The sequence below is a fragment of the Lysobacter sp. GQ73 genome (assembly GCF_059758755.1).
The window spans coordinates 518,372-576,042 of the sequence record NZ_JCAXEE010000004.1 but is presented as its reverse complement, the minus strand read 5'-3'; the positions used below and the strand labels follow the sequence as shown (position 1 = coordinate 576,042).

The following is a 57,671-nucleotide window of genomic DNA, read 5'->3' as shown; positions in this document are numbered from 1 at the left end:
CGTGATGGTGCCAGCGACCGGGTTATGGGTCGCAGTGTAGGCGGTTAGCCGGCTGAACCAGTCGGTGCCGTTGTTAGCCGACTCGTAGATCGGCTCGACCGACAGGGTGTTAGTGCCGACGCGGGCGCCGGTCAGGCCGATGGTTCCCGAGGGCGTCGCGCCGCCGCCGACCGAGGCCAGAATCTCGCGCATCGCCGAGGTGATGTCCGCAGGCGTCGAGGCATTGATGTACTTGCCGCGCGCGTTCATGGTCGCGTGCCAGATCTCGTCGACCGTGCTGGGCGCATCGTTCTGGAAAGCGCGCCATGCCGGATAGCCTGCAGGCGTATAAGGATCCGGCGTATTGGTGACCGGATTATAGGTAACCCCGTAGATGTCGCCGCGCGCGCCCAGCGTCACGCCGTAGAAATTCATGTGCGGATCGGCGCGGCAATCCAGCTTGGGATCGTTCGGCGTGGTCTTGCAGGCCTCCGGCACGGGTACCTTGCCCAAGCCCAAGTCGCTGCGCAACGTGGCCTTGTAATACAGCGCGGCTGTATCGGCGAGCGTATTGGGATGCTGGTCGGCCAGCGGCGGAGGCATATCCGAGTCATGCGAGCCCACGGTGGGGCCGCCGCCGTTGCTGTAGCCGTCTGTGAACAGCATGCCGGCGTTGATCTGACAGGCAAACTTCACCGGCGCGCCCGCATCCGTGCGCATGAACTGCTTGCCGATGTGCTCGACGGCGAAACGGTTGGGCGTGCCGCCGGATGCGTTCAGGGCGAGCAATTTCTCGTTGTAGAGTGCCGCCTTTTCGGCAGCCACCGACATATCGCGCATCGTCACGTCGGTGTAACTGGTCGGATTGATCGTGAACATGCCGACGCGCATCTTCTCGGTGCGCTCCAGCGACAAGGTCAGCGCGGCCTTCATCGCGCGGTTGCGATTGCCGTAGAAGCTGAACCAGTTGGCGAAATTCTGGATCGCCGGAGCGTACGCGCCTGCGGCGAAGTTGGCCGACTTGATTTCGTACTTGTACAGATTGCAACCGCTGCCGCAGGCGTTCGTCGCAGTGGTGGGCGTGGCGGTATAGCCCCATGCAGCTCCCGCGGTAGCGGACTTGAGGTAGACCGTCGCGGGGTAGTATTCGATCGCCACCTCGCAGGCCGCGGTCAGAGTCCGGGCGGAACCCAGCGTATTCCAACCGCCCCCGTTCAGCCCACCGCAACCGCCGTCGTTATAGGTCTGATAAACGGTTCCCTGCGGCAGGGTCGCACCCTGTGGGATCAGAAAATGTTCGTCGCGGGTAGCGTTGGAGCGCCAATTGGACGCCAGATTTATAGTCGGAGTGGCGTCGTCCGGATCTACCCGAGTCGCGGTGACGCTCGCCTGCGGATAATCGACGATCTCGTTGGAGGCATTGGGCCGCTTCCATGGCGAGTAGGTCACCAGCGGATTGAAGTAAGCCGGATTGAGGTCCGGCGAACGAGCGAAACCGAAGTTGTCGATCGGCGCGATCGCCCGGCGATTGCCGTCGATGCGATACCCTGAGGACGGAATGGTGTGGTGATACCCGTTCATGTCGCCGTTGGTGGGCTGACCGTTGGCGTATTCGATCTCGTTGGCCACGCGCAGGCGCGCGTTGGCGCCGGTGCCGATGAAGTAGCCGTTGGTGGCCCGGGAACCGTAGTCCCAGAAGGCTGCGCCATCCTGTCCCGGGAACAGGGTCTGGAAGGTCATCGAACCGGAATTGTCGACCGCCATGACGAAGGCAGGCGGCACGGTGACGCTGGAATTAAGCGGCACCTGCGCCAGCGAGCCGCCTGCCTGGATGGCGTTGGCGTTATAGAGCCAGTAGCCGGTGCCGGCGAGGGCCAGCACGAGCGGAACGGCGATGTAGACGCGCGGGGAAGTCATGGCGATACCCTCAGGGCACGAAAATGGTGTCGATGACGGCGTCCGAACCCGGATTAGCGCCGCGATCCACGGCGTAGGCCGTGACTTGGAAAATCAGATTGGTGTTCTCGCTGACCGGCGTGGTGCCCATGCCGATGCCACCGCCGGAAACGCATTCGTCGATACGGCGGGTATAGCTGAGCTTGGCCGGCAACGGATTGGCATACTTGAGCTTTTCGGCCCAAGCCGAGGGATCGAATCCGGTGGTGCAAACCGATTCGTCCAGGTCAATGGACTCGGTACCCGCGCTCTGAACTTGGCGCCTGAGATCGGTTTCCTTGCCGCGCGCACGTCCCTCAGCGTTCTGGAAGGCCATGTTGGTCGAACGGTAGCTGCCCGTCATGCGTTCCTGCAGGCCGGTCACCTGCATCGCGGTAATGCCGAGCAAGGCCAACAGGATCAGCATGATCAGGGCGACGTACAGCACCGCGCCACGCTGGCTGCGAACGGCGGTAAACGGTCGGGTACGGATCGTGTTCATGGCGGGCCTCAGTTTCCGTACAGCCGGTTGCGCAGGGCGATATTGGTTTCGTACACGCTGCGGTAGCGCTGGTCGTTGGGCAACGTCAGTAGGGTGCCGAGCGAACGCGGCGCATTGGTGCGCTGCTGGGCGGAGGCCGCATCGGTGCTGCGTATTAGCAGTCCGACCTGCATGCCGCCGACACGCTGCCAGCCGCCGGTGCTGTCGTTGGTCGGCAGCAGGGTCGCCGCCGTGCGGATACCGTCGATGACGCCTGTCGGCGGCTGCGCCGGGTCGGTGACCATGTCTTGCGCGAACAGCAACTGCATATTCTCAACGCTTTCGACGACTTCTTCGGCGGTACCGCCGATCAGCGTTACTGCCGCGGTGCCGGGGGCCGCGTTGAAGCGTGCCCGGTACAAGGTCGGCTCTTTCACATTGCCGGGGCGAACCTTCAGGCCGACGTAATAGACGAGCGTTTCGGCGCGATACAGACGCGCCTGACCCGAGGCGAACGTATCCGAGCCGTCGAAAGCGATCTGATTGACGCCGGCGGTGCGCACGGTCAAGACCTTGGCGCCGCCGGCGTCGGCGATCGCATTGGCCTGGAACATCACGACCGAGCGGCAATCGGCGATGCCGAACAAGCCCGGGTTATCGACGCCCCGCGTCAGCACGCCCCACTGCGCCGGATTGACCCGAATCGTCGCCGGATTGCCGGTGGTGAAGCCGGTGACTTCGGCGCTTTCCGGCGACAGGAAGCGCAGCACGAGGATGTCGCTGCCGCGAATCGGCACCGGGTCCAAGGCGTCGAAGAACTGATTTTCCACGGCTGGCACCCAATCGCCGGCGTTGCCTTCGACCGGGTCCGCCGACAAGTTCAAGGTGTCCGCGGGCCCGGTGTTGCGGGCTTCGTACCCGCGCACCGAGTAATCGAAGCGCAGCGGCAGCCGATCGACGGGCATGCTCGCGTAATTGCTCCGATTGCCCAGGAACAGCTCCCCGAACATGCCGTTGCCGGCATAGAAATGGGCCTGGTCGGATACGCAGCCGAAGTGACCGCTCATGCGCGCATCGCGCTGCAAGGCATCGATCGCGAAGCGCGAGCTTTCCTGGGCGCGGGCGAGTCCTTGCGCCATCTGGTAAGAGGCGCGGGAAGCCGAGAATATCTCCACCAGGCCGAGCATCAGCAGGCCGCTCAACAGCAGGGCCACCATCAACTCGATCAGCGACAAACCCAGTTGCTGTCGACGGCTCACAGCGCGCTCCTCATCTCGAATTCGGTTCCCTGAGCGAGAGGGTCAGCTCTCCAACGCTTGTCGTCGTCCCAGGTGATTACGATGCTGACGGTCTTGTCGGCGTTGACCTGTACTACCGCCTTGCCGCTCGCGCCCAGGGCTTCGCGCATCCGGCAGGTGAACGCCGCCTTGCGGTCGTCCGGCGTGACCTTGTTGATCCTGGCGCAACTCGCGTTCGCGGTCGCCGACGAAGCGAGATAAGTACCGGAGTATTTGGCCGCCAGCAGACGGTTCGAACGAATGTCGTCGAGCAGATCGCTGGACAGATTGGTGGCGATGGTGCGCTGGTTGGCGCTCTGTGACAGGCGCAAGTTGGTCGTCTGCAGCATCGCCAGGCCGAGCAGCCCCAGTCCGAGCACCAGCACGGCCATCAGCACTTCGATCAGGCTGAGACCGCGTTGCGTTCTCAGTGATGGCACGCCGCGGGAAAGTCGACGGCTCATGGGCAGTTCTCCCTGGTCACGCTGACGCGGCCGATACGGTTGATGTCGAAGGCGCGGACATTGGCGGCGCCGGCCTTGCAGGTGGCCGCCTGCATCGAGAAATTGAAATTGGCGACGGCGACGCCGGTCGGCAGCTTTTCGATGGCACGCCCGCGGTCGTCGAAACCGATCGCGCTGATGTTGCCCATGGTGAGAGCGATTCCTTCCTGCGGCTCGATCACGCGTTTGATTTCGGCGGGCGTCCGCGTGCCACTGCCGTTCTCGTCGGTCCACACCAACATGCCGTGGGCCCAGTTGATGCCGCAATCGGTTCTGTCCGTGTTGCTCGGGCAAACCCAGGACTGGCTTTTGCTGCGCACCGCCTCGGCACGGGCGAGATTGATCGTCGCCAGCATCTGGTTGGTCGCCGTCGACACGCGGTTGGAGCGGATCGACTCGGTGAACGTGGGCAGGGCCAGGGCCAGCAGGATCGCAGCGATCCCGATCGTGACCATGAGCTCGATCAGTGTGAAGCCGGCGGCCCGACGCATTGGCATGAGCGGTTCTCTTCCCCAGAGGACATGCAGGATGCTAACAGTGGCGCTTGGCCCCAAATGGCACACTACCGACGAGCGGTCGGGCTGGGTTGGCCAGTGGTTTCGGGGCCGGGAATATCCCGACCTGCGTCACGCGGCGATCGGCCTCCCGGCAGGCCGTGCGCGAAATCGGGCCGCACCGGACGGCTTGGCCGGGCCTTCCCGGCCGCGATGCGGCGGCCGCCTGGCGCGCCGGTCCGCCGCCTTCGCCTGCGCCACAGGCAACCGGAGCGGCCACTGACGCCCTGCGGCGAAGGCCGGCGTCGTCGACGAATCCGCTCATGGCCTGGCGATTTCGCATGTCGCCATCCGCCGCCCAGCGGGCATCGATGCGTGCGCGTCCATCCAGGCTCGTTGCAGCCGCGATCGTCGCGAGCCGACCATGACTGCGCTGCGCGTGCGGCGGATTCGCTGAGCGTCCCGGCGCCCCGGAGAACGCACGGGAAAACAGGACAACAAAAAAGGCCTCGCATTTCTGCGAGGCCTTCCGGTATTTGGCGCCCGAAGTTGGACTCGAACCAACGACCCCCTGATTAACAGTCAAGTGCTCTAACCGGCTGAGCTATTCGGGCGGGGCTGCATATGATGCTCAATGCCCCGCCCTTCGTCAACACTTCGGCGCGAAATTCGCTCAGGTCACGACGCGGTAGCAGGGGCGGTATTCGCCGGCGATCTTCATCCGGCGCTGCTCGACGAAGGCCCGCAGCAGGGCGTCGAGCGACTGCATCATGTCCGGGTCGCCGTGGATCTCGAACGGGCCGAATTCCTCGATCCGGCGCATGCCGTCCTCCTTGACGTTGCCGGCGACGATGCCCGAGAACGCCCGGCGCAGGTCGGCCGCCAGCTCGTGCGGCTTGCGGCCGTGGTGGAGGTCCAGCGCCGCCATCGCCTCGTGGGTCGGGATGAACGGCTTCTGGAAGGTCAGCGGGATGTCGATCGACCAGTTGAAGAAGAACGAATCCTTGTGCTCGATGCGGTTTTCGCGGACCCGGCGGATGCCCGCGGCCATGCGCTTGGCCACGTGCTCGGGGTCGCCGACGATGATCTCGTAGCGCGAGGTCGCCGCCTCGCCCAGGGTCAGGCGCAGGAAGCGGTCGATCTGCTCGAAATACGGCGCCGAGGCGGTCGGGCCGGTCAGGATCAGCGGGAACGGCAGCCCGGCGTTTTCCTCGCGCAGCAGGATGCCGAGCAGGTACAGGATTTCCTCGGCCGTGCCGACGCCGCCCGGGAACACGATGATGCCGTGGCCCATGCGGACGAAGGCCTCCAGGCGCTTCTCGATGTCCGGCATGATCACCAGGTGATTGACGATCGGGTTCGGCGACTCGGCGGCGATGATGCCCGGCTCGGTGATGCCGATGTAGCGCACGCGGCGCTTGCGCTGCTTGGCGTGGGCGATGGTCGCGCCCTTCATCGGGCCCTTCATCGCGCCCGGGCCGCAGCCGGTGCAGATGTCCAGGCCGCGCAGGCCGAGCTCGTAGCCGACCTGCTTGGTGTAGATGTATTCGTCGCGCGAGATCGAGTGGCCGCCCCAGCACACGACCAGGTTCGGATCGGCCGGGTGCAGGATGCGCGCGTTGCGCAGCAGCCCGAACACCGAATCGGTGAGGCCCTCGCTGCTGTCGAGGTCGCGGCCGCCGCCCTTGTCGAGCTCCATCGCGGTATAGGCCAGGTCGCGCACCACCGCGAACAGCAGCTCGGCGACGCCGCGGATGATCTCGCCGTCGACGAAGGCCATCGCCGGCGCGTGGCGCAGGTCGATGCGCACGCCGCGGTCCTGCTGGTGCACTTCGATATCGAAATCGGGATACAGCTCGCGCGCGGCGCGCGGGTCGTCGGAGGCGCTGCCGCTGGTCAGCACGGCCAGGGCGCAGCGGCGCAGCAGGTCGTGCATGCCGGTCGAGGCGTCGCGCAGGCGCGCCACTTCGTCGCGGGACAGGACATCGAGCCCGCCCTTGGGATAGATGCGGGCGTTGACCGTCGGCAGGACGGCCGCTATGGGGGGTGCGGTCATTGCGTTTTTCTCTGCTGTTTTCATCGATTAGTGGGACAGGACTCTAGCAGTTCGGCGTTGGGCTGCGGCGGCCGCCCCGTCGCCGGACCGGTCCGCGGCGGTGCCGCCCCCACCCTGCCCGGCCACGTATGCAGCGGCCCCATAAAAAAGAAACGGCCGGGGTCGCCCCCGGCCGTCGCTCAAGACGCATCGGCAGAACCGATCAGAAGCTGTAGCGCAGCGTCAACAACAGCGACCAACGCTGCGACGGGTTGAAGCTCTCGTTGACCGGCAGGCGCGCCGGCGCGTAGGTGCCGCCGACGTTGTAGGTCGGACCCGAGATGTCGTAGATGTACTTGCCGTTGGCGTCCACGCCGCGCACGTCGGCGAGGCGACGCTCCAACGGGAAGTCGGCACGACGCTCGACGCCCCAGCTCTTGTCGATCATGTTGAGGACATTGAAGATGTCCAGGCGGACCAGACCCTTATGTCCCTTCGCGAAGCCCGGGATTTCCTGGCTGACCGACAGGTCGAGCTGGTTGACCCACGGCGCGCGGCCGGCGTTGCGCTTGAAGATCTCGCCGCGGTAACGCGCCAGGTCCGTATCCTGGCTGATGTAGTCGAAGAACGACTGCTTCATGGCCTCGGTCACGCCCGGCGCCCACGACACGTCGCCCGGACCGGCCGGGACATAGGCCAGGTCGCGCACGTAGGAGTCGCCGTTGACGTCGTTGCCGAAGATCCAGCTGTACGGCGCGCCGCTATGACCGTCGTAGAACGCCGAGACGCTGGTCTTGTAGTCGCCGAAGAACGCCTTTTCCCAGGTCACCGACGCGATGATGCGGTTCGGGATCGAGTAGTTCGAGATCGACTCGTAGTCGTCGTTCGGGTTGATCCAGGCGCGGTTGTTGAAGCTGCTGTTGGCGACCGAGGAAGTACCCGGATTGACGTCGGTGGCGCGGCTGAAGGTGTAGCCGATCATGCCGCTCCAGTTGTTCGCGAACGGCTTCTTCAGCGACAGGGTGAAGCTGTCGGAATGACCCTTCTCGGTGTTGGTCAGGTAGATGACCTGCTGACCGAAGGAGGGATTGGCGTTCCAGCGCGTGGTGTTGGCGCTGCCCGGCGCACCGTTCGGATTGCGGGCATAGCTCAGGCGACCGTCCGGCAGCACGCCGGTCGGCGCGCCCAGGTTGATGTTCTGGTAGTTGATGCCCTTGACCGTGTCGAGGTACTGGTACTCGGCGCTGATGACCATGTCCATCCACGGCAGCTGGTGATCCAGGCCGAGGGTGTACTTGGCGACGGTCGGCAGGTCGAAATCCGGATCGACGACGCTGACGTTCATCTGCGAATTGCCCAGGCCCGGCTTGGTGCCGCCGGCCGGCAGGTTCTGGCCGTAGGGATCGGAGCTGAACGCCGGATCGGTCGGCAGGCGCAGACGGTTGACGTCGTAGCTGGCCACCGCGACACCGTTGTTGGAGTACGGGTTGGCCACCCACACCGCCGGGGTGTTCGAGATGAACAGGCCCGCGCCGCCGCGCAACTGGGTGTAGCGCTCGGTGTCGAAAGCGTAGTTGAACGAGAAGCGCGGCTGGATCACGCCGTTGCCGTCGATCGTGCCGCCGTTGCTGAAGCCGAAGCCGCCGTACGCGGAATTGAGGTTAGCGCCTGCCGCGGTATTGCGGCGCAGACCGCACGGACCGAGGTCGCCGGTGGTGCCCGGCGCGGCCGCGAAGCAGGGGTTGAAGGTCGGATCCGGGTTGACCTTGGGCAGGTCGTAGCGCACGCCGTACTGGACCGACAGCTTGTCGTTGACCTGCCAGGTGTCCTGCAGGAAGAAGCCGTACTGCTTCATCTTGAATTCGGCCGCGACGTTGCCCAGGTCGTAGCCGGCGGCCGGCACGTTGACGCGGTAACGGCGGTAACGGCCGGCCTGGAAGTCGGCGATCGAGTTGAATTCGTAGGAGCCGTTGTAGTTCTGCAGGAACAGGTTGTAGAGCTCGTCGCTCTGGTAGTCCAGACCGGCCTTGACGACGTGGTCGCCGATGAACCAGCTGCCCGCGAAATAGGCGTTCCACGACTTCACCGCCAGTTGGTTGGCCTGGCTGGAGAACTCGGTGCCCATGACCACGCTCGGGCCGGTGTCCAGGCCGCTGGTGCGCACCGTCACTTCAGGCTGGAAACCGCCGACCAGCGGACCGCGGGTCTGCTTGAAGTCGTTGTGGCCGATCGAAAGCTCGGTCGAGAAGTTTTCGGTCCAGTCGTCGTACAGACTCAGCGAGTAGGCGGTGTTGGTCTTGTCGAAGACATACCAGTTGCTCGACAGATTCAGGCGCGTGGTGTTGCCCTGGACGATGATCGGCTCGTCTTCCTCGGTACGGCTGACGCGGAAGCTGGCGCGATGGAAATCGTTGATGTTCCAGTCGAACTTGATCAGGCCGCGCTTGCTTTCGATGTCGGCCGAGCTGGTGCCGCCCGGGGTCAGGCCCTTGCTGGTGGCGACGGCGGAGATCGCGTCGACGTTGGCCTGGGTCAGGCCGGCGACTTCATTGGTCGAGCCCGAACCCTGCGGGCCCCAGATCGCGCCCGGGCTGGTCTTGGTGCTTTCTTCGTACGAGGCGAAGAAGAACAGCTTGTCCTTGACGATCGGGCCGCCGAGGGTCGCACCGATGGTGCTGTCCTTGGTGAAACCGGTCCACTTCTTGTCGGCTTCGTTCTTGCCGATCATGTCGTCGGCATTCTGATAGGTGTAGTACACCGAACCGTGGAATTCGTTGGTGCCGCTCTTGGTGATCGCGTTGACCCAGGCACCGACGCCGCGACGGGTGGCGACGTCGAAGTTGGCGGTCGAGATGTTGTAGCTCTCGATCGCGTCCTGCGAGATCGGCGTGCCCTTGGTCGGCAGGCCGTTGTCGTTCAGGCCGAACGGGTCGCCGGCGTTGACGGTGTCGATGGTGATGCTGTTGTAGCGGAAGTTCTGGCCGGCGGCCGAGAACGCGCCGCGGTCGCGGTCGGTGATGACGATGCGGGGATCGGCGCGGACGATGTTCTGGATCGAACGGTCCGGCGACGGCATGCGGTCCATGTCGACGCGCGAGAGCGTGGTGCCCAGGCCCTTGTTGTCGGCGTTGAAGGTCTTCAGCGAGGCCGATGCCACCGCCTGCACGGCGTCCAGCGTGGCCACCTGGCCGAGCTGCGCATCGACGCTGCCGACCTGGTCCAGCGCGAGGTACACGCCTTCCTGCTGGGCGGTGCCGCCGCCGTCCTTGCTGACTTCGATCGTGTACGGACCGCCGACGCGCAGACCGCGCGCGTTGTAGCGGCCGTCGGCACCGGTGGTGGCGCGGCTGACCGTGCCCGACTCGGAGTGAGTGATGGTGACCACTGCACCCGCAACCGGCTGGCCGTCGGCGCTGGTGACGCGGCCGGCGAGGCCTGCGGAAGTGCTCTGCGCGAAGACCGGCGCGGTGGCGAGAACGGCAAGCAGGCCAAGCGTGAGCTTGGACAACCGGACGCGGTTCGGATGAGTCATTACGGTGACCTCGGGATGTGGAATGCGTGGCGGAGTCGAGCAGGCGCGGCTCTGCGCCGCTGCCGTGCTCTGGGTGGATTGGCTAGCCCCTACCCAAACGGCGCGTGGCCGCTGGGTTAACAGCAGTTTAACAGGCTAGGGGGGAGGTGTGACAGAGACGTGACGCCGTTCATGGCTTGTCACACGGTGACCGGGGTCAAAGCTGAACGGGCACGTCCGGCAAAGCGGGAGTGAGAAGTGAGTGGCGAGGAGTGAGGCGGGAAGCCCGGCAGCCGTGAGGTTCAGCTCAAGACCGAGCCGAACCACTCGCTGCTCACTCCTGCCCACTCACTTCCAGCCCTCAGGGCGGCGAAATCTGCAAATAAGTCCCCAGGCCATCGAGGACCATCTGCACCGAAATCGCCACCAGCAGCATGCCCATCAGGCGCTCGATCGCAATCAGGGCGCGGCGGCCGAGCAGCTTGTACAGCAAGGTGGCCGAGAACAGGATCGCCGCGGTCGCGCCCCAGGCGATCAGCAGCGCCAGGCTCCAGTCGGTCAGGCGCGAGGGGTCGTTGCTGCCCATCAGCATCACCGCGGCCATGCCCGAGGGGCCGGCCACCAGCGGGATCGCCATCGGCACGATGAAGGGCTCGCCGTCGGGCAGCTCGCCCATCAGTCCTTCCGGCGGCGGGAAGATCATGCGGATGCCGATCAGGAACAGGACGATACCGCCGGCGATCGAGACCGACTCCTGGCGCAGGTGCATCAGCTCCAGGGCGTACTTGCCGCCCCACAGGAACAGCATCAGCACGCCGAGCGCGATCAACAGCTCGCGTGCGAGCACGATCCGCTGGCGCTTGGGCGGCAGCCCGCGCAGCAGGCTCAGGAACACCGGGATGTTCCCGAGCGGGTCGAGAATGATGAACAACAGCAGCGCGGCCGAGGCGATCGTCATGGGCAGGCGGCCGTCATGGCGTCGGTGCCCAGACCTGGCCGCGATGCACGGCGCCTTCCGGCGCCAGCAAGGTCACGCAGGCCGGGGCATAGGCGGCGGGGTCGCGGGCGCTGCGGTCGCTGTCTTCGACATAGGCGCGCGAACGCAGCCCGGTGCGCATCGGCCCCGGACGCAGGCCGGCAACGCGGATGCTCGAATTGGCCAGCTCGGCATGCAGCATGCCGACCAGCGCGGCCAGGCCGTGCTGGGCGGCGCCGTAGCCGCCCCAATAGGCCTGTCCGACCCGTTGCGGGTCGTCGAGCGCGAACACCAGCGCCGCGTCGGCCGACTTGGCCATCAGCGGCAGGCAGGCCTGCGACAGCCACCAGGGCGCGGTCAGGTTGACGTGCACGGCACGCGCGAACGCGGCCGGGTCGGTCTGCGCCAGCGGAGTCAGGCCGGGGAAATCGGCGGCGCAGTGCAGCACACCGTCGAGGCGGCCGAGCTCGCTTTCGATGCGCGCGGCCATCTCGGCGTAGTCGTCGGGCTGGGCGCCTTCCAGGTCGAGCGGATACAACAGGGGCTCCGGGCCGAGCTGGGCGACCGCGTCGTAGACCCGGTTCAACTTCGGCAGCTTGCGCCCGAGCAGCACCAGGGTCGCCCCCGCGCTCGCGCAGGCGGCGGCCGCGGCCGCGCCGAGTCCGCCGGCCGCCCCGGTCACCAGCACGACGCGGCCGGCCAGGGCCGGCTGCGTCGTCGCCGTCGTGGCTGCCGTCGAACTCACTGTGCCTGGGTCTCGCTGATCATGCGCGCCAGCTCGCCGGACTCGTAGAGTTCCATGGTGATGTCGCAACCGCCGATCAGCTCGCCGTGGATGAAGAGCTGCGGGAAGGTCGGCCAGTTGGAATAACGCGGCAGATTGGCGCGCACTTCCGGGTCTTCGAGCACATTGACCGTATGCAGCGCGGTCGCGCCGGCGGCCTTGAGCGCCTGCACGGCGCGGCTGGAGAACCCGCACATCGGGAACTGCGCGGTCCCCTTCATGAACAACACGATCGGGTGGGCTTCGACTTCGGCCTGAATCCGTTCCATAACGGACATGGGTACTGCTCCTGCGATGGTTTGTTGCCGACTTTGACGGTTCAGCAACGAAACGTGGGGATAGAATATGAATTGTAAGCCTACACGGCGCCGCCGACGCGTCCCTTCCGGCCTGGTCTCGGCCCGGAACGGACTGCCGCCGGCGGCGTCCCTGCTAGCCAGCCCCCCGAATTCTGCAAGGAGCCCGCCAATGGCCATCGAATTGCCCGCCCTGCCCTACGACCGCACCGCGCTCGAGCCCACCATCTCCGCCGAGACCATCGACTTCCATTACGGCAAGCACCACAAGGCCTACGTCGACAATCTCAACAAGATGATCGAGGGCACCGAGTTCGCCTCGCTGTCGCTGGAAGAGATCATCAAGAAGTCGCAGGGCGGCATGTTCAACAACGCCGCGCAGATCTGGAACCACACCTTCTACTGGAACTGCCTGTCCCCCAAGGGCGGCGGCGAGCCGACCGGCAAGCTGGCCGAGCTGATCAACAAGGCCTTCGGCGACTTCGCCAAGTTCAAGGAAGAGTTCACCAAGACCGCCGTGGGCACCTTCGGCTCCGGCTGGGGCTGGCTGGTGCAGCGTCCGGACGGCTCGCTGGCCCTGGTCAGCACGCCCAACGCGGCGACCCCGCTGACCGGCGAAGACACCGCCCTGCTGACCTGCGACGTCTGGGAGCACGCCTACTACATCGACTACCGCAACGCCCGTCCGAAGTACGTCGAGGCATTCTGGAACCTGGTCAACTGGGACTTCGTCGCTTCCAACCTCAAGTAAGCGGGCTTGAAGTAAGCGCAAGCCTCGTCGCGACACCCAAACGGCCGGGGAAACCCGGCCGTTTTCGTTGGTACGCCCGGACCGGGCCCGCTTGAGACTAGGCGCTCAGGCCAGCCGCTCGATCACCGGCGCCACCTGGTCCTGCCGGCCGAGGCGCTCGCCGACCCGCTGCAAGGCTTGGGCGAGTTCGCCGGCGCTGTCGGCGCGCAGGGTCGCGTGGCCGACCTTGCGGCCCTCTCGCGAGGACTTGCCGTAATCGTGCCAATGGCCGCCGGCTTCGCCGAGCACCGGGCCGGCCTCGGGCATGGCGCCGATCCAGTTGAGCATGCAGGCCACGCCGAGCATGCGGGTATCGCCCAAGGGCAGGCCGAGCACCGCGCGCAGGTGATTCTGGAACTGCGAGGTCTCGCTGCCTTCGATGGTCCAGTGCCCGGAGTTGTGCACGCGCGGCGCCAATTCGTTGGCGAGCAGCGCGCCGTCGCGGCAGAACAGCTCGAGCGCGAACACGCCGACATAGTCCAGCGCCTCGGCGAGCTTGCGCGCGTACGAAATCGCGGTCGCGGCGAGCGTCTCGTCGGTGCGCGCCGGCGCCAGGCTGGCCGACAGCACGCCGTCGACATGCCAGTTTTCGGTGATCGGCCAGGCACGGAATTCGCCGTCGCGGCCGCGCACCGCGACCACCGACAACTCGCGCTCGAAACGCACGAACCCTTCGAGAATCAGCCCGACCTTGTCGGCCTGCGGGCCGAGCGCGGCCCAGGCGGCGTCGGCATCGGCCGGCGTCTTGATCCGGAACTGCCCTTTGCCGTCGTAACCCAGACGCCGGGTCTTGAGGATGCACGGCGTGCCGATGGTCGCGATCGCCTCGTCGAGCGCGGCGCGGGTATCGATCGCGGCGAAATCCGGCACCGGGATGCCGAGCTCGCGGAACAGGGTCTTTTCGGCCAGGCGGTCCTGGGCGACGGCGAGCGCGCGCGGGCTCGGGAATACCGGCCGGCGTTCGGCCAGCCAGTGCGCGGACTCGGCCGGCACGTTCTCGAAATCGAAGGTGGCGACATCGATCTTCGAAGCGAATTCGTCGAGCGCGGGCTGGTCGGTGTAATCGCCGACCACCATCGGCGCGAACTGGCCGGCACAGGCGTCGGCGGCGCTGTCGAGCACCAGGAAGCGCAAGCCCAGGGGCGCGCCGGACAGCGCGAGCATACGGGCCAGTTGCCCGCCGCCGAGAATGCCGACGGTGGTCATCGGCGCGGATCGTCGTTGGCGAGCACGTCGTCGGTCTGGCGGGCGCGGAACGCGCTCAGCGCCGCGCCTATCGCCGGGTATTCGGGCGACAGCAGCGCCGCGGCGAACAGGGCCGCGTTGGCGGCGCCGGCATTGCCGATGGCGAAGGTCGCCACCGGAATGCCGGCCGGCATCTGCACGATCGACAGCAGCGAATCCATGCCGTTGAGGGCCTTGGACTGCACCGGCACGCCGAGCACCGGCACCGCGGTCTTGGCCGCCAGCATGCCCGGCAGATGCGCCGCGCCGCCGGCGCCGGCGATGATCGCGCGCAGGCCGCGCGCCGCCGCCGTATCGGCGTACTCGAACAATACGTCGGGCGTGCGGTGCGCCGAGACCACCCGGACCTCGTGCGGAACGCCGAGCGCTTCCAGCTTGGCGGCAGCGTGCTGCATCGTTTCCCAGTCAGAGCGCGAGCCCATGACGATGCCGACGAGCGCAGGAGGGGTGACGGGCGTTGCGGAAGCTGGAGACATGGGGCGTGCCTTGGCGCAAAGACGTATTCTAACGCCCTGTCCCGTCGTATCGGCACCGCACCGTATGGATCGCAAACTGCTCGACCTGCTCGTCTGCCCCTCCACGCGCCAGCCCCTGCTCCCCCTGGAGAGCCGCGGCCTGCAGGCCCTGAACGCCGCCATCGGCGCCGGCGGCATCGTCCGCGGCAGCGGCGACGCCCAGTCCGAGCCGCTGCGCGAGGCCCTGGTGACCCGCGACCGCAAGATCGTCTACATCGTCGACGACGGCATTCCGCTGCTCGACGCCGAAAACGCCATCGCCGCGGCCCAGATCGAAGGCTTCCCGGCCGCATGAGCGCGCCCGCCCGCGACCTCAGTCCGCCGCCGGCCGCCGAAATCGAGGCCGACGTCGCCGACGCCCTGGCCGAGGACCTCGGCAGCGGCGACGTCACCGCCGACCTGTTGCCCGACATCGCCGACAGCGCCTATCTGCTGTGCAAGGAAGACGCCGTCGTCTGCGGCCGCCCCTGGTTCGAGGCCTGCCATCGCGCCCTCGACCCCGACGTGCGCATCGACTGGCGCGTGGCCGAAGGCGACCGGGTCGGCAAAGGCACGGTGCTCGCCCTGCTGCACGGCCGCGCCCGCGCCCTGGTCAGCGCCGAGCGCGCCTCGCTCAATTTCATGCAGACCCTGTCGGGCACCGCCACGGTCACCGCGAGCTACGTCGAGGCGGTGCGCGGCACCGGCACCCGTATCCTCGACACCCGCAAGACCCTGCCCGGCCTGCGCCTGGCGCAGAAATACGCGGTGCGCGTCGGCGGCGGGAGCAACCACCGCATCGGTCTGTACGACACGGTCATGCTCAAGGAAAACCACGTCCGCGCGGCCGGCTCGATCGGCGCGGCGATCGCCGGCGCCCGCGCCAGGCACCCGCAGCTGCCGCTGATCGTCGAAGTCGAATCGCTGGAGCAGTTGCGCGAGGCGCTCGACGCCGGCTGCGACCGCATCCTGATCGACGACTTCGACGCGCCGGCCCGGCGCGAAGCCGTGCGCATCGCCCGCGACGCCCCGTACCAAGGCCGCATTCCGCTGGAAGTCTCCGGCGGCGTCGACCTGGCCGGCCTGCGCGCGATCGCCGAAGACGGCGTGGACTGCATTTCCATCGGCGCGCTGACCAAACATGTGCGCGCCATCGATCTTTCGCTGAAACTCGGGCCGCCGCCGGGCTGACCCCCTTGGCTTTGCGCCCGACCGTCGCCAGAACCCTGTCATGCCTACCCTGATCCTGTTGATGATCTTCGGCGCCGCCGCGTTCTCGTTCTGGAGCGCCGGGCGCGCCGCCGCCGAGCGCGCCGAGGCGGTCGGGCGCGACGCCTGCCTCAAGGCCGGCGTGCAGTGGCTGGACCAGAGCGTGCACGCGATCGGCCTGAAGCTGATCCGCCAAGAGAGCGGCTGGCTCGGGTTCGAGCGCACCTTCCGCTTCGATTATTCGATCGACGGCGAAGACCGCCACGTCGGCCGCCTGATCCTGCGCGGCGAACGCCTGATCGCCTTCAGCGGCCCGGTGACGCGGGCGCCGACGCCGCTGCATTGAGCGGCCCGCCGCGACGAATCAGAGGGTAGGAGCGGCGCGAGCCGCGACCGCGAGGCCTCGTTCACGGCGATACCGCCATGGCCTGCAGGGATGACGAGTTCACCGGTCAATTGATGCTGCGCCGGTTTTCGAATCGGCGCAGTCGCGGCTTGCGCCGCTCCTGCCCGAGAAACCGGTTTACTTTACGATGCGCAGATGCCCGCCGCGACGCGGGCTCGGAGTCTGCGGGCCGCCGTCGTCGTCGCCTTCAGGCGCCGGGTCGTTCGGCACCGAGCTCAGCATCGGCGGCGCCGTATCGGCCTCGTCCTGGCCCTCGTCGAGCGCCGACTCTTCCATGCCGACGTCCTCCGGCAGGGCCATGCCCTGCCCGGTTTCGCGCGCATAGATCGCCAGCACCGCGCCGACCGGCACCGAGACCGGATGGCTGACGCCGCCGAAGCGCGCGCTGAAACGGATCAGGTCGTTGCCCATCTCCAGGTGCGAGACCGCGCGCGCGGCGACGTTGAGGACGATCTTGCCGTCCTTGACCGCGTGCGCGGGCACCTGCACCGACGGACGCGTCGCGTCGACCAGCAGGTGCGGGGTCATGCCGTTGTCGGCGATCCACTCGTACAACGCCCGCAACAGGTAGGGGCGGTGGCTGGTCATCGGAGCACTGCTTTCGGTCATGCGCACATTTTAGCGTCATGGCGAGGTGAACGACGAGGCCGGCCCATGCGATTACCGCCCCGTCCGCCGCGAGTCCGGCGCGCCGCGGCCTCGGGTGCGGCCCGGTCTCGCCGCCGTGCCGGGCTCAGGTCGGCATGTCGCGCAGCTTGCGTTCCTGGTCGGTCAGGCTGCGGGTGAAACCCGGGTTGCGGAAGATGCGGTTGCCGTAGTCCTCGATCGCCTTGCCGTCCTTCGGCATCGGCACGTCGAGCGAGGGCAGGCGCCAGATGATCGGCGCCATGGCGCAGTCGGCCAGGCTCATTTCGGGGTTCAGGAAGAACTTGCTGGCCTTGAACAGCGGCACCGAGGCGGTCAGCAGTTCCTTCAGGCGCTTGCGCGCGGCTTCGGCCTGGGCCTTGTTGCCCATCTGGATGGCCTGCACCTGCGGCACCCAGTCGTGTTCGAGGCGCAGCATCGCCAAGCGCAGTCGCGCCCGCGACAAGGGGTCGACCGGCATCAGCGGCGGGTGCGGATAGCGCTCGTCGAGGTATTCGCTGACCACGCTGGCCGCATACAGGACCAGGTCGCGCTCGACCAGGGTCGGCACGGAGTGATACGGGTTGAGGTCGACCAGGTCTTCGGGCGGGTTCTGCGGGTCGACCGGTATCAGGTCGTAGGTGACGCCTTTCGCCGCCAGCACCAGCCGGACCCGGTGGCACAGCACGCAGTCGGTGGACGAAAACAGAGTCAGGGCATTACGCATACGGGGGCTCGCCGCCATCATCGACCTCTCCAGCTACCGGAATCCGCCGGTCGCAAGACGCCCTCCACCCGCTGTGGAAAGTCGTCACGGCCTCGAGCCTGCCCCCTACCCCATGCGCGCGACGCCGGCTCCCGCCACCGTCGTGCGCTAGCCCGCGCCTCAGCGGCGCGGGCCTCCCTGCGGGGATCGGATCAATGTTCCACGTCGCGCCAGTACTCGGTCTTCAACAGATACGCGATCAGGGTGAACAACGCCAGGAACAGGATCACCCAAACGCCCAGACTCTGGCGCTTGAGCGCGGCCGGTTCGCCGGCGTACTCGAGGAATGTGGTGATATCGCGCGCCGCCGTCTTGAAGCCTTCGGCGTCGAGCGTGCCGGGCTGGGCGATCTTGAGGGCGTGCACCGGACGTTCGCCGGTGGCCTTGTCGAGTTCGCCGTACTCGGCGTGCTGCAGACCCTGCAGCTGCCACAGCGGGTTCGGCATCGAGGCGTTCGGGAACAACTTGTTGTTCCAGCCCAGCGGACGGGTCTCGTCGAGGTAGAACGAGTTCAGGTAGGTGTAGATCCAGTCGCTGCCGCGCACGCGCGAGATCACGCTGAGGTCCGGCGGCATCTTGCCGAACCACTGGTTGGCGTGCTCGGCGGTCATGTTGACCTGGATCTGCTCGCCGAACTTGGCGCCGGTGAAGTTGAGGTTGTTCATGACCTCCGCTTCGGTCAGGCCCAGGTCCTCGGCGATGCGCGAGTAGCGCAGGTACTTCAACGAATGACAGCCCGAGCAGTAGTTCATGTACAGCTGGGCGCCGCGCTGCAACGACGCGCGGTCGTTGAGGTCGGTACCCGACTGCATCAGGTCGCCGCCGCCGGAGGCGAAGGCGGTCGCCGACACGAGCAGGCCGGCGGCAAAGGTGGCGAGCTTCTTCACGATACGCATCTTATGGAAGGGCCGGCTGTGATCAATCGAGCTCAGGTTAGTCATGCATCTTCACCCGTTCCGGCACCGGCTTGGTCTTGTCGAGCTTGGTCCACAGCGGCATGGTGATGAAGAAGGCGAAGTACAGGAAGGTCAGCACGCGGCCGACGATGGTCTCGACCGGGTCGGTGCCGGGACCGGCGCCGATCTTGCCGAGCCACAGGAAGCACACCGCCAGCACCGCGAGCGCGAGCTTGCTCATCCAGCCGCGGAAGCGGACCGACTTGACCTTGCTGCGGTCCAGCCACGGCACCAGGAACAGCACCGCGATCGCGCCGAACATCACCAGCACGCCCGACAGTTTGTGCGGGATCACCCGCAACATCGCGTAGTACGGCGTGTAGTACCAGACCGGCTTGATGTGCTCCGGCGTGACCAGGCGATTGGCTTCGCTGAAGTTGTCGTGCTCGAGGAACCAGCCGCCGAACGCCGGAGCGAAGAAGATGATGAACGCGGCGATGATCAGGAAGAAGCCGACGCCCACCAGGTCCTTGACCGTGTAGTACGGGTGGAACGGGATGCTGTCGAGCGGCTTGCTGGCATCCCAGCGGTTGCCCTTCGGACCCTTCTTGATGTCGACGCCGTCGGGGTTGTTGGAACCCACCTCGTGCAGCGCGCCCAGGTGCAGCACGACCAGCAGCAACAGCACCAGCGGCAGCGCGATCACGTGCAGGGCGAAGAAGCGGTTGAGGGTGGCGTCGCCGGGCAGGTAGTCGCCCATGATCCACTCGGTCAGGCCGTTGCCGATCACCGGGATCGCGCCGAACAGCGAGATGATGACCTTGGCGCCCCAGAACGACATCTGGCCCCACGGCAGCACGTAGCCCATGAACGCTTCGGCCATCAGCACCAGGTAGATCAGCATGCCGAGGATCCACACCAGCTCGCGCGGCTTCTGGTACGAGCCGTACAGCAGGCCGCGGAACATGTGCAGGTAGACGACGATGAAGAACAGCGATGCGCCGGTGCTGTGCATGTAGCGGATCAGCCAGCCCCACTCCACGTCGCGCATGATGTATTCGACCGACGAGAACGCTTCGGCCGCGGACGGCTTGAAGTGCATCGTCAGGAAGATGCCGGTGACGATCTGGTTGACCAGCACCAGCAGCGCGAGCGAGCCGAAGTAGTACCACAGGTTGAAGTTCTTCGGCGCGTAGTACTCGGTCATGTGCTTGCGATAGAACGGCATCATGCCGGGCGCGCGAGCGGTGACCCAATCGAAGACGTTGTTGGCGGTGCGGGTAATGACGTTGGACATGACTTACGCCGCTCCCTTCGGATCAACACCGATGACGATGGTGTTGTCGTTTTCGTAGTAGTGCGGAGGCACCAGCAGGTTGGTCGGGGCCGGCACGCCCTCGAACACGCGGCCGGCCATGTCGAAGCGCGACTTGTGGCAGGGGCAGAAGTAGCCGCCCTTCCATTCCGGGTCGAACGCCTCGGGCCGGATCTCGGCCTTCATTTCCGGCGAGCAGCCCAGGTGGGTGCACAGGCCCACCAGCACCGAGATCTCGGGCTTGAGCGAGCGCAGTTCCGGGCTCTTCTCGCGCACGTAGGCCGGCTGCTGGTCGGGGTTCTCGGACTTGGGATCGCGCAGGCGCCCGTCGAGCGTCGGCAGGATGTCGAGAACGGCCTTGGAGCGCTTGACGATCCAGATCGGCTGACCGCGCCATTCCATGACCAGGCGCTGGCCTTCGGTGAGGGCGCTGATATCGGCGGTCACCGGAGCGCCGGCGAGCTTGGCGCGCGCGCTGGGGTTCCAGGACTTGATGAAAGGCACCGCGGCAAAGCCGGCGCCCACGGCACCGACCACTGCTGTGGTCGCCGTCAGGAACCGACGTCGGCCCGTGTTGATAGGATCGTTGACCCCTTGGTTGGCCATCCGGCACTCCGCAAAGCTGCAATTCGAAGTTACGCCGCACCGTCTGGCGCCAAAGGCGACCACATACCACTGGCGGAAGGCTGGCGGCTCAAAAGACGGGGAAGTGTAGCGGAAGCGTTAAGCGCCCGACAATCCGCCACGACCGCGGAACGAGGATCAGCGCACGCCTGAGGCGCCCGATGCGGCTCGAATACCGCTCCAACGCGGCTCGAGCGCGGCCGGAACGCGGCTCGACGCCGGCGCTGGCACTGTGCGGGCGCCGTCGCCGCCCGGTTCCGAGCGGTCCGGACGCCGCCGCGGCGCCGCGCCCTCGCGCAACCGCGCCCCGCAGGCGCACGAAGGCGGCGAGGCGGCCGGTCATGGAGGGATTCGATGCGGGCGGGCTCGCCCCTGGCAGCCGGACGCCTCGCTTGCGGCGGTGGCTAGCGCCGCGCGTCCCGCGAAGGCTCAGCGCGCGACGGTCGTGGCCGAGCGGTAGCGCTCGGCGAGCACGGCGACCCGCTGCACGTAGCGCTGGGTCTCGTTGTAAGGCGGCACGCCCTTGTACTTGTCGACCGCGCCCTCGCCGGCGTTGTAGCCGGCCGCGGCCAGGGTCAGGTTGCCGTTGAAGCGCTTCAGCAGCCAGGCCAGGTACTGCACCCCGCCCTGGATGTTCTGGCCGGCGTCGAAGGCGTTGCCGACCCCGAACCGGCGCGCGGTCGCCGGCATCAGCTGCATCAACCCCTGCGCGCCGACCCGCGACATGGCGTTGGGGTTGTAGGCCGATTCGGCGTGGATGATCGCGCGCACGATCGCCTCCTCGACCCCGTGCTGGCGCGCCGCCGCGGCGATCTCGGCCGAGAAGGCCTCGGTGTTCAAGCGCAGGGTGCCGAAGTTGACCCCGGGCCTCGCGCCGCAGGCGTAGCAGCTCTCGATGAAGCTGTAGCGGATGGTCCGCATCGCCGAGACGTTGGCCAGGCCCTTGGGCCGCTTGCTCGTGTAATGGCGGACGCCGTCCTTGATGTAGGAGTAGACCTGCCCCTGGACCAGCCGGGTCGGGGCCGCCCGCGGGGTCGCCGGCACCGCGACCACCGGGGCGATCGCGTTGCTGCCGGCCTGGCCGGCCGCGGCCTTGTCCGGCATGGCTTGGGCAGGCACGGCTTGACCAGGCACGAACGCAGCCGGCTTGAGCCCGGCCGCGGCCATGGTCGCGGCGGCACCGCTGTAGGTAGCCGGGGGGTTGTTGTGGATCGAGGCCGGGGCCGAGGTCGCGCTGCCCGAGCCCACCGAACCCATCGCCGGCGGCGCGTACGACACCGGGGTCGGGTTGCGCGGGCGGTTGGGGCGGTTGATGTACTGGCCGGCGACGACGCAGCTCGCGCCCTTGACCTTTTTGCTGACGTAGCTGCGCTCGCCCGAGGCGCTTTCGCAACGGTAAACGGTTCCGGCCATCGCCGGCGCGACGGCCAGCAGGCACACGATCCCCAGCAGCAGCGAGCTCCCCCTCATGGGCGGGAGTGTCCACTGCCGCGCCTGCGCTGCCAAGTCCTTGATACGGAAACGTGACGCCCGCCCCGGCTCGGGCCCGCCGGACCCGGCTTGGGGCTAAACTGTCGCCCCTTCCGGCGCGGATTAACCGCCGCCCTTCCCGGACCCGGACGCCCATGACCGACCTGCACCCCCTGCCCACGGCTCCGGCCGCGGGGTCTGCCTCCCCGCCCGCCACCGGCGCGCCGGGAGCGAAAAAGCTGTTCATCGAGACCCACGGTTGCCAGATGAACGAGTACGACTCGGCCAAGATGGCCGACGTGCTCGCCGCCAGCGACGGCCTCGAACTGACCCAGGACGTGAGCGAAGCCGACGTCATCCTGATCAACACCTGCTCGATCCGCGAAAAGGCCCAGGAGAAGGTGTTCAGCCGGCTCGGCCGCTGGAAGCAGCACAAGCAGGGCGGCCGCCCGGTCATCATCGGCGTCGGCGGCTGCGTCGCCTCGCAGGAAGGCGCGGCGATCGTCAAGCGCGCGCCCTACGTCGATCTGGTGTTCGGCCCGCAGACCCTGCACCGCCTGCCGGAGATGATCCGCGCCAAGCGCGAGACCGGCCTGCCCCAGGTCGACATCAGCTTCCCCGAGATCGAGAAGTTCGACCGCCTGCCCGAGCCGCGCGCCGAAGGCCCGAGCGCCTTCGTCTCGATCATGGAAGGCTGCAGCAAGTACTGCTCGTTCTGCGTGGTGCCCTATACCCGCGGCGAAGAAGTCAGCCGCCCGTTCGAGGACGTGCTGGTCGAGGTGGCGCAACTGGCCGCCCAGGGCGTGCGCGAGATCAACCTGCTCGGCCAGAACGTCAACGCCTACCGCGGGCCGATGCCGACCGACAGCGAAGCCGGCGAGAGCGGTGCGGGCGGCAGCGGGGCCGAAGCCGACGTCGCCGACCTCGGCCTGCTGATCCGCACCATCGCCGAAATCGACGGCATCGACCGGATCCGCTTCACCACCTCGCATCCGCTGGAGTTCAGCGACTCGTTGATCGAGGCCTACCGCGACGTGCCGCAACTGGCCAACTACCTGCACCTGCCGGTCCAGGCCGGCAGCGACCGCATCCTGGCGGCGATGAAGCGCGGCTACACCGCGCTCGAGTTCAAGCAGAAGATCCGCAAGCTGCGCGCGGTGCGCCCGGACATCTCGGTGTCCTCGGACTTCATCGTCGGCTTCCCCGGCGAGACCGAGGCCGACTTCGAGAAGACCATGAAGCTGATCGAAGACGTCGGTTTCGACCAGTCGTTCTCCTTCATCTACTCGCGCCGTCCCGGCACCCCGGCGGCCGACCTCGAAGACAGCGTCGGCGACGCCGAAAAGCATGCGCGCCTGTCGCGCCTGCAGGCGGCGATCAACGCCAACGCCGCGCGCATCTCCGAAGCCATGGTCGGCAGCGTCCAGCGCGTGCTGGTCGAAGGCCCCTCGCGCCGCGACCCCAACGAGCTGACCGGCAAGACCGAGAACATGCGCTCGGTGAACTTCGCCGCGCCGTCCCGCCTGATCGGCGGCTTCGTCGACGTACTGATCACCGAGGCCATGGCCAACTCGCTGCGCGGGCGCGTCGTCGTCGACGACGGCCGCGCCGCCGCCTGAACCCCGCAACGGAACCCGCATGGACCGCGACTTCATCATCCGAGAACTGGCCGCCGACGAATTCGAACGGGTCTGGCCGATCTTCCGCGAAGTGCTCGCGCGCGGCGAAAGCTACAACTACCCGGCCGAGCTATCGATGGAGCGCGCCCAGGAGATGTGGACCTCGCCGCCGTACCGGACCTTCATCGCCGAGGCCGACGGCGAGACCCTGGGCTGCTACAAGCTCGGCCCGAACCAGTCCGGCCGCGGCGACCACGTCGCCAACGCCAGCTACATGGTCGCCGAGCGCGCCTGGGGCCAGGGCGTAGGTTCGGCGCTGTGCGCGCATTCGCTCGATCAGGCGCGCGAAGCCGGCTTCGTGGCGATGCAGTTCAACTACGTGGTCAGCAGCAACAGCGCCGCCGTGCACCTGTGGCTCAAGCACGGCTTCGAGATCGTCGGCCGGGTGCCGAACGCCTTCCGCCATGTCTCGCTGGGTTTGGTCGACGTGTTCGTGATGTATCGGCCGTTGTAAGCCGCTAGTTGAGGCGGGGTTCGGGGTTCGGGACTCGGGACTCGGGACTCGGGACTCGGGAATCGGGACTCGGGACTCGGGACTCGGGACTCGGGAATCGGGAATCGGGAATCGGGAATCGGGATTCGGGATTCGGGATTCGGGAATCGGGATTCGGGATTCGGGATTCGGGAATCGGGAATCGGGAATCGGGAATCGGGAATCGTAAGAGCCGTGGCGGGTCGCAGTGCTGACGCGGTACGCGTCTTGCTCATCTACTTCTGGTCGCGGTCTTACTCACTCGCACTCCCTCCGCTCGTCACGCGCCTGACCTTCCCCGCCGCGTCCCTACCTACCGTCATTCCCGCGAAGGCGGGAATCCAGGGCTTTTCGAGCGAGAACGCTCTAGGTCTCCAGAGGCCCGCCGTCGCCGAAACGACGTGCCGAGCGACGGCGCCGATGCGCTCTCCCGCGGGCAGTCGGCTCCGCCCGCAACAAAGCGCAGCACGCCATTAAGCCCGGCGCATGGCAAAGGTCGGCGGCGCCGTGCGACTGCGCGCCACGTCGGCTACTTAAGCCATAAATCCGAGATCGCGCGAGTTGAAGTTGCCCAGATTCGGGAAGATCAAATCCAGCTCGCTGTCGCCCACCCCGAACCACCGCGCCAAGGTCGCCCCGTACTGGTCCACCGAGGTGGTCGGAATGATCTGGCCCCAGCCGGCATCGTCGTCGCCGCCGTTGACCAGGGTCGGCATGGCGCCGAAGAACCGCCCGCCGCGCACCGCGCCGCCGACGACGAAGTGATGACCGCCCCAACCGTGATCGGAGCCGTCGCCGTTGGACGACAGGGTGCGGCCGAAATCCGAGGCGGTGAACGCGGTGACCTTGTCGGCCACGCCGAGTTCGCCGGTAGCCGCATGGAAAGCGGTCATCGCCTGCGACAGCCGCGCCAGCAAGCCCGGCTGATCGCCGAGCAAGCCGTCGTGGTGGTCGAATCCGCCCATCGACACGAAAAACACCTGCCGCTTCAGCCCCAGCACCTCGCGCACCTTGATCAGGCGCGCCACCATCCGCAGTTGATTGCCCAGGTCGGAGTCGGGAAACGCGGTCTGCAACGGCGCCGAGGCCTCGAGCGCCATCGCCACCGCCGAGGCGTTCTCCCGCGCTCGGCGGAATGCGCCGGCGTAACTGCGCCCGAACACGTGCGACTGCGCGCCGGGCGCCATCAGCTCCAGAAACGCCCGGCGGCTGTCGTCGTCCCACTCGAAACGGCTGAACTGGCGCGGACCGTCGTTGCCGATCACGTACTGGCTGGACTGGCTCGCGCGCTGCAGGATGCTTTCGAAGTTCAACGACACCGACATCGGAATGAAGGCGTCGGGATTGGCGTCGCGCAGCAGGTCGGCGATGTGCCCGGCCCACCCGTAGCCGCGGCCCGCGCCGGTGCGCGAGACCTGCCAGTACTGTTGCTGGTCGTTATGCGAGAACAATTGCGGCGGCAATTCGACCGATTGATTGAGGTAATCGGCCTTGCTGGTCGGCCGGATCAGGGTGCCGACATTGCCGAGCACCGCCGCCTGCCCGCTGTTGAACAAGCCTTGCAGACCGCCCATGCCGACCGGGTCCTCATCGGTGGTGCAAGCCTGCAAACCGTACTCGGCGCCGTCCGAAGCGCCGCCGCCGGCTTGCGCGACCAAGGGCAGCAGTCGGTCCTGTTCGACCGCCAGGGTCGCGCGCGCGGTGCGGTATTGCCGGTAATGACCGTCGTCGCGCGGCACGATCATGTTCAACGAATCGTTGCCGCCGAACAGGAACACGCAGACCAGGGCCTTGTAGTCGTCGAAGCGCGACGGCCCGTAGGCGTTGGCGGCCGCCTGCGCCAGGCGCAGGTTGCCGAGCGCGGAATACAGGCCGGCGCCGCCGAGCGCGGCGCAGATCGTGTTGGTCAGGAATTGCCGACGTTTCATGAGTATTCTCTCCGTATTCCTGCTTACTTCTGCACGATGTAATCGGGCGAGTTGACGATCACGTACAGCGCCTCCTGCACTCGCAGGCGCTTGGCCGCGGTGGTGTTGGCCGGCATGCCGCTCAGCCGCCGGGTCAGCACTTGCTTCATCTGATCGGTCATCTGCCCGGACAGGAACAACGCGTCGTAACGCGCGATCAATGCGGGAATGTCGTTCGCCAGCGCGACCTCCGCGCTGAGGTCGATCGCCACCTCGTCGTTGCCGATGCCTTCCGGGTTGCCGATGTAGGCCTCGAAGATCTTCCTCATCAGATAGCTTTCGTTGGCCGGCATCATGTAGTCGGTCGCCAACTGCAGCTCCGGCGCCACCAGCCCCAGGCTCTGCGGCTCGCCGCTGGGGGCGTAGCGCGGGCTGAAGAAGTTGAACACCGACGGCGCATACATCGGCAGTTGGCCGAGGTAGTTGTCGACGCTCCAGAATTCCTCGGTGTGGCCGCTCTTGGACCGACCCTTCAGCGCGCGCCACAGGTGGGTCAGGCGCAGGATCGGCTCGCGCACCTTGCCGAAATGCGCCGGCTGCGCGGCCGGGTCGCGCGCTTCGGGATCGAGCAGGATCGCGCTGACCACCGCGCGCATGTCGCCCCGCACGCCCTGGCCGTTGTCGTTGAATGCCGCCGCGACGCGGCCGACGTAGGCCGGACTGGGATTGCTGGTCACCAGCCGCTGGATCAACTGCTTGCCGATGAACGGCCCGACGTTGGGATGATTGAAGATATTGTCCAGCGCCGCGCTCAGATCGGCGCGGCCGCTGCCGCCGGCGGCGAGCTTGCCGCCCGGCAGGCTCACCCCCGGATACAGCAGCAACTGCTTCTCCTGCGCCGAGGCGTGGTACGCCGCATGGTTCTCCATCGGCGACACCCAGGCCGGCGCATCGACCTCGTAGAAATAGCAATCGAACGAACCTTCGGCCTGGCAGCCCTTGAAGGTCCAGCCGGTGAACACGTGGGCGAACCCCCTGACGGTGTCCTGGCCGTAGGTCGGGATCGGCTGCTGGTCCGCGTCGAGCAGCGGCGTGCCGTCCTGATTGAGCTGGACCAGGCCGACGCTGAACAACTGCATCACTTCGCGCGCGAAGTTCTCGTCGGGACGGATGTTGTTGACCGGATCGGGCTTGCGGTTCTGCAGCATCGACAGATAGATGCCCATCACCGGGTGCAGCGTCACGTCCTCGAGCAAGGTGCGGAAGTTGCCGAACGAGTCGCGGGCCAAGGTGTCGTAGTAGTGGCCCAATCCGTACGACGCGTGCTGGAGCGGATCGGAGGTCGCATCCGACACCACCATGATCTGGCTGAGCGCGAACGCCACTCGCTGGCGCAGCTGATCGCGGTGCACGATCAGGGTCGGCTTGATCGGGTCTTTGCCGCCCACGGCGTTGACGAACCACGCGTCCAGCCGCCAGTCGCGGCTGTAGTCGTTGGGCCTGCGCGCACGAGCGTTCTTGAGGAACGTCAGCTGGGAAGACACCGGGAACCCGATCTGCTCGTTGATCCAGGCGGTGTAGCCGATCTGCTTGAGACGGTCGATGTCTTCGCGGGTCGGCCCGAACGTGGCCTGGGTGAGGAAGCGCGCGGCTTCGCCGTCGGTGGCCGGAATATCGGCGAACCGCACCGCGGGCGCGGCGCCGATCGCGCCGCGATCGGCGCGCGGCAGCTGCGGATCCGGGGCGCCGGGATACGGCCCGCCGTAGTCGGGCAAGGGCGTGACGCCGCGCAAGGCGATCAAGATTCCCAACGCTAGCAACAGGCGCGACGCTGCGCCCATCCGCGCTGCGCGCAGAAGTGTCGATTTCATTGCGGGCCCCCAAGGCTGGCTGTTCGGGAGCGATGCTAGGGTCGGCGCAGGCGATAAAATCTGATCGCCAACACGCTTTCAATTGGAATCGCGGCAAAATCCGGATTGACAATCACGGAATTACGAGTCCGTTACAATCGTCATCCCCGCTGCATGATCGCAGTGCGGAGCCGTGCGCGGACGGCAGCGCAGCCCGATACCCAGCGTGCGCTCGCAGCGGCGACGCTCAGTCCGGCCGCATGCGCAAGCCCGCCGCCGTCAGGCCCATCGTCACCGCGTCGAATGGGCACGTCGAACAGCCACGGGGCCAGCAGAGTTACGACTGTCGTCTGGCCTCGCGCCTCGTCCGCCGAAGGTCAGGCGCACGCCGTCAGGGCGCGGGCCGCTCGGCGCGCCACACCGGCTGGCCGTCGACATGGGTCGCCAGTACCGTCAGCTGGCGCAGCTCGCGCGGGTCGATCGCGAGCGGGTCCTGCTGGAGCACGACGAAGTCGGCGCGCTTGCCGACCGCGAGGCTGCCGACTTCGGTTTCGGCGAAACCCGCGTAGGCGGCGTCGAGGGTGAAACCGCGCAAGGCCTCGAACGCGGTCAACTTCTCTTCCGGATGCCATCCGCCGGACGGCTGACCGGCCGCGTCGCTGCGGGTCGCCGCGGCGTACAGGCCCAGCCGCGGATCGACCGCTTCGACCGGGAAGTCGGAACCCAGCGCGAGGCGCGCGCCGCTGTCGCGCAACTGCCGCCAGGCATACGCACCGACGATGCGATGCGCGCCGATGCGGTCCTCGGCCCAGGGCATGTCGCTGGTGGCATGGGTCGGCTGCATCGCCGCGATCACCTGCAGCGCGGCCAGGCGCGGCAGGTCCTGCGGCGCCAGAATCTGCGCATGCTCGATACGCCAGCGATGGTCGCTGGCCTGAGCGTCGCCGCCCAGCGCCTGCTGGTACAGGTCCAGGACCTGGCGATTGCCGCGGTCGCCGATGCCGTGGGTCGCCACCTGCACGCCGCAGCGCTTGGCCTTCGCGACCGCCTTCGCCATCGCCTGCGGCGTCATCCGCAACAGGCCGCGGTTGCCGGCGTCGTCGCTGTAATCCTCGAGCATCGCCGCACCGCGGCTGCCGAGCGCGCCGTCGGCGTACAGCTTGACCCCGCGCATGCGCAGGCGGCGGCCGGGATGCTGGTACAACCCCTCGCTGCAAAGATGCTCCAGGGCATCGCCGTCGCCGGCGGCGAAGGCGGTGATGCGCAGCGGCAAGGCGCCGCGCTCGGCCAGGCTTTGATAGCCGCGCAACAGTTGGAGATTGACCCCGGCATCTTGGACACCGGTCAGGCCATGCGCCACGGCTTCCTGCATCGCCAGGACCAGGGCTCGCTCGGCGGTGGCCGCGTCGAACGGCGGCCGCGACGACTCGACCAGCGCCATCGCGTCGTCGATGAAGATGCCGTTCGGCCGGCCCTGGGCGTCGCGCAGGATCTTGCCGCCCTCGGGTTGCCAGTCGCCGGACAGATCGCGCGCAGTCGCCCGCATCGCCGCGCTGTTGCCCCAGCCGGCGTGGCCGTCGATGCGCTGCAGCCAGACCGGGCGGTCGGGGAACTCGGCATCGAGATCGGCCGCGCTCGGGAAGCGCGCGTCCGGCCAATCGTTCTGGTCCCAGCCGGCGCCGATCAGCCACTGCCCGGGCGCGAGTTGCTTGGCGAAATCGCGCAGCCGCTGCAGCGCCTCCTGCTTGCTGCGGGTGCCGACCAGGTCGGCGCCGAGTTTGTTCAAGCCGAGCTCGAGCATGTGCGCGTGCGAATCGATCAGGCCCGGAATCACCGTCGCCTCGCCGACGTCGACCCGTTGCGCCCGCGGATACCGCCGCAGCAGCTCGGCGCGCGCGCCGATGGCGAGGATCTTGCCCTGCCCGTCGAAGGCCATCGCCTCGGCGCGCGGCTGCGCCGGGTCCAGGGTATGAATGCGCGCCGCGGTCAGCACGCTGACCTCGGCCGCAGCCGCCGGCAGCGCCAGGGCGGCCGACAACATCGCAATCAGATATCGCAAACGGCGCATCGCAACCCCCGGTTTGGACCGAAGCGGCGAATGTGCGAGGAAACGGGCGGTTCGCGCAAGAGGCTGGGCTCGGGTCACGGTTTGAGGCGGGGCGACTGCCCCCAGGACGCAGCTCCGCGGAACCACCCCCTGTAGGAGCGACGTGAGTCGCGACCGCGGGTCGCGCAGAGGTGCCAAAGCCGTCGTCGTTCCCCGAAGCGATGCGCCATCGCCGGGGTAGGAGCGGCGCAAGCCGCGACATCACTGCGGCGGTCTCGCGGCGGATTCCTCGTGGAAGATCAAGATCAAACCCAAAGCTTCCGCCACTAAAGCGGCGGGTTACTTTCTTTTGTCTAAAGCAACAAAAGAAAGATAACCAAAGAAGTTGCTTTGTTTTGAATCAAGGGCCCGAACGCTCGATGCATCCGCGGGGATTTTTCATACGAGACATCCCTGTCCCGATGAAAACGGCCCGCATCCCAGCGGGCCGCCCTCCGGGTCTTCTTTAGCCGTCGCTAGTGCTCGGCGACGCACAGCAACGGCCGGGGCAAAAGCAGCCATGACCACGCGTGCGGCGCCGTCCCTCTGTAGGAGCGGCGTAAGTCGCGACCACGGAACGCGCATAGGCATCAAGGCCGCCACCATTCGTCGAAGCGGCATGCTTACGCCGGGTAGGAGCGGCGCAAGCCGCGACCGCGTATCTGCGGCCGCCGGCGCGGGTGCGGGGGTGCGTGGTCGCGACCTGCGTCGCCCCCCGTGACAGTTCGCAGCTTCGATCAATGACGCAGGCGGTGCGATGGCTGCGCGTCCCTTGGTCGCGGCTTACGCCGCTCCTACAGAAGTGGCTGCGTCGCTCCGCGACAGATAGAAAGCCAGCGCCCCCCTCAATCGAGCCGCTTGCTGAACCTCGACACCGCCGCCGCCATCATCACCACGATGAAAGCCCACAGGTACAACACGTCCTGCCACAGTTCCCACAGGCTGGCGCCGCGCAGCATCACGCCGCGGATCAGACGCAGGAAGTGGGTCATCGGCAGCACCTCGGCCAGCCATTGCGCGACCTTCGGCATCCCGGCGTAGGGAAACATGAAGCCCGACAGCAAGATCGACGGCAGCAGGATGAACACGGTCATCTGCATGGCCTGGAACTGCGAGCCGGCTTTGGTCGAGATCATCAGGCCCAGGGTCAGGTTGGCCAGGATCAACAGGATCGCAGCGAGATAGACGTCGAGCACGCTGCCCTTGATCGGCACCTCGAACAGCCACAGGCCCAGCAGGATCACCACCGTAGTCTGGACCAGGCCGATCACCGCGTACGGCAGCACCTTGCCGATCATCAGCTCGGTGCGGCTGACCGGGGTGGTGATCAACAACTCCATGTTGCCGCGCTCGCGTTCGCGCACGATCGCCACCGAGGTGAACATCACCATGGTCATGGTCAGGATCACGCCGATCAGGCCCGGCACGATGTTGACCGGCGAGCGACGCTCCGGGTTGTAGAACGCGACCACGCTGATCGGGGCGACCTTGCGCGGCGCCGCCACGGTGCTGTCGATCGGCATCTGCGCCAACTGCACCGCCGCGCTCTGCACCACGGTATCGCTGCCGTCGACCAGCACCTGCACCGCTTCGCGGCCGTCGATGCGGCGGCGCTCGAAATCGGCGGGAATGCTGACGCCTACGCTGATCCGGCCGCGCCGCAGCATTTCCATCAGCTGTTGCGGCGAGTCGGCCTCGGCGACCGGCTCGATCACGCCGGTCGCGATCATGTCCATGACCACCGCGCGCGACGCCGCGGTCTGCGATTGGTCGGCGATGGCGGCATCGAGCCCGCGCGGGTTCATGTTGATCGCATAGCCGAACAGCACCAGTTGCCCGACCGGGATCACCACGATCATCGCCAGAGTGATGCGGTCGCGCCGCAACTGCCGGATTTCCTTGAGCACGATCGCCCACAGCCGACGCAGTTTCATGAGCTCTGCTCCGTGATGGCCGGCGCGGCTTCGCGGCCGCGGGTGGCGGCGACGAAGACGTCTTCGAGATTGGCCGCGGCCTTGTCGACCTCGGCATCGAGCCCGGCTCCGCGCAAGGCGTCGGCCAGACCGTGTTCGGCGCGATCGGCGCCTTCCAGCAGTACCCGCAAGGTGTTGCCGACCTGTGCCACGCTGAGCACGCCGGGCACCTCGACCAGCACGCGCTGGGCCTTGCGCGGTTGCGCCGCGCGCACTTCGACCGCGCGCCCGGCGAGCGCTCCGGTCAGCTCCGCCGGGGTGCCGTCGGCGACCAGCACGCCGCGGTCGAGAATCGCCAGGCGGTGGCAGCGCTCGGCCTCGTCCATGTAGTGGGTAGACACCAGCAAGGTCGTGCCGGCATCGGCCAATTCGAACAGCTTCTCCCAGAAGTCGCGGCGCGACTCGGGATCGACCGCGCTGGTCGGCTCGTCGAGGAACAATAGTTCGGGCGCGTGGATCACCGCGCCGGCCAGGGCCAGGCGCTGCTTCTGGCCGCCGCTCATGGTGCCGGCGAGCTGCTTCTGGCGATCGCCGAAATGGTATTGCTCGATCAACTCGTCGATGCGCAGGCGCGCCTGCGCCTTCGGGATGTCCTGCACGGCGGCGAGGAACTCCAGGTTCTCGCGTACGCTGAGGTCCTCGAACAGAGAGAACTTCTGGGTCATGTAGCCGATGCGCCGGCGCAGCGCTTCGGCCTGCTGCGGAATCTTGAGGCCCAGCACTTCGATCTCGCCTCCGGTCGGCGTCAGCAGGCCGCACAGCATCCGGATCGTGGTCGACTTGCCCGAACCGTTCGGGCCGAGGAACCCATACACGCAGGCGCGCGGTACGGTCAGGTCGACCTTGTCGACCGCGCGCAGCTGGCCGAAATGCTTGCTCATGCCGCGCGCCTCGATCGCCGGCGCCTGGTCGCTGCCGCGGACCTCGCGCGGCTTCGGCTGCGGGCGCGACGCCGCCGCATCGGACAGGTCGCGGCTCATGGCCCGAACTCGACCCGCACCGGCAGCCCCGCCGGCAACTGCCCGGCCTTGGCGTCGGTGATCTCGACTTCGGCCAGATAACTCAAGCGCGCCGCGTCCTCGCCGGTGAGCGCGTAGTACGGGGTGAAGCTGGGCTCGCTGCGGATCATCCGCACACGGCCGTTCCACTTCTGCGCGCGGCCGTCGATGAAGACCCGCGCGCTCTGCCCCACCCGCACGTCCGGGCGGATCGGCTCGGGCACGTAGACGCGCGCATACGGCCGCGCGCCGACCAGCATCACCGCGAGCGGCGCGCCGACCGGGGCCTGATCGCCGAGCTTGTACGGCAGGCTGTCGATGACGCCGTCGCGCGGCGCGACCACGTCGAGCTTGCCGACGTTGACCGCCTGCACCTCAGCCTGCGCCTGCGCCGCGGCGAGCGCGGCCTGGCCCTGGGCGATGCGTTCGCGGCGGGTGCCGTGTTCGAGTTCCAGCAACGCGGCCTGGGCGGAGCGCACCTGGGCCTGCGCATTGCCGGCCGCGGCGCGGGCGCGGTCGACGTCGGCCGCGGCGATCAGGCGCTGGCGGCCCAGCGGCTGCACACGGGCGTAATACGCCGCCGCATCGGCGGCCTGGGCCTGCGCTGCGGCAAGTGTGGCGCGCGCCTGGGCGATGGTTTCGCTGCGCGGCCCGGCTTCGAGTTCGGCCAGCGCGTCGGCCGACTGCCGCGCCTGGGCCTGCGCCGCGCTTAGCTGCGAACGGCCGCGATCGAGTTCGAGTTGCATCACACGGGTGCCGGCCTGGACCCGTTGGCCTTCGCGCACGTCGATGCGCACGACTTTTTCCGCTGCAGGCGCCGGCAGGGTGACCCGGTCCCATTCCAGGGTGCCGAGCGCCTGCGCGGGCGGTTGCGTGCAGGCCGCCAAGGCGGTGCACAGCAGCGCGAGCGCGAGCGAACCCGGGTACGGCCTGAGTGCGTGCTTCATCGTATCCATCGCAGGGTCCTCGCAATCAGGGGGTGAGACCGCGGTCGAGCAAAGCCAGCGCATGGCGGCGCTGGCTGTCGAGGTCGAGATCGTCGGCGTCGAACAAGCGTCGCCAGATCGGCGCGCTGGCGGCCGGGAACAGGGTCAGCCCGATCAGGCTCACCATCAGCAGGCGCGGGTCGAGTTCGGCATTGATCTGCCCGCGCTGCTGGGCCTCGGCGAAGCGCCGAGCCATCATCTGCGGCACCAGCGGGCCGATCTTCTGCAGCAGCAGGCTCTCGCGCAACGCCCCGCCTTCGCACAACACCTCGCGTACCCACAGCGAGGGCAACCACGGATGCTCGGCGATCACTCGACCGATGCCGTGGACGAACCCGGCGATCAGGTCCATGACGTCGCCGCCCGCTTCGCGGGTCAGGTTTTCGCGCAGGCTCATGAACACCGGCAGCAGGCGCTCGCTGCTGACCGCCTCCTGCAATTGTTCTTTGTCGCCGAAGTAGTAATGCAACAGAGCCGGATTGACCCCGGCTTCGCCGGCGATGGCGCGCACCGAGGTCGCGGCGATGCCGTGCCGCGCATAGCAAGCGATCGCCGCATCGAGCAGGCGCGCGCGCAGGTCTGGGTTGTCTGCGGCGGCCGGCCGGCCGGGGGCGCGCTTGTTCACCGCAGGGCGGCCTGCTGCTCGCTTTGTGGCGGCCGGCGGGCTGGATGTGCTGGGCTTGGCTGCCGGGGCCGGGGCCGGGGCCGGGCCCGGGGCCGGGGAGGATTGGCCGGCGGCGGCAGGCTTCGTGGCCGGTTTCGGCCCGCGCTTGGCGGGTGGCTTGGTGGGGGGCGCAGTGCTCATCGGGCATATTTAATTCAACAATTAATTAGTTCGCAAGCCCGAGCCGACCAACGGTCGTGGTCGGCAGGACTCGGCAGGCTGTTCAGGTGCCGGAGCGGCGCAAGCCGCGACATCGCTGCGACAGTCTTGCGGTGCTGCTCTCGTCAATGGATCAAGATCAACATCAACATCAACATCAAATATCAAGATCAAGATCAAGATCAAACCCAGAGCTTCCGCCGCTGAAGCGGCGGGTTACTTTCTTTTGTCATAAGCAACAAAAGAAAGGTAACCAAAGAAAAATGCTTCTTTTTGAATCAAGGGCCCGCACGAGCGGTGCTTCCGCAGGGATTTTTCGTACGGGACATCCTTGTCCCGATGAAAAACGGCCTGCATCCATGCAGGCCGCCCTCCGGGTCTTCTTTCGCCATCGCGAGTGCGAGACCGCACACAACAACAGCCAGACAACAGGGCACCCGGAGGGCGGCGACGCCACCCCTGCACGAGCGGCGTGAGCCGCGACCACGGGATGCGCAGGAGCAACACCGCCGATGCCATCCATCGAGGCGCCGTGCCTTCGCCGGGGCAGGAGCGGCGCAAGCCGCGACCGCGAACCTGCGGTCGCCGGCGTGGGCAATCGGAACTGCGCGGGCGCCGCTCATGCCGTTCTACAAAGCCTGCAGAGGCCGCGGCGCGAGGCCGTAACGGCACGGTCGCGACTTGCGTCGCTCCTACCCATAGCAGCCACGAAGCGGCATCCCACTGCAAACGAGTCAACCGTCCCGCTCGCCCGCCTCCGCCTGCAACACCGCCGCCGGATGACGCCGGCGCCAGGCCGCCAGGGTTTGCGCGCAATGCGCCGGGATCAGCCAGGCATCGGGATGGGTGTCGCGAAAGCGGCTCAGCCGCCGCAACGTATCGCGGTACACGCTCGCGTCGTCCACCGCCAGTTGCCGGGTCAGCCACGGCAGCTCGCGGCCGAGGTCGAGCTGCTCGCGGCGCCAGAACGCATCGGCGGCTAGGATCACCCGCTCGCCCTCGCAAGTGCGCAAGGCCAGGCCGATCTGGCCGCGCGCATGTCCCGGCAAGGGCAGCGCGAACAGACTGCCGTCCCCGAACAGGTCCCAGCCCTCGCCGCCGAGCGTGGCCAGATCGCCATCGAGCCCGCGCCGGCCGCGTTCGTCGAGCAATTGCAGGCGCGCGACGAAATCCGTCGGCAACAATTCCTTCCAGATCTGCGCGTGCAACAGGCCGAACCAACCCGAGCCCTCGACTTGCCGCCACGCATCGGCGTGCGCAACGAAGCGCGCCTGCGGAAACTGGCCGAGCCCGCCGATGTGGTCGGGGTGGAAATGGCTGAGTACGACCATGCGCACCGCCTCGCGGTCCAGCCCGCGCCGATGCAGCAGCGCCGCCGCATCGGTATGCGGCGCCGAGCAAACCCGGATGACCCGGCGATACAGCCAGCGCAGGCCGCGCCGCATCGCCTGGCGCGCCTGCGGGCCGTAGCCGCAGTCGAACAGGACCACGCCCTGCACCGGATGTTCGATCAGGGCCCAGCCGGCCGGGAAGCTCATCGCCGCACCGGCCTCGAAACCGAGATGACGCGGATCGGCGCAGCTGTGTCCGGATACGCCGAGGGTCAGCGCGACTTCGCCGCTCACGCTCGCGCCTGCGTGCGCGCGAGGTCGCCGAGGGTCTTCGCCAACGCGTCCTCCATCGTCACCCGCGGCCGATAGCCCAGCTCGCTGCGGGCGCGGCCGATGTCGAGGGTCATGTCGACGCTGAGCAATTCGATGCCGTAACGCAGCAAAGGAGGCTCGCGATCGGGGCTGAACCGGCGATACCAGGCCTCGACTCCGCCCGCGAGGGCCAGCGCCAGCGGCTTGGACAGGCGCCGGCTGGGGCGCGGCAACGACAACGCGTCGGCGAGCCGGTCGACGACGCTCCAGATCGCGACCGGTTCGCCGTTGCTGATGTTGTAAACGCGGCCGCTCAAGCGCCAGGAGGCGTCGATCGCCAGCACGATCGCATCGACGACGTTGTCGATATAACTCAGGTCGACCCGGCAATCGTCGTGGCCGAGCCGGCGCAACCGACCGCTGCGCAGCGCCTGCGCCAGGCGCGGCAGGATCGCAGTGTCGCCGGGGCCGAAGATCGCCCGCGGCCGCAAGGCCAGCGCGGACACGCCGCCGGCCGCGCAACGCGCGAATACCCGCCGCTCGGCGATCAGCTTCGTCGCGGCGTAGTCGTTGACCGGCTGCGCCGGCAAGGGGTGGTCTTCGCGGATGGCCAGATGCGGACGGCCATCGTGGTAGATGCCGGGGGTGGAGATATGCACCAGCCTTCGCACCTGGCGCGCGATGCAGGCGGAGACGACGTGGTCGGTGGCGTCGATGTTGGCGGCGACGAAATCGGCGCGGCGCCCCCAGGGGCTCGACAAGGCCGCCGCGTGCACGACGATGTCGGCGCCGCGCAGGGCGCGATGCACCTCCGCCTCGTCGGTCAGGTCGATGGCGACGAATTCGATGCCCTGCGCCTGCAGCGCGCGGCCGCGAACCGGGTCGCGGCCGAGGCCGACGATCCGGGTCCAGGGACGCGTTGCCGCCAGATGGCGGGCGAGCGCGCCGCCGACGAAACCGGTCGCACCGGTCACCACGATACGGTGCGTCGTCATGCGCCCGCCTCCATGCGGACCGTCCACGAGCACAGCGGTCGCGTTGCGTCTTGCTGCCTCGTCATAGCATCCGATCGTATCGTGGCCACGCCTCCATCCTCCAGTATGAGCCCTGGCCCGGGTTCTCCGACAGGACCGCCCGGCGCGGTCGCCGCGACCGGCGACACCGCGAGCCACGGCCACTGGCCATCCGCCCCCCGAATCGACGATCCTGCGCAGCGACGCCACATGGATGGCCCACCGCCCATGCCCGCCCGCCGCGGGCCCAACGATGGCTTCGCGCGAGCCTCCACACCGATGACCCCGTCCGCATGACTGCCGCTTCCGCCGTTACGACCGCCATGGCTTCGACCGAAGTGCCCTTGCGCCGGCGCATCGCCATGGTCCTGGCGACCATGACCATCGCCACCGTGTTCTACCTCGCCATCAACACCTATCCGTTGCGCGAGCCGCGGCTGTTGCCGCTGACCTTCGTCGACGACTGGATCGGCTGGCAGGCCTGGACCATCTGGCCGTACTGGCTGCTGCTGTTCACCGGCCCGGCGTTGTTGCTGTCCATCCGCGAGCGCGGCCTGCTGTCCGCGACCCTGCGCGCGTATGCGATCGCGATGTCGCTCAATGCGGCGATCTGGCTGGCTTGGCCGACCCGAATGCTGCGTGCGGGCCTGCCGGACGGGATGGACCCCTTCACCGCATTCGCCTGGCATTGCCTGTACGCGCTCGACGACGTCAACAACTGTTTCCCGTCCGGGCACATCACCATTCCGGCGGTGGTCGCGGTCGGCGCCGGCCTGCAGTACCCGCGGGCGCGGCCGTGGATCTGGCTCGTGTTGATCGCACTCGCGCCGAGCGTGATCAGCACCGGGCAGCACTACGCCTGGGACATCGCCGGCGGCCTGGTCACCGCGACCATCGGTCTCTTGCTCGCCCGGGTTCCCCTGTGGCGTCCTGGCAGTGCGCCTGCGCTGCAACCGCTGTAGTTCCGCACCGCTTCTTTCCCGAGCCATCGAGGACGCGCCATGCCCGATCCCCAACCCAAGCCCGGCCTGATCTCGCGCGGCGCGGTCGGATTCTGGTTCCTCGGCCTCGGCGTGCTCGGCCTGGTGCGCTCGCTGATGCGCGCCTACCGCAGCGGTGTGTTCGAGCCCGATGCGATCACCCTGTTGTGGTTGATCGGTTCGATCCTGCTGACCGCGATGGGCGCGCTGCGGGTCTGGCGGGCGTGGCGCGAAGGCAGCCTGCCTCGCGATTGACCGGCACGGCCGGACACGCCGGACAGCCGATCAAGCCGATCAGGCCGGGCGAACGAGCATCGACCGGCGCGCACGCTGAAATCGACGCCAGCGAGTGCACGCGGCGGCGACGTCATGCCACTCGCCGCCACGCAAGGCCGCCGCCGCAGCGCCGGCGTTCATCCTTGCCGCCCTCCGACGCCCCGCGGCTTTGCGAAAACGCCCCGACAGGCGCAAGCTGTAAGGCCTTCACGCGTCGTCGTCACGCGAACCGTCTACGCTTCCTTTATGTCCGCACGCACCGTTTCCGAATTCACCCTCGACCCGATCGACAGCGAACGCCTGGCGAACCTGAGTGGGCCGTTCAACGGCCATCTGCGCATGATCGAACTGCGCCTGGGCGTCGAGATCGCCAACCGCGGCAACGTGTTCCGCATCGACGGACCGGCCGCCGCAGTCGGCCAGACCGAACGGTTGCTGCGCTCGCTGTGGAAGGACTCCGCCGAGGAGACCCTCGACGAGGCCGCGATTCATCTGGCCCTGACCGAGACCGGCGCCGATCAGGTCGTCGCCGACGACATCGAGCCGCAGGAAGTCGCGATCCGGGTCAAGCGCGGCACCATCCGCGGCCGCGGCGCCAACCAGGCCAAGTACCTGCACGCGATCGCCACCCACGACATCAACTTCGGCATCGGCCCGGCCGGCACCGGCAAGACCTTTCTCGCCGTCGCCAGCGCCGTCGAGGCGCTCAACGAGACGCGGGTACAGCGCCTGATCCTGGTGCGCCCGGCGGTCGAGGCCGGCGAAAAGCTCGGCTTCCTGCCCGGCGACCTCACCCAGAAGGTCGATCCCTATCTGCGCCCGCTGTACGACGCCTTGTACGAAATGCTCGGCGTGGAAAAAGTGGTCAAGCTGCTGGAACGCAACGTGATCGAAATCGCGCCGCTGGCGTATATGCGCGGCCGCACTCTCAACGACGCCTATGTGATCCTCGACGAGGCCCAGAACACCACCATCGAACAGATGAAGATGTTCCTGACCCGCATCGGCTACGGCAGCACCGCCGTGGTCACCGGCGACCTGACCCAGATCGATCTGCCCAAGCACCAGAAGTCGGGGCTGCGCGACGCGCTCGACGTGTTGCGCAACGTCAACGGCATCAGCTTCACCTTCTTCGAAGCCAAGGACGTGGTCCGCCACCCCCTGGTCTCGCGCATCGTCAGCGCGTACGAGGCGCGAGACGCCAAGGACGCGCAGACCGGTCCGGGCGTCTGAGGCCGCGCGTCTGCGGTCGCAGGATCGCGCTATCGCAGGGCGGCGCTTCGCCTTGCCGTATCGAGCGGCACCGCGAAGCGCAGGCCGTACACCACGAACCGCCGAACAGTGAACCGCCGCGATGACCAAAGGTCCGATCCGTCTCGATGTCTCGATCAACTACGGCGTGCCGCGCAAGGGCCTGCCGGCGGCGAACAGCTTCCGTAAGTGGGTCGCCGCGGCGCTGGAAGGACGCATCCGCGAGGCCGACCTGGCGATCCGGGTGGTCGACAACAAGGAAGGCCGCTCGCTCAACCGCCATTACCGCGGCCGCGACTACGCCACCAACGTGCTCAGTTTCCCGGCCGACATGCCCGAGGGCCTGCCCGAAGGCGTGCGCCTGCCACTGCTCGGCGACCTGGTGATCTGCGCACCGGTCGTTGCGCGCGAGGCCCGCGAACAGAAGAAGGCGCTCAACGATCACTACGCCCACCTGACCGTGCACGGCACGTTGCATCTGCTGGGCTGGGATCACGAGGACGAACGCGAAGCCGAGTGCATGGAGCAACTCGAACGCGAAATCCTCGCCGGCCTCGGCATCGCCGACCCCTACATCGAAGATTGAGGCGGCGGGCCGCGCGGTGCGGGGGCCTCGGAGCGGCCTCGGGCTAGTGCTGCGTCCGTGTCGGCATAGTCCTTAGGCCGCTGTCGGCGGATTCCGACAAAGCGCCGGCGACATCGCGTCCGCGCGAATCGGCGCCGCGCAAGGCCGCGAAGACCCGCTCGGGCCTCGCGCCCGGCCTGCCGACGCGCCCGATCCGAGTCCTGTCCGGCCGGTCGCATCCTGAGTCGCACATCGACGAATTCCCACGGCGAGACGGGCGCATTTCCTATGCCCCGTCCCCGCGCCCCGGCCCAGACTGCACCCATCGCAGGAAGGAGCCTGGTATGCGTCGGATGAAAGGAATCTCGTTGCTGGAAGTGGTGGCCGCCCTGGCCATCGTGTTCTTGTTGATCGGCGTGGCGGTGCCGGCCTTGTTCAACGCGGTCGCGCGAGTGCGCATCGGCCACACCCGCATGGCCCTGGTGGACAGTTTCCTGGTCGCCAACCGGCTCGCGGTGGCGGCGGGCAGCGCGACCGTCATGTGCCCGGCGCCGGCTCAGGGCGGTTGCAGCGGCAGTCCGGACTGGAGCCGCGGCTGGCTGGTGTTCGCCGATGTCGACGGGGACCGCAGGTTCAGCGCCCGCGACACCCTGGTCCAACGCCGGCCGGCGCTCGGCGGCGACATCCGCCTGCACAGCACCCTGGGCCGCACCCGCATCGTGTTCCAGCCCGACGGCGACATCGCCGGCACCAATCTGACCTTCACCCTGTGCTCGGCCCATGCCGACCCGGCCGGCACGGTCGTGATGTCGAACGCCGGCCGCTTCCACCTGGGCCAGGCGTCCACCGACCAGATCCGCCGTTGCCGCGACGGTTGACGCCTGGGCTGGGCGGCGAGGCGCTTGCTCGGCGCCGGACGGCGGCCGGCCGCGCGAGCGCCCGCGGCGGCCTTCGGCCTGTTGCAGGAGGGTTGCAAAGCGCGACCGGCGACCCGCTCCCGGGGGCCGAAACCGGCCTTGAACGCCCCGTGCCGACCTTCCGGGTTAGACTTGCGCCACAGCCCTCCCCCCGAGGGCCACAGTTCAAGAGTTCAATGTCCGAGGACGACAGTAGTAGCACCCACGCGCCGGAAATCCCCGAGAAACGGCGTTCCTGGCTCGACCGCATCAGTTCCGCGCTGTCGGGCGAACCCAGCTCCCGCGAAGATCTGGTCGAGTTGCTGCGCGATGCGCAATCCGACGGCCTGATCGCCGCCGACACCTTACGCATGATGGAAGGCGCCATCGCGGTCTCCGACCTCACCGTCGGCGACGTGATGATCCCGCGCTCGCAGATGATCGCGCTGCCGGCCGAGGCGAAGTTCCTCGACCTGATGAAGATGGTGGTCGAGTCCGGCCATTCGCGCTTCCCGGTGCACGGCGAAGACAAGGACGAGATCCTCGGCATCCTGCTGGCGAAGGACCTGTTGCGCGGCGTCGTCGCCGACAACGGCCCCGGCACGATCCACGAACTGCTGCGCCCGGCGGTGTTGATTCCCGAGTCCAAGCGCCTGGACGTGCTGCTGCGCGAGTTCCGCCAGTCGCGTAACCACATGGCCATCGTGATCGACGAGCACGGCGGCGTCGCCGGCCTGCTGACCATCGAGGACGTGCTGGAGCAGATCGTCGGCGAAATCGACGACGAGCACGACGATGCCGAAGACCCGAACGCGCTGATAGCGGCCCAGGCGGACGGCCAGTACGTGGTCGACGCCCTCACCCCGATCGACGATTTCAACGAGCGCTTCGGCGCCGATTTCGACGACGACGAGTACGACACCATCGGCGGCCTGGTCACCGCGGCGATCGGACACTTGCCCGAGGCCGGCGAGGAACTGACCCTCGACCGCTTCGTATTCCGGGTGGCCAGCGCCGATGCGCGGCGCGTGCACGCCTTCCACGTCGGCGTGCTCGGCAGCCTGTAGTCGGCTCAGCGGGCACGCCACGAGCCTGCGCCACGCCCCAGGCCTTGGGGGGGGGAGCTGCGCGTGCCGCCACGGTCCCGTCCCGGTCCACCACGATCCCGCTCCGCTGCGCCGCCGGCAGGCACGGCCGGCGGAGCGGATATCCAGGCTGCAGAGCCATTCTCGTCGAACCCCTCGGCTCCCGCCTTCGCGGGAACGACGATAGATAGGCGCTGCCTCCTCAGCCCGGTACCTATCCGCGGCCGCGGCCGCGACTGGGCATGGCTCGATACTCCCGTGAGCACCCGGCGAGAACCCGCAGGCCCGGCTGTTTACAATGGCGGCCATTCGCCACGCCGGATCTTGTCGCCTGTGACCTCCACTCTCCGATTCGTCCGGTCGTCCGCCTTCGCCGTCCTGATCCTGCTGCACAGTCTCGCCTTCGGCGCCCCGACCGGCACGCCGGCGCCCGCCTCGACGCCCGCCGACGCGCCCGAAACCCGCACTGCGACGCCGCGCGTCGGCATGGTCACGATGCAGCCCGGCGAGGAGTTCTGGTCGCGTTTCGGCCACGCCGCCCTGGTCGTGCTCGACCCGGCCAGCGGCCGCGCGATCTCGTACAACTTCGGCTACTTCGACCCGACCGAATCGGATTTCGTCCCGCGTTTCATCCGCAACGACATGCGTTATCGCCTGCTGGCCCTGCCGTTCGACGACGACATGGCGCAGTACGCGCAGGAAGGCCGCGGCGTGTCGGTGCAGTGGCTCAACCTGACCCCGAAGCAGGCGCGCGAGCTGGCCGAGGCGCTGCGCGTCAACGCCCTGCCCGAGAACGCCTACTACCGTTACCAGTACTTCGACGACAACTGCGCCACGCGCGTGCGCGACGCCATCGACAAGGTGCTCGGCGGCGAACTGCGCCGCCAGACCGAAGGCCGGTCGCACGGCAGCAGTTTCCGCAGCGAGGCGCTGCGCCTGTCGGCGCCGGAACCGTGGATGTGGCTGTTGCTCGACGTGATGATGGGCCCGGAGACCGACAAGCCGGTGCCGGTGTGGGCCGAGTCCTACGTACCTAGCAGGCTCGCGGCGGCCTTGCGCGAGGTCAAGAACCCGCAGGGCCAGCCGCTGGTCCAGGAAGAACGGCCGTTGTTGCCGCACAAGATCTCGCCCGAGCCCAAGGACCGGCCGCTGCCGTGGTGGCCCTGGGCGCTGGCCGGCCTGGCGATCGCCGCGGCCCTGGCCTGGATCGGCGACCGCAGCCCGCGCGTGCTCGCGGTCGCTGCGCTGCCGCTGTGGGCGGTGCTGGGATTGGTCGGCGCGGTCCTGCTCTACGCCTGGGTCGGCACCGGCCACAATTACATCTGGGCCAACCGCAACCTGCTGCTGTTCAACCCGCTGTGCCTGCTGCTGTGGCTGGGCGGCTGGCGCGCGCTGCGCGGCCGCGAAACCGGCCCGGTGTTCGTCTGGCTGACCGGCCTGGTCGCGCTGTGCGCGCTGGCGGCGTTGTTCCTGTACTGGCTGCCGGTGTATCCGCAACGTAACGCGCACTGGATCGCGCTGTGGCTGCCGATCCAGGCCGGGCTATGGGCCGGCTTCCGCAAAGCCGCCCGACTGCGCTTGGCGTGACGGCTTGCCGCCGTCGTCGCGCGCGGGCAGGATTCGGGCCATGAGCGATTCCCCCCTGCCCCAATGCGTCATCAACTGCGCGGCCTACAGCCGCGACGGCACCCGCCGCGACATCGGCCTGGACGCGATCAGCGACGTGCTTGCCGTCGACGACGGCAGCTTCGTCTGGGTCGGCCTGTACGAGCCCGACGAAGGCATCCTCGACAAGCTGCAGGAAGAGTTCTGCCTGCACGACCTCGCCGTCGAGGACGCCCATAACGCGCATCAGCGGCCGAAGATCGAGTCCTACGGCAACTCGCTGTTCATCGCCATCCACACCGCGCAGAAGATCGACAACCGCATCCGCTTCGGCGAGACGCACATGTTCGTCGGCCCGCGTTACCTGGTGACGGTGCGCCACGGCGCCTCGATCAGCTACAAGGGCGCGCGCGCCCGCATCGAGCGCGAACCGGACCTGCTGGAACACGGCCCCGGCGCGGCGCTGTACGCGGTGTTCGATAGCGTGGTCGACAACTTCATGCCGATCGTCGAAGGCTTCACCCAGGAACTCAACGAGCTCGAGAAGGACATCTTCGCCGAGGATTTCCGCAAGGAAACCGTCCAGGAACTGTACGACCTCAAGCGCGAACTGACCCGCCTGCGCATGGCGGTCTCGCCCTTGCAGGACATCCTCGGCCAGCTCGCGCGTTCGCGCGGCGGCCTGATCGACGAAGAGATCCAGCTGTACTTCCGCGACGTGCTCGACCACGCCGTGCGCATCAACGAGACCACCGACACCCTGCGCGAAATGCTGACCGCCGCGGTCAGCGTCAACCTTTCGCTGGTGACCGTGCGCCAGGGCGAAGTGGTCAAGCGCCTCGGCGCCTGGGCCGCCCTGCTCGCCGCCCCGACCCTGATCGCGAGCTGGTACGGCATGAACTTCGTGCACATGCCCGAATTGCCGGGCCAATGGAGCTACGCGATCCTGATCGGCTCGGTCATCGCGATCTGCGTGGTGCTGTACATCGGCTTCAAGCGGGCGAAGTGGTTGTAGGGGCGACAAGAGCAGATCCCCTGCCCGCCTTTGTCAAAGGGGGAACAGCAAGGCCACGGCGTCGAGCTATGTCGGCTCTGGCGAACACGGCATCGATATCGGGTCGACACCGACAGAGGCGGTCGCGCATCAAGCGGCTCACCGCGCCGGTCATCGACAACCTGCCATCGACAACTCGCCCCTTCGACGAAGGGGCCGGCGCCTGCGCCACCCGGAGGTCTGACGACACCGGCTGCGCCAGGAGATTTGCTTCACGCCGCACCAAGATCGCCCCACTCGCGCCTCCACGCCGGCGCTAGCCGAACGCCCCGAACCGCGTCCCTCGGCAATCCGGTCTGCGCTCCTAAGACCAAAGTATCAGCCGCTATTGCGGCACTGCGCATTGACCCGCGCGGACCCAGGGGCGACGCTGCCTGAGTTCAATCTGGGAGGGTCGTCATGAAAGGTGGTCTCGGCAAGCTGGGCTGGGCGGCCCTCGCGGTTTTAGGGGCGTTCTGCCTCGGCACGATCGCGCTGCGGCGCGGCGAACACATCAACGCCTTGTGGATCGTGGTCGCGGCGGTATCGATCTACCTCGTCGCGTATCGCTACTACTCCCTGTTCATCGCCGAGAAGGTGATGCGGCTCGACCCGACCCGGGCCACGCCCGCGGTCATCCACAACGACGGACTCGATTACGTCCCGACCAACAAACACGTGCTGTTCGGCCACCACTTCGCCGCCATCGCCGGCGCCGGCCCGCTGGTCGGCCCGGTGCTCGCTGCGCAGATGGGCTACCTGCCCGGCCTGCTTTGGCTGATCGTCGGCGTGGTATTGGCCGGCGCGGTCCAGGACTTCATGGTCCTGTTCGTCTCCAGCCGCCGCAACGGCCGCTCGCTCGGCGACCTCGTACGCGAGGAGATGGGCCGCATCCCCGGCACCATCGCCCTGTTCGGCGCCTTCCTGATCATGATCATCATCCTCGCGGTGCTGGCGATGATCGTGGTCAAGGCGCTCGCCGAAAGCCCCTGGGGCATGTTCACGGTCATCGCGACCTTGCCGATCGCGGTGATGATGGGCTTGTACATGCGTTACATCCGTCCCGGCAAGATCGGCGAAATCTCCGTGGTCGGCCTGGTCCTGCTGCTCGCGGCGATCTGGTACGGCGGCAAGGTAGCCGCCGACCCGGTGTGGGGCCCGGCCTTCACCTTCACCGGCACCCAGATCACCTGGATGCTGATCGGCTACGGTTTCGTCGCCGCGGTGTTGCCGGTGTGGCTGGTGCTGGCGCCGCGCGACTATCTGTCCACCTTCCTCAAGATCGGCACCATCATCGCGCTGGCGATCGGCATCGTCATCGTCATGCCCGACCTGCGCATGCCGGCGCTGACCCAGTTCACCGACGGCACCGGCCCGGTCTGGAAAGGCGGACTGTTCCCGTTCCTGTTCATCACCATCGCCTGCGGCGCGGTGTCGGGCTTCCACGCGTTGATCTCCTCGGGCACCACGCCCAAGCTGCTCGCCAATGAATCGCATATGCGCTACATCGGCTACGGCGGCATGCTGATGGAATCCTTCGTCGCGATCATGGCCCTGGTCGCCGCTTCGGTGATCGAGCCGGGCGTTTACTTCGCGATGAACAGCCCCGCCGCCCTGGTCGGCAGCGACGTACATGCGGTATCGGCGACGATTTCGAGCTGGGGCTTCTCGGTCTCCCCGGAGATGCTGCAGACCACTGCGAAAGACATCGGCGAGAACAGCATCCTCGCCCGTGCCGGCGGCGCGCCGACGCTCGCGGTCGGCATCGCCCAGATTCTGCACAACGTGTTGCCGGGCGAGAACACGATGGCGTTCTGGTATCACTTCGCGATCCTGTTCGAGGCCTTGTTCATCCTCACCGCGGTCGATGCCGGCACTCGCGCCGGGCGCTTCATGCTGCAGGACCTGCTCGGCAGCTTCGTGCCCGCGCTGCGCCGCACCGAGGCCTGGGGCCCGAACCTGCTCGCGACCGGCGGCTGCGTCGCCTTGTGGGGCTACTTCCTCTACCAGGGGGTTGTCGACCCGCTCGGCGGCATCAACACCTTGTGGCCGCTGTTCGGCATCGCCAACCAGATGCTCGCCGGCATCGCGCTGATGCTGTGCACGGTGGTCCTGTTCAAGATGAAGCGCGACCGCTACGCCTGGGTGACGATCGTGCCCACCTTATGGCTGCTGATCTGCACCAGCGCGGCCGGCCTGATCAAGATGTTCAGCGACAACCCGGCGGTCGGCTTTCTTGCCCAGGCGCACAAGTACCAGGCCGCGATCGCCAAGGGCGAAGTGGCCGCACCGGCGAAGAGCATCGAGCAAATGCAGCAGATCATGCTCAACAGCTACGTCAACACGGTGCTGACCGGCTTGTTCCTGTTCGTGGTGTTCAGCGTGCTGGTGTACTCGGTGCGCGCGATCGCCAAGGCCCGCGCCAATCCCGAGCGCAGCGACCGCGAATCCGCATACGTGGCCTTGAAGCCGCACGAAATGGCGAACGTGTGATGGGCACCGCGCTCGTACCCGCCAGCCAGTACCAGCTCTACAAGCGCACCTGGCATCGCCTGGTGCAGACCGCGCGGCTATGCTGCGGGGTGCCGGACTACGACAACTATGTCCGCCACCTGATGGAGAAGCATCCCGAGCGGCCGATCCCGGACTACGCGACCTTCTTCCGCGAGCGTCAGGAGGCGCGTTACGGGGGCGGTCGGTTCGGGTGTTGTTGAGGTTCCGCTACACGAAAGGCCGCCTTCGGGCGGCCTTTTCTTTGGGGCACTGCATGGCAGCTGGCGCTTCGCAGGCACAGCAGACGCCTCGTCACAGGGACTTTCTGCGATCGCAAACTGCGGCCTCTTATCTGGCCGGCGCAGATCTTTCGCCGTCTCCGCCTATATTCATGGGCTTTGGCTTTGGCTTTGGCTTTGGCTGCGGCTCTTGCTTTGCCGGTCAAGTGGAGACCCGGAGGGCGGCGCACAGGACGTGCGCCGTTTTTCGATAAGACAGGGACGTCTTATCGAAAAATCCCCACGCTAGCATCGCACTCGTGGCCTGTGCCCTTGCAAGGAGAGCCCTTTTCTTTGGTTACCTTTCTTTTGGGCTTAGCAAAAGAAAGTAACCCGGCCGCGTCAGCGGACGGAAGCTCTGCTCTTGCTCGAGGCTTTCTTACAAGCGAGATCAAACGATAAGAGCTTCCGCCACTAAAGCGGCGGGCAACTTTCTTTTGTCTAAAGCAACAAAAGAAAGTCACCAAAGAAAAATGCTTTTGTTTTGAATCACAAGCCCGCACGAGCGGTGCATACGCGGGGATTTTTCATACGGGACATCCCTGTCCCGATGAAAAACGGCGCGCATCCCTGCGCGCCGCCCTCCGGGTCTTCTATTGCCTTCGCTAGTGCGCGGCTACGCACAGCCACAGCCACAGCCACAGCCACAGCCACAGCAAAATCTTCACGACAACGGCAACAGCAACGGCAACGGCAACGGCATCGGTGATGGTTGCCGGCGTTGCGGCCGCCCTCGCCTCAAGCCGGCGCTGCACCCGCCAGGGATCGCAGGGTCACGCCGACGATGTAGGCCAATCCGGTACCGGTCGCGTAGCCCAGGGTGCCCAGCAGGGCGCCGACCGGCGCCAGCGAGGGATGGAAGGCCGAGGCGACGACCGGCGCCGACGCCGGGCCGCCGATGTTGCTTTGCGAGCCGATCGCGAAATAGAAGAACGGCACGCGCAGCAGGCGCCCCACCGTCCACAGCAGGGCGATATGGATCGAGATCCAGATCAGGCCCAGGGCGAACAGCCAGGGCCGGTCGAGCAGCGCCAGGATGTCCATCTGCAGGCCGATGCAGGCGATCAGGAAATACAGCAGCAGGCTGCCGATCTTCGAGGCGCCGGCCCCTTCCAGCGTGCGCGCACGAGTGAAGCTCAGCGCCAGGCCGGCGAAGGTCGAAATCGCCACCACCCAGAAGAAGGGTTCGTGCAAGCTGACCGTCTTGGCCCAGGACACGTTGGCGGCGAACCAGCCCGACAGCGGCGTGGCGATGGCGTGCGCGAGCCCGACCACGCCGAAGGCGATGCCGACGATCATCGCCAGGTCGCTCAGGCTGGCGATGCGCTGGTGCTGCGCCTGGAAATGTTCGATGCGCTGCTTGAGCTCCTCGATGCCGCGGGTGTCGGCACCGCTGCGCGCATCGATGGCCTGGGCGCGGCTGGCGAGGAAGATCAGCACCGCCATCCAGACATAGCCCACGCCGACGTCGACCACCGCGAACTGGCCGAAGGTCGTGGCATCGACCTGGAAGATTTCCTTCATCGCCAGCATGTTGGCGCCGCCGCCGATCCAGCTGCCGGCCAGCGCGGTCATGCCGCCCCAGGTGTCGCCGGCCACGGTTTCCGGGTGCACCGCGCGCATCAGCACGAAGGCGGCGATAGCGCCGATCATCACGCTGAGCGACGAGACCGCGTACATCACCAACAGTTTAGGACCGAGCTTCAACACGCCCTTGAGGTCGATGGTCAACGTCAGCAGCACCAAGGCCGCAGGCAACAGTACGCGGCTGGCGACCGGGTTATAGAGCTTGGTGTTCGCGCCATCGACCAGGCCGATGGTGTTGTAGATGCCGGGGATGAAATAGCACAGCAGCAGGGCCGGCACGTAGGTGTAGAACTTCTTCCACAGCCCGGTTTCGCGCGAGGACGTCCAGAACACCAGCCCGAGCGTCGCCGCGATCAGGCCGAGGACGACGATGTCGTTGCTGATGAGCGCCGTACGGGCGGTTTCTGGCATGCCGGTATTCCCCAGGAGATGAACGCTGATGCGTGTACGTTTTTACTTCGGATGCCCGGGGCGGACAAGGGCCGGTAGTGCGGGCCCCGGATTCGGATGGCTGGGTCCGTGGTCGGCTGGCGGTGTGGAGAACGTAATGAAGCCCGTTAGGCCGGCTACGCGCGAGGAGTTGGTCTGCGGGAAAAAGCAAAATCCCCGCGCCCCCTTTCTCAAGGGGGAACAACACGGGCGCGGCGGCTGATTTCGTTGCCGTTACCCGGCCGGCAACCGGATCTCGGCTGTTCGGCGCGGGAAACACCGTCCCTTCGACAAAGGGCCTGCGCGCAGCGATGCACGAAGTCTGACGCACAATCGGCGCACAGGAGACTTCGCTGCAAGAAAGGGGGCAGCGCTCTCTTCAAAAAAGGCACTGGCGGCGCGCGGCGGTCTCCAGACCGCCGCGCTCGGGGTTCACTCGCCGATGTACTGCCTCAGCCAGCCATTGACGGTGTCGTGCCACTGCACGCTGTTCTGCGGCTTCAGCACCCAGTGGTTCTCGTTCGGGAAATACAGGAACTTCGACTCGATGCCCTGCCGCTGCAGCGCGGTGAACACGCCGATGCCCTGCTCGACCGGGATGCGGTAGTCGAGCTGGCCGTGGATCACCAGCATCGGCACCTTCCAGTCCTTGACGTGGTTGACCGGGTTGAACTTCTCGTAGTTCTTCGGCACGTCATAGGGCGTACCGCCCTGCTCCCATTCGGTAAACCACAGCTCTTCGGTCGCGTAACCCATCATGCGCTGGTCGAACACGCCGTCGTGGCTGACCAGGCACTTCCACGGCTGCTGCCAGTTGCCGGCGATCCAGTTGACCATGAAGCCGCCGTACGAGGCGCCGAGCGCACAGGCCTTGTCGCCGTTGAGGAAGCCGTACTTCTTCTGCGCCGCCGCCCAACCCTTCTGCAGGTCCTCGAGCGGGCGGTCGCCCCAATGCTCGCTGATCGCGTCGGTAAAGGCCTGGCCGTAACCGGTCGAGCCGTGGAAATCGATCATCACCACCGCATAGCCCTGGCCCGCGTAAGTCTGCGGGTTCCAGCGATAGCTCCAGCCGTCGCCGAAGCTGCCTTGCGGGCCGCCGTGGATCAGGAACGCGACCGGATACTTCTGGCCTTCCTGGTAGTTCCAAGGCTTGACCACGTAGCCGTGCACGGTGTCGCCGTTCCAGCCCTTGAAGTCGAATTGTTCGTACTCGCCGAACCGCACGCCCGGCAGGCGTTCGCTGGCGCTCGGGGTGATCGCGCGCTGCGGCGCGCCGTCGAGGCCGCCGACGAAGATCTGGTCGCCGCTCTTGAGGCTGTTGCGGGTGAAGGCGAAGGTCTTGCCCGCGAGCTGCGGCGAGCCGAGGCTGCCGTCGCCGATCAAGCGGGTCGCCTTGCCGCTGGCGATGTCGACGCCGAACAAGGGCAGTTGGCCGAGATCCTGCGCCAGGGTGTAGATGGTCTTGCCGTCGGCCGACAGCACGATGTTCTCGGCCGAGCGGTCCCAGTCCGGCGCAATCTCGCGGGCCTTGCCGCTGGCCAGGTCGAGCGCGAACAGGCCGAAACGGTCGGCTTCGAAGCCCGGACGCTTCATCGCCCGGTAGTACAGGGTCTTGCCGTCGGCGGCGAATACCGCGCCGGTGTCCCAGGCGGGGTTCGACGCGGTCAGGTTCCTGGCCGCGCCGCTGCCGTCGGCGGCGGCGAGGTAAAGATCGAAATTGGTCGACCACGGTTCCTTGGCGTCGGCCTTGCGCGCGCTGAACACCAGCGACTCGCCGTCGGGCGACCAGGCGTATTCGCTGCTGTCGCCGAACGGACGCGAAGGCACGTCGCCGATCACGTCGGCGCCGACCAGCTTGGCGGTGGCGACGGTCTTGCCGGCCGCCGGCAGCTCGGCCACGAACAGGCGGTTCAGGCGGCCGTCGTTCCAGGCGTCCCAGTGACGAATGAACATGCGGTCGAAGACCATGCCGCTGGCCTTGTTCTTCTCGACCGCGTCGAGCTTCTTCTTGGTGCAGGCCAGGTCGGCCGCGCACTCGGCATAGGTTTCGGCGTTGAAGGCCACGCGCTTGCCGTCGGGCGAAATCTGGTAGCCGCCGACGTCGCCGTCGAATGCGGTCAGCTGCCGGGGCGCGCCGCGGCCGACCGAGTCCATCGCATACAACTGGCTGCTGCCGTTCTTGGCGCTGAGGAAATACACCAGCTTGCCGTCCGGCGAGAACGACGGCGAGTTGACGTTCCAGCCTTCCGGGGTCAGCCGCTTCGGCGGCGCCGCGTCGCGCGCGAACAGGTCTTCGATCCACAGCGAGGTCGAGGACTTGTTGGCGGCGAAATCGACGCTGCGCTGGGCGAACACCAGCAGACGGCCGTCGCCCGAGAGGGTCGGCGAGGACACCCGGTCCATCGTCGCCAGGTCGCGGGCTTCCAGGCCGCGCGGCAGTGGCGGCGTGAGCGAGAAAGCCGGCGCGGATGCGCAGGCCAACAGCAGGGCCATCGGCAGGAGGGCGTGGCGTGGCGTCATGGCGGAACCTCTGATGTTGTCGTAGCGGCCGTTCGAGCGCAGGCGCGCCGAGCGGCCGGAATGGATCGGACGGGTTCAAAACGCCACGGCCCGGCGTCGCGCCGGGCCGTGGCATGGATCAGGCTTGCGGGGCCGGTGCGTTGCGGCTGCTGCGGTAGAACAGCCACACCACCACCGCCAACACCAGCAGGCCGATGCCGGCGCCGAAGTGGAAGCGTTCCGGCAGGGCCAAGACGTCGGCGCGCTTGCTGATCACGATCGGGAACGCGATCGCGATGCCCATCAGCGCCTCGCCGGTGATCAGGCCGGCGGCGAACAAAGTGCCCGGACGGTGCACGCGGTCGACCTCGGCTTCGTCGCTGTTCGCGGTCAGGCCGCGGCGACGGCCGACGATGTGCGAGAGCAGGCCGCCGAGGAAGATCGGCACCATCAGTTCCAGCGGCAGGTAGATGCCGATCGCCGCGGCCAGCACCGGCACGCGGAACTTGGCCTTGCGCGACTTCAACCATTCGTCGAAGGCGATGATGACCGCGCCGATGGCGGCGCCGATGCCGATCATCGTCCACGGCAGTTCGCCGCCGAACATGCCCTTGGCGACCGAGGCCATCAAGGTCGCCTGCGGCGCCGCCAGCGAATTGGGATGCTCCGGCGTCGGAGCGCCGATGCCGTAGGCCGCGGCGAGCAGGTTCAGCACCGGCGCCATGATCAGCGCGCACGAGAACGTGCCGATGCCGAGCATCAGCTGCTGCTTCCACGGCGTCGCGCCGACGATGTAGCCGGCCTTGAGGTCCTGAAGGTTGTCGCCGCCGACCGCCGCCGCGCAGCACACCACCGCGCCGATCATGATCGCGGCGACGGCGCCGATCGGCGAGTCGCGGCCGAGCATCAGCACCAGCACCGCCGAGGCGAACAGGATGGTCGAGATGGTGATGCCCGAGACCGGGTTGTTGGACGAGCCGATCAGACCGGCCAGGTAGGCCGACACCGACACGAACAGGAAGCCGGCGACGATCATGATGATGGTCATCGGCACGCTGACGAACCAGTTGCCGACGATGGCCTGGTACAGCAGCAGCAGCGGCATCACGAACGCGACCAGGGCGATCAGCATCCACTTCATCGGCAGGTCGCGGTCGGTCTCGGCGACCACGCCGCCGCTGCCCTTGCGCGCCGCGGCCAGGCCGCTCTTGACGCCCGACATCAGCGACTTGCGCAGCGAGAACAGAGTCCACACGCCGCCGATCAGCATGGTGCCGACGCCGAGGTAGCGGACCTTAGCCGACCAGATGGCGCGGCCGACCTGCTCGGCGCTGCCGTCGGCGATGCGCGCGGCCAGCTCCGGGTCGGAGCCCAGGAAGAACATGTGGTAGATCGGAATAGCGAACTGCCACGACAGGATGCTGCCGGAGACCACCACGATGCCGACGTTGAGGCCGACGATGTAGCCCACGCCGAGCAGCGCCGGCGACAGGTTGGTGCCCATGAAGCCCAGGTACTTGCCCATCCAGCCCGAGACGATGGCGTTGTCAGGAATCAGGCGCATGCCGCTTTCGGCGGCGACCTTGACCAGCGCGCCGATGCCGCCGGCCAGGGCCAGGATCTTCAGGCCCGGGCCCGGGTTCTCGCCGGCCTTGAGCACTTCGGCCGCGGCCTTGCCTTCCGGGAACGGCAGCGGGTCTTCGACGATCATCGAACGGCGCAGCGGCACCGAGAACAGGACGCCGAGCAGGCCGCCTAGGCCGGCGATGGCCAGCACCCAGGAATAACGGAAGTCCTGCCAGTAGCCCAGGATCACCAGCGCCGGGATCGTGAAGATCACGCCGGCGGCGATCGAGGAACCGGCGGAGGCGCCGGTCTGGACGATGTTGTTTTCCAGGATCGTGCCGCCGCCGAGCAGGCGCAGCACGCCCATCGAGATGACGGCCGCCGGAATCGCGGTGGCGATGGTCAGGCCGGCGAACAGGCCCAGGTAGGCATTGGCTGCTGCCAGAATCACCGCCAGGAAGACGGATAGCAGGACGGCTCGGAAGGTCAATTGGGGCGTAGCGGACGAGGCCATCGGCGTCTCCATCGCGGGTGATCGTTCAAGTGCGGCAGCGTATGTGCGGAGCCGGCCGCCAGGGGCCGGGCGCCACGCAATCCGCCGATGATCGCATCCGCCGCCGGCCGCTGTAAAAGTGCACTGCGGCAAAAAGCGGGATTGGGCAAAAGCGGCAGGGCGCGCGCCGGCGGCTGCATTTTCCCGGATTGCGCGGATAAAGCCCCCTGTCGGGCCGGGAGCAGGCCGGTCGGTCGCGACTGGGACCGCCGGCCCTGTCGGCCTTGCGCTGCCTGCGGCCGCCGCAAGCGGGACAGGGAGAAGGACGGACTGCATAGAAGCTGGCCCGCAGCGCGGAGAGGGTCTCGCGCCGCATCGAGTCTCCTCGCCGCAGTCCGCTCGCGCTTGCCCGGCGCCTCGGCCGGCCGCCCCGTCCTATACTCCCGCCTCCCGGCCCGCTCCCGGACCGAAGGGAATCCGCTCGTGCCCGCAAGCAGCATTTCGAACCCGGCGTCGCTGGCGGCGCGCAACGACGACTTCCTCGGCCATCCCAAGGGCCTGTACGTCTGCTTCTTCACCGAAATGTGGGAGCGCTTCTCCTTCTACGGGATGAAGGCGCTGCTGTTGCTGTATCTGCTCAAGTACCACCTGTTCGGCGACGACGCCGGTTACGACCTGATCGGCGCCTATGGCGGACTGGTGTATGCGGTACCGGTGATCGGCGGCCTGCTCGCCGACCGCTACCTCGGCATGCGCAAGGCGGTGGTGCTCGGCGGCGTGCTGCTGGTGCTCGGCCACCTCGGCATGGCCTACGAAGGCCACGCCGCGAGGATGGTGAACGGCGTCGTGGTGCGCGACGAAACCGCCCTGCAGGTGTTTTATCTGTCGCTGGCCCTGATCATCGGCGGCGTCGGCTTTCTCAAGCCGAACATCTCGACCATCGTCGGCAAGCTCTACGAGCAGAACGACCCGCGCCGCGATTCCGGTTTCACCCTGTTCTATGCCGGCATCAACGTCGGCGCGCTGTTCTCGGCGCTGATCTGCGCCTTTCTCGGCGAGACCTACGGCTGGAAGTACGGCTTCGGCGCGGCCGGCGTCGGCATGGTCGCCGGTTTGCTGATGTTCCTGTGGGGCCAGCGCTATCTGCGCGGTCATGCCGAACCGAGCGATCCGGCGCGCCTGCGCGAAAAAGTCGGCGCTTTCTCGCGCGAAACCTGGATCTATCTGGGCACCGCCCTCGGCGTGCTGGCGATGTGGGGCACGATCCAGGTCGCCTCGAAGATCACCGTGACCCTCGGCGCCCTCAGCTTCACCGCCGCGCTGGCGATCATGCTGGCGACCCTGCTGGTATTCCTGGTCTGGTTCTTCGGCTTCCTCGCCCGCCAGTGCAGCGCGGTCGAACGCCAGCAGATGCTGGCCCTGGTGGTGTTGATCTTCGCGGTGCTGATCTTCTTCACCCTGTACGAGCAGACCTACGGCTCCTGGGTGACCTTCAACGACCGCCTGATGACCAAGGACATGTTCGGCCTCGCCGTCGGCGATTATGCGCCGACTCTGCCCTGGTCGGCGTTCTCGATGGCACTGAGCCCGCCGCTGATGGTCGCCGCGCTGATGGCCAGCGACCGTGGCCGCGACGGACTTGCCAAGTTCCTGGTCGGCTTGCTCGCGCTAGGCCTGGCGCTGGCGACCGCGCACGACGTGGTGCTGGTGCCGCAGACCGCCGGCTCGCTGACCTATCTCGGGGCGTTCTTCATCGTGGTGCTGGCGCCGCTGTTCTCCTGGCTGTGGCCGTGGCTGGCGCGACGCGGCCTGCACCCGAGCAAGCCGGTGACGATGGCGCTGGGCCTGGTCTTCGCCGGCCTGTCCTTCCTGCCGTTGATGGCCGCTGCAAAGGTATCGGGGGGCGGCGAGATGGCCAGCGTGTGGTACCTGGTCGCGGCGTATTTCATCCTCGAGATCGGCGAGATGTGCCTGTCGCCGATCGGCCTGTCGGCGGTGACCCAGCTCTCGGTCGCGCGCGTGGTCGGGCTGATGATGGGTGCGTTCTGGCTCGCCACCGCGTTCTCGGAAGTGCTGGCGGCGCAGTTCGCCAAGATCGCCTCGGTCGAGATCCCGGAAGGCGGCGCGATCGACATGGCCTCGGCCTCGGCCAACTACGCCGAACTGTTCTCGATGCTGATGTGGCTAGGCCTCGGCTCGGGCGTGCTGTTCCTGCTGCTGTCGCCGCTGCTGCGGCGCTGGATGCACGGGGTGAAGTGAGGGGGCTGGGGTCTGGAGGCGAGGAGCGAGTAAAGAGGAGTGAGTAAAGAGTAGAGCGGTACGCGAAGACACTCGTTACTCGTTACTCACTTCTCACTCCTCCATACTTTCCTAGCTCTTACTTCGCCGCGGCGGGCGCCGTCGCCTTCGGCGCCGCGGCGACCCGTCCGCCGAGCGACTTCGACAGGAACGCCAGCAAGCGGGTGTAGTACTCGCGCTGGTGTTCTTCGCGGTAGAAGCCGTGGCCCTCGGTCTTGTAGTACAGCGTCTCGACCGGCACGCCGGCCTGGCGCAGGGCCTTCTCCATCTTTTCGCTGTGAACGATCGGCGCGCGCTGATCTTCGCCGCCGGCGGCCAGGAACACCGGCACCTTGATCCGGTCGGCCAGGCGCGTCGGCGATACCTTGTCGAGCGCTTCCGGCGAACCGAGCCAGTTGCGCAGATAGGCCTCGCCGGAACCGCGGCGCTGGATGTCGCCGGTGGTGTGCATCATCGGCAGGTCGTACACGCCGACATAGCCGGCCGCGCAGCGATACAGCGCCGGTTCCTTGGCCACGCCCATCAGCGAGGCGTAGGCGCCGTAGCTCGCGCCGTACAGGCAGATGCGCGAAGGATCGGCGATGCCCTGTTCGATCGCCCAACGCGTCGCATCGGTGACGTCGTCCTGCATCTTGCCGCCCCACTCGCGCATGCCGGCTTCGAGGAAGGCGCGGCCGTAGCCGCCGGAACCGCGGTAGTTCAGTTGCAGCACCGCATAGCCGGCGTCGGCGAGCAGTTGCGCGTCGTCGTCGAAACGCCAAGTGTCCTGGACGCCGAACGGGCCGCCGTGCGGCATG

48 protein-coding genes, 1 tRNA gene and 1 pseudogene (2 of these 50 running past the window's edge) are annotated in these 57,671 nt (G+C 67.4%); 17 read left to right on the top strand and 33 right to left on the bottom strand.

What is annotated here, in order from left to right; genetic code table 11:
* From AC6CH2_RS15035 to grxD, 12 genes and pseudogenes are all read right to left on the bottom strand, one after another.
* On the bottom strand, positions 1-1,860 hold the start of the coding sequence (locus AC6CH2_RS15035) for a pilus assembly protein (protein ID WP_498269902.1). It extends 1,911 nt beyond the left edge of the window; the window shows 1,860 of its 3,771 coding nt (coding positions 1-1,860); it begins with the start codon at positions 1,858-1,860; its stop codon lies beyond the left edge, outside the window.
* Between the two features lie 46 nt (positions 1,861-1,906).
* A complete protein-coding gene (locus AC6CH2_RS15030) occupies positions 1,907-2,416 on the bottom strand; it encodes a pilus assembly PilX family protein (protein WP_498269901.1) in 510 nt (169 codons plus the stop codon).
* Between the two features lie 8 nt (positions 2,417-2,424).
* Positions 2,425-3,480, bottom strand: a complete 1,056-nt coding sequence (locus AC6CH2_RS15025) for a PilW family protein (protein WP_498269939.1) — start codon at positions 3,478-3,480, stop codon at positions 2,425-2,427.
* Between the two features lie 102 nt (positions 3,481-3,582).
* Positions 3,583-3,654 (bottom strand): annotated as a pseudogene (locus AC6CH2_RS15020) (prepilin-type N-terminal cleavage/methylation domain-containing protein); the annotation flags it as partial.
* Positions 3,651-4,136, bottom strand: a complete 486-nt coding sequence (gene pilV / locus AC6CH2_RS15015; RefSeq protein ID WP_498269900.1) for a type IV pilus modification protein PilV — start codon at positions 4,134-4,136, stop codon at positions 3,651-3,653. The pseudogene AC6CH2_RS15020 and the gene pilV, both read right to left, overlap by 4 nt.
* Positions 4,133-4,666, bottom strand: coding sequence for a GspH/FimT family pseudopilin (locus AC6CH2_RS15010; protein WP_498269899.1), 534 nt, complete (start codon positions 4,664-4,666; stop codon positions 4,133-4,135). The genes pilV and AC6CH2_RS15010 overlap by 4 nt, the downstream gene beginning before the upstream one ends.
* 540 nt (positions 4,667-5,206) lie before the next feature.
* Positions 5,207-5,283: transfer RNA gene (locus AC6CH2_RS15005), tRNA-Asn, on the bottom strand.
* Positions 5,284-5,342: 59 nt separating this feature from the next.
* Positions 5,343-6,725, bottom strand: coding sequence for a nucleotide 5'-monophosphate nucleosidase PpnN (gene ppnN, locus AC6CH2_RS15000; protein ID WP_435395577.1), 1,383 nt, complete (start codon positions 6,723-6,725; stop codon positions 5,343-5,345).
* 202 nt (positions 6,726-6,927) lie between these two features.
* Positions 6,928-10,236 (bottom strand): TonB-dependent receptor, encoded by a 3,309-nt coding sequence (locus AC6CH2_RS14995; protein WP_498269898.1) that lies wholly within the window; start codon positions 10,234-10,236, stop codon positions 6,928-6,930.
* A 340-nt stretch (positions 10,237-10,576) separates the two neighbouring features.
* Positions 10,577-11,173 (bottom strand): YhgN family NAAT transporter, encoded by a 597-nt coding sequence (locus AC6CH2_RS14990; RefSeq protein WP_408953003.1) that lies wholly within the window; start codon positions 11,171-11,173, stop codon positions 10,577-10,579.
* A 13-nt stretch (positions 11,174-11,186) separates the two neighbouring features.
* Positions 11,187-11,936, bottom strand: coding sequence for an SDR family NAD(P)-dependent oxidoreductase (locus AC6CH2_RS14985; protein ID WP_498269897.1), 750 nt, complete (start codon positions 11,934-11,936; stop codon positions 11,187-11,189).
* Complete coding sequence (grxD, locus tag AC6CH2_RS14980) at positions 11,933-12,253, bottom strand: Grx4 family monothiol glutaredoxin (protein WP_435395580.1); 321 nt, start codon at positions 12,251-12,253, stop codon at positions 11,933-11,935. The genes AC6CH2_RS14985 and grxD overlap by 4 nt, the downstream gene beginning before the upstream one ends.
* A 190-nt stretch (positions 12,254-12,443) precedes the next feature.
* On the opposite strand from grxD, the gene AC6CH2_RS14975 reads away from it, so the two are divergent.
* On the top strand, positions 12,444-13,022 hold the full coding sequence (locus AC6CH2_RS14975) for a superoxide dismutase (protein ID WP_215840090.1): 579 nt from the start codon (positions 12,444-12,446) through the stop codon (positions 13,020-13,022).
* A 105-nt stretch (positions 13,023-13,127) separates the two neighbouring features.
* Here the strand turns inward: AC6CH2_RS14975 and AC6CH2_RS14970 are convergent, their stop codons facing one another.
* Together AC6CH2_RS14970 and purE are read right to left on the bottom strand one after the other, a co-directional pair.
* A complete protein-coding gene (locus AC6CH2_RS14970; protein WP_498269896.1) occupies positions 13,128-14,267 on the bottom strand; it encodes a 5-(carboxyamino)imidazole ribonucleotide synthase in 1,140 nt (379 codons plus the stop codon).
* On the bottom strand, positions 14,264-14,782 hold the full coding sequence (purE, locus tag AC6CH2_RS14965; protein WP_435395582.1) for a 5-(carboxyamino)imidazole ribonucleotide mutase: 519 nt from the start codon (positions 14,780-14,782) through the stop codon (positions 14,264-14,266). The genes AC6CH2_RS14970 and purE overlap by 4 nt, the downstream gene beginning before the upstream one ends.
* A gap of 64 nt (positions 14,783-14,846) precedes the next feature.
* On the opposite strand from purE, the gene AC6CH2_RS14960 reads away from it, so the two are divergent.
* From AC6CH2_RS14960 to AC6CH2_RS14950, 3 genes are read left to right on the top strand one after another with little or no spacing between them, the layout of a single operon-like run.
* Positions 14,847-15,116 carry a Trm112 family protein gene (locus AC6CH2_RS14960; RefSeq protein ID WP_498269895.1) on the top strand — a complete coding sequence of 90 codons (270 nt, stop codon included), beginning with the start codon at positions 14,847-14,849 and terminating at the stop codon, positions 15,114-15,116.
* Positions 15,113-15,991, top strand: coding sequence for a carboxylating nicotinate-nucleotide diphosphorylase (gene nadC, locus AC6CH2_RS14955; RefSeq protein ID WP_498269894.1), 879 nt, complete (start codon positions 15,113-15,115; stop codon positions 15,989-15,991). Before AC6CH2_RS14960 ends, nadC begins: the two co-directional genes overlap by 4 nt.
* Positions 15,992-16,031: 40 nt before the next feature.
* On the top strand, positions 16,032-16,355 hold the full coding sequence (locus tag AC6CH2_RS14950; protein WP_498269893.1) for a DUF3301 domain-containing protein: 324 nt from the start codon (positions 16,032-16,034) through the stop codon (positions 16,353-16,355).
* A 177-nt stretch (positions 16,356-16,532) separates the two neighbouring features.
* On the opposite strand, the gene AC6CH2_RS14945 is transcribed toward AC6CH2_RS14950, so the two are convergent.
* The 6 genes from AC6CH2_RS14945 to AC6CH2_RS14920 form a co-directional block, all read right to left on the bottom strand.
* Entirely contained in the window at positions 16,533-17,024 is a 492-nt protein-coding gene (locus tag AC6CH2_RS14945) for a ClpXP protease specificity-enhancing factor (RefSeq protein WP_435395586.1), read from the bottom strand.
* A 124-nt stretch (positions 17,025-17,148) separates the two neighbouring features.
* On the bottom strand, positions 17,149-17,784 hold the full coding sequence (locus tag AC6CH2_RS14940) for a glutathione S-transferase N-terminal domain-containing protein (RefSeq protein ID WP_031370409.1): 636 nt from the start codon (positions 17,782-17,784) through the stop codon (positions 17,149-17,151).
* 173 nt (positions 17,785-17,957) lie between these two features.
* Positions 17,958-18,701: a cytochrome c1 gene (locus tag AC6CH2_RS14935; RefSeq protein WP_435395587.1), complete on the bottom strand. Its 744-nt coding sequence runs from the start codon at positions 18,699-18,701 to the stop codon at positions 17,958-17,960.
* A gap of 37 nt (positions 18,702-18,738) precedes the next feature.
* A complete protein-coding gene (locus AC6CH2_RS14930; protein ID WP_435395588.1) occupies positions 18,739-19,998 on the bottom strand; it encodes a cytochrome b in 1,260 nt (419 codons plus the stop codon).
* Positions 19,999-20,001: 3 nt separating this feature from the next.
* The gene (gene petA / locus AC6CH2_RS14925) at positions 20,002-20,622 is read right to left on the bottom strand and encodes a ubiquinol-cytochrome c reductase iron-sulfur subunit (protein WP_435395589.1); all 621 of its coding nucleotides are present in this window, start codon (positions 20,620-20,622) and stop codon (positions 20,002-20,004) included.
* Positions 20,623-21,069: 447 nt separating this feature from the next.
* On the bottom strand, positions 21,070-22,110 hold the full coding sequence (locus tag AC6CH2_RS14920) for a lytic transglycosylase domain-containing protein (RefSeq protein WP_498269892.1): 1,041 nt from the start codon (positions 22,108-22,110) through the stop codon (positions 21,070-21,072).
* A gap of 155 nt (positions 22,111-22,265) precedes the next feature.
* On the opposite strand from AC6CH2_RS14920, the gene miaB reads away from it, so the two are divergent.
* A complete protein-coding gene (miaB, locus tag AC6CH2_RS14915) occupies positions 22,266-23,729 on the top strand; it encodes a tRNA (N6-isopentenyl adenosine(37)-C2)-methylthiotransferase MiaB (RefSeq protein ID WP_498269891.1) in 1,464 nt (487 codons plus the stop codon).
* Positions 23,730-23,748: 19 nt separating this feature from the next.
* Positions 23,749-24,243 (top strand): GNAT family N-acetyltransferase, encoded by a 495-nt coding sequence (locus AC6CH2_RS14910; protein ID WP_498269890.1) that lies wholly within the window; start codon positions 23,749-23,751, stop codon positions 24,241-24,243.
* A 551-nt stretch (positions 24,244-24,794) separates the two neighbouring features.
* Here the strand turns inward: AC6CH2_RS14910 and AC6CH2_RS14905 are convergent.
* From AC6CH2_RS14905 to AC6CH2_RS14865, 9 genes are all read right to left on the bottom strand, one after another.
* Positions 24,795-26,189, bottom strand: coding sequence for a DUF1501 domain-containing protein (locus tag AC6CH2_RS14905; protein ID WP_498269889.1), 1,395 nt, complete (start codon positions 26,187-26,189; stop codon positions 24,795-24,797).
* 23 nt (positions 26,190-26,212) lie between these two features.
* Positions 26,213-28,039, bottom strand: coding sequence for a DUF1800 domain-containing protein (locus AC6CH2_RS14900; protein WP_498269888.1), 1,827 nt, complete (start codon positions 28,037-28,039; stop codon positions 26,213-26,215).
* A gap of 370 nt (positions 28,040-28,409) precedes the next feature.
* On the bottom strand, positions 28,410-30,086 hold the full coding sequence (locus AC6CH2_RS14895) for an amidohydrolase (protein ID WP_498269887.1): 1,677 nt from the start codon (positions 30,084-30,086) through the stop codon (positions 28,410-28,412).
* An 863-nt stretch (positions 30,087-30,949) separates the two neighbouring features.
* Positions 30,950-32,038, bottom strand: a complete 1,089-nt coding sequence (locus AC6CH2_RS14890; protein WP_498269886.1) for an ABC transporter permease — start codon at positions 32,036-32,038, stop codon at positions 30,950-30,952.
* Positions 32,035-32,958 (bottom strand): ABC transporter ATP-binding protein, encoded by a 924-nt coding sequence (locus AC6CH2_RS14885; RefSeq protein ID WP_498269938.1) that lies wholly within the window; start codon positions 32,956-32,958, stop codon positions 32,035-32,037. The genes AC6CH2_RS14890 and AC6CH2_RS14885 overlap by 4 nt, the downstream gene beginning before the upstream one ends.
* Before the next feature lie 95 nt (positions 32,959-33,053).
* Complete coding sequence (locus tag AC6CH2_RS14880; protein ID WP_498269937.1) at positions 33,054-34,022, bottom strand: HlyD family secretion protein; 969 nt, start codon at positions 34,020-34,022, stop codon at positions 33,054-33,056.
* Positions 34,023-34,047: 25 nt separating this feature from the next.
* Positions 34,048-34,686, bottom strand: coding sequence for a TetR/AcrR family transcriptional regulator (locus AC6CH2_RS14875; protein WP_498269885.1), 639 nt, complete (start codon positions 34,684-34,686; stop codon positions 34,048-34,050).
* A 932-nt stretch (positions 34,687-35,618) separates the two neighbouring features.
* Complete coding sequence (locus tag AC6CH2_RS14870; RefSeq protein WP_498269884.1) at positions 35,619-36,509, bottom strand: MBL fold metallo-hydrolase; 891 nt, start codon at positions 36,507-36,509, stop codon at positions 35,619-35,621.
* Entirely contained in the window at positions 36,506-37,522 is a 1,017-nt protein-coding gene (locus AC6CH2_RS14865; protein WP_498269883.1) for an NAD-dependent epimerase/dehydratase family protein, read from the bottom strand. The genes AC6CH2_RS14870 and AC6CH2_RS14865 overlap by 4 nt, the downstream gene beginning before the upstream one ends.
* Before the next feature lie 341 nt (positions 37,523-37,863).
* On the opposite strand from AC6CH2_RS14865, the gene AC6CH2_RS14860 reads away from it, so the two are divergent.
* The 10 genes from AC6CH2_RS14860 (at position 37,864) to AC6CH2_RS14815 (ending at position 47,945) form a co-directional block, all read left to right on the top strand.
* Positions 37,864-38,502, top strand: a complete 639-nt coding sequence (locus AC6CH2_RS14860; protein WP_498269882.1) for a phosphatase PAP2 family protein — start codon at positions 37,864-37,866, stop codon at positions 38,500-38,502.
* Between the two features lie 39 nt (positions 38,503-38,541).
* Positions 38,542-38,775: a hypothetical protein gene (locus AC6CH2_RS14855; protein ID WP_498269881.1), complete on the top strand. Its 234-nt coding sequence runs from the start codon at positions 38,542-38,544 to the stop codon at positions 38,773-38,775.
* Between the two features lie 267 nt (positions 38,776-39,042).
* Positions 39,043-40,029: a PhoH family protein gene (locus AC6CH2_RS14850; RefSeq protein ID WP_435394978.1), complete on the top strand. Its 987-nt coding sequence runs from the start codon at positions 39,043-39,045 to the stop codon at positions 40,027-40,029.
* A gap of 121 nt (positions 40,030-40,150) precedes the next feature.
* A complete protein-coding gene (gene ybeY, locus AC6CH2_RS14845; protein ID WP_498269880.1) occupies positions 40,151-40,633 on the top strand; it encodes an rRNA maturation RNase YbeY in 483 nt (160 codons plus the stop codon).
* A 323-nt stretch (positions 40,634-40,956) separates the two neighbouring features.
* On the top strand, positions 40,957-41,490 hold the full coding sequence (locus AC6CH2_RS14840) for a GspH/FimT family pseudopilin (RefSeq protein ID WP_498269879.1): 534 nt from the start codon (positions 40,957-40,959) through the stop codon (positions 41,488-41,490).
* Between the two features lie 215 nt (positions 41,491-41,705).
* Positions 41,706-42,575 carry a CorC family transporter gene (locus tag AC6CH2_RS14835; protein ID WP_435394980.1) on the top strand — a complete coding sequence of 290 codons (870 nt, stop codon included), beginning with the start codon at positions 41,706-41,708 and terminating at the stop codon, positions 42,573-42,575.
* 351 nt (positions 42,576-42,926) lie between these two features.
* The gene (locus AC6CH2_RS14830) at positions 42,927-44,180 is read left to right on the top strand and encodes a lipoprotein N-acyltransferase Lnb domain-containing protein (protein WP_498269878.1); all 1,254 of its coding nucleotides are present in this window, start codon (positions 42,927-42,929) and stop codon (positions 44,178-44,180) included.
* 40 nt (positions 44,181-44,220) lie between these two features.
* Positions 44,221-45,213: a magnesium/cobalt transporter CorA gene (gene corA, locus AC6CH2_RS14825; protein ID WP_435394982.1), complete on the top strand. Its 993-nt coding sequence runs from the start codon at positions 44,221-44,223 to the stop codon at positions 45,211-45,213.
* 438 nt (positions 45,214-45,651) lie between these two features.
* Positions 45,652-47,724 (top strand): carbon starvation CstA family protein, encoded by a 2,073-nt coding sequence (locus AC6CH2_RS14820; RefSeq protein ID WP_498269877.1) that lies wholly within the window; start codon positions 45,652-45,654, stop codon positions 47,722-47,724.
* A complete protein-coding gene (locus tag AC6CH2_RS14815) occupies positions 47,724-47,945 on the top strand; it encodes a YbdD/YjiX family protein (protein WP_057917336.1) in 222 nt (73 codons plus the stop codon). Before AC6CH2_RS14820 ends, AC6CH2_RS14815 begins: the two co-directional genes overlap by 1 nt.
* A gap of 795 nt (positions 47,946-48,740) precedes the next feature.
* Here the strand turns inward: AC6CH2_RS14815 and AC6CH2_RS14810 are convergent.
* The 3 genes from AC6CH2_RS14810 to AC6CH2_RS14800 form a co-directional block, all read right to left on the bottom strand.
* A complete protein-coding gene (locus AC6CH2_RS14810) occupies positions 48,741-50,000 on the bottom strand; it encodes a DUF819 family protein (RefSeq protein ID WP_498269876.1) in 1,260 nt (419 codons plus the stop codon).
* Between the two features lie 450 nt (positions 50,001-50,450).
* Positions 50,451-52,538 (bottom strand): S9 family peptidase, encoded by a 2,088-nt coding sequence (locus AC6CH2_RS14805; protein WP_498269875.1) that lies wholly within the window; start codon positions 52,536-52,538, stop codon positions 50,451-50,453.
* 118 nt (positions 52,539-52,656) lie between these two features.
* Positions 52,657-54,597, bottom strand: coding sequence for an OPT family oligopeptide transporter (locus AC6CH2_RS14800; RefSeq protein WP_498269874.1), 1,941 nt, complete (start codon positions 54,595-54,597; stop codon positions 52,657-52,659).
* 462 nt (positions 54,598-55,059) lie between these two features.
* Between AC6CH2_RS14800 and AC6CH2_RS14795 the strand changes: the two genes are divergently transcribed.
* Positions 55,060-56,835 carry a peptide MFS transporter gene (locus AC6CH2_RS14795; protein ID WP_498269873.1) on the top strand — a complete coding sequence of 592 codons (1,776 nt, stop codon included), beginning with the start codon at positions 55,060-55,062 and terminating at the stop codon, positions 56,833-56,835.
* A gap of 118 nt (positions 56,836-56,953) precedes the next feature.
* Here AC6CH2_RS14795 and AC6CH2_RS14790 read toward each other — a convergent pair whose 3' ends face one another.
* A protein-coding gene (locus AC6CH2_RS14790) for an alpha/beta hydrolase family protein (protein ID WP_498269872.1) crosses the window boundary here: on the bottom strand, positions 56,954-57,671 show its end. It continues 1,307 nt past the right edge of the window; only the last 718 of its 2,025 coding nucleotides appear in the window; its start codon lies off the right edge, out of view; its stop codon occupies positions 56,954-56,956.

Excerpts from the sequence above, each read along its gene's own strand:
- AC6CH2_RS15030 (WP_498269901.1), bottom strand. The coding sequence starts at position 2,416 with ATGAACACGATCCGTACCCGACCGTTTACCGCCGTTCGCAGCCAGCGT.
- pilV (WP_498269900.1), bottom strand. The coding sequence starts at position 4,136 with ATGAGCCGTCGACTTTCCCGCGGCGTGCCATCACTGAGAACGCAACGC.
- AC6CH2_RS15010 (WP_498269899.1), bottom strand. The coding sequence starts at position 4,666 with ATGCGTCGGGCCGCCGGCTTCACACTGATCGAGCTCATGGTCACGATC.
- ppnN (WP_435395577.1), bottom strand. The coding sequence starts at position 6,725 with ATGACCGCACCCCCCATAGCGGCCGTCCTGCCGACGGTCAACGCCCGC.
- AC6CH2_RS14995 (WP_498269898.1), bottom strand. The coding sequence starts at position 10,236 with ATGACTCATCCGAACCGCGTCCGGTTGTCCAAGCTCACGCTTGGCCTG.
- AC6CH2_RS14990 (WP_408953003.1), bottom strand. The coding sequence starts at position 11,173 with ATGACGATCGCCTCGGCCGCGCTGCTGTTGTTCATCATTCTCGACCCG.
- grxD (WP_435395580.1), bottom strand. The coding sequence starts at position 12,253 with ATGTCCGTTATGGAACGGATTCAGGCCGAAGTCGAAGCCCACCCGATC.
- AC6CH2_RS14975 (WP_215840090.1), top strand. The coding sequence starts at position 12,444 with ATGGCCATCGAATTGCCCGCCCTGCCCTACGACCGCACCGCGCTCGAG.
- AC6CH2_RS14970 (WP_498269896.1), bottom strand. The coding sequence starts at position 14,267 with ATGACCACCGTCGGCATTCTCGGCGGCGGGCAACTGGCCCGTATGCTC.
- purE (WP_435395582.1), bottom strand. The coding sequence starts at position 14,782 with ATGTCTCCAGCTTCCGCAACGCCCGTCACCCCTCCTGCGCTCGTCGGC.
- AC6CH2_RS14960 (WP_498269895.1), top strand. The coding sequence starts at position 14,847 with ATGGATCGCAAACTGCTCGACCTGCTCGTCTGCCCCTCCACGCGCCAG.
- nadC (WP_498269894.1), top strand. The coding sequence starts at position 15,113 with ATGAGCGCGCCCGCCCGCGACCTCAGTCCGCCGCCGGCCGCCGAAATC.
- AC6CH2_RS14950 (WP_498269893.1), top strand. The coding sequence starts at position 16,032 with ATGCCTACCCTGATCCTGTTGATGATCTTCGGCGCCGCCGCGTTCTCG.
- AC6CH2_RS14945 (WP_435395586.1), bottom strand. The coding sequence starts at position 17,024 with ATGACCGAAAGCAGTGCTCCGATGACCAGCCACCGCCCCTACCTGTTG.
- AC6CH2_RS14940 (WP_031370409.1), bottom strand. The coding sequence starts at position 17,784 with ATGGCGGCGAGCCCCCGTATGCGTAATGCCCTGACTCTGTTTTCGTCC.
- AC6CH2_RS14935 (WP_435395587.1), bottom strand. The coding sequence starts at position 18,701 with ATGCGTATCGTGAAGAAGCTCGCCACCTTTGCCGCCGGCCTGCTCGTG.
- AC6CH2_RS14930 (WP_435395588.1), bottom strand. The coding sequence starts at position 19,998 with ATGTCCAACGTCATTACCCGCACCGCCAACAACGTCTTCGATTGGGTC.
- petA (WP_435395589.1), bottom strand. The coding sequence starts at position 20,622 with ATGGCCAACCAAGGGGTCAACGATCCTATCAACACGGGCCGACGTCGG.
- AC6CH2_RS14920 (WP_498269892.1), bottom strand. The coding sequence starts at position 22,110 with ATGAGGGGGAGCTCGCTGCTGCTGGGGATCGTGTGCCTGCTGGCCGTC.
- miaB (WP_498269891.1), top strand. The coding sequence starts at position 22,266 with ATGACCGACCTGCACCCCCTGCCCACGGCTCCGGCCGCGGGGTCTGCC.
- AC6CH2_RS14910 (WP_498269890.1), top strand. The coding sequence starts at position 23,749 with ATGGACCGCGACTTCATCATCCGAGAACTGGCCGCCGACGAATTCGAA.
- AC6CH2_RS14905 (WP_498269889.1), bottom strand. The coding sequence starts at position 26,189 with ATGAAACGTCGGCAATTCCTGACCAACACGATCTGCGCCGCGCTCGGC.
- AC6CH2_RS14900 (WP_498269888.1), bottom strand. The coding sequence starts at position 28,039 with ATGAAATCGACACTTCTGCGCGCAGCGCGGATGGGCGCAGCGTCGCGC.
- AC6CH2_RS14895 (WP_498269887.1), bottom strand. The coding sequence starts at position 30,086 with ATGCGCCGTTTGCGATATCTGATTGCGATGTTGTCGGCCGCCCTGGCG.
- AC6CH2_RS14890 (WP_498269886.1), bottom strand. The coding sequence starts at position 32,038 with ATGAAACTGCGTCGGCTGTGGGCGATCGTGCTCAAGGAAATCCGGCAG.
- AC6CH2_RS14885 (WP_498269938.1), bottom strand. The coding sequence starts at position 32,958 with ATGAGCAAGCATTTCGGCCAGCTGCGCGCGGTCGACAAGGTCGACCTG.
- AC6CH2_RS14880 (WP_498269937.1), bottom strand. The coding sequence starts at position 34,022 with ATGAAGCACGCACTCAGGCCGTACCCGGGTTCGCTCGCGCTCGCGCTG.
- AC6CH2_RS14865 (WP_498269883.1), bottom strand. The coding sequence starts at position 37,522 with ATGACGACGCACCGTATCGTGGTGACCGGTGCGACCGGTTTCGTCGGC.
- AC6CH2_RS14860 (WP_498269882.1), top strand. The coding sequence starts at position 37,864 with ATGGCTTCGACCGAAGTGCCCTTGCGCCGGCGCATCGCCATGGTCCTG.
- AC6CH2_RS14855 (WP_498269881.1), top strand. The coding sequence starts at position 38,542 with ATGCCCGATCCCCAACCCAAGCCCGGCCTGATCTCGCGCGGCGCGGTC.
- AC6CH2_RS14850 (WP_435394978.1), top strand. The coding sequence starts at position 39,043 with ATGTCCGCACGCACCGTTTCCGAATTCACCCTCGACCCGATCGACAGC.
- ybeY (WP_498269880.1), top strand. The coding sequence starts at position 40,151 with ATGACCAAAGGTCCGATCCGTCTCGATGTCTCGATCAACTACGGCGTG.
- AC6CH2_RS14840 (WP_498269879.1), top strand. The coding sequence starts at position 40,957 with ATGCGTCGGATGAAAGGAATCTCGTTGCTGGAAGTGGTGGCCGCCCTG.
- AC6CH2_RS14835 (WP_435394980.1), top strand. The coding sequence starts at position 41,706 with ATGTCCGAGGACGACAGTAGTAGCACCCACGCGCCGGAAATCCCCGAG.
- corA (WP_435394982.1), top strand. The coding sequence starts at position 44,221 with ATGAGCGATTCCCCCCTGCCCCAATGCGTCATCAACTGCGCGGCCTAC.
- AC6CH2_RS14820 (WP_498269877.1), top strand. The coding sequence starts at position 45,652 with ATGAAAGGTGGTCTCGGCAAGCTGGGCTGGGCGGCCCTCGCGGTTTTA.
- AC6CH2_RS14815 (WP_057917336.1), top strand. The coding sequence starts at position 47,724 with ATGGGCACCGCGCTCGTACCCGCCAGCCAGTACCAGCTCTACAAGCGC.
- AC6CH2_RS14810 (WP_498269876.1), bottom strand. The coding sequence starts at position 50,000 with ATGCCAGAAACCGCCCGTACGGCGCTCATCAGCAACGACATCGTCGTC.
- AC6CH2_RS14805 (WP_498269875.1), bottom strand. The coding sequence starts at position 52,538 with ATGACGCCACGCCACGCCCTCCTGCCGATGGCCCTGCTGTTGGCCTGC.
- AC6CH2_RS14800 (WP_498269874.1), bottom strand. The coding sequence starts at position 54,597 with ATGGCCTCGTCCGCTACGCCCCAATTGACCTTCCGAGCCGTCCTGCTA.